The 55,314-nt window shown below is 66.5% G+C and carries 55 protein-coding genes and 2 pseudogenes (1 of these 57 only partly in view); 42 read left to right on the top strand and 15 right to left on the bottom strand.

The genetic code is table 11. The features are described 5' to 3' along the window. The 4 genes from ARC63_RS18175 to ARC63_RS18160 all read left to right on the top strand — a co-directional run. Positions 1–203: the end of a hypothetical protein gene (locus tag ARC63_RS18175; protein ID WP_057504025.1), read on the top strand. 838 nt of this gene lie to the left of the window's left edge; the window shows 203 of its 1,041 coding nt (coding positions 839–1,041); its start codon lies beyond the left edge, outside the window; the stop codon is at positions 201–203. Continuing rightward, a complete protein-coding gene (locus ARC63_RS18170) occupies positions 200–1,081 on the top strand; it encodes a TolB family protein (RefSeq protein ID WP_057504024.1) in 882 nt (293 codons plus the stop codon). The genes ARC63_RS18175 and ARC63_RS18170 overlap by 4 nt, the downstream gene beginning before the upstream one ends. A 68-nt stretch (positions 1,082–1,149) precedes the next feature. Beyond that, entirely contained in the window at positions 1,150–1,686 is a 537-nt protein-coding gene (locus tag ARC63_RS18165) for a GFA family protein (RefSeq protein ID WP_057504023.1), read from the top strand. Continuing rightward, positions 1,679–1,987, top strand: coding sequence for a DUF6958 family protein (locus ARC63_RS18160; RefSeq protein WP_019337410.1), 309 nt, complete (start codon positions 1,679–1,681; stop codon positions 1,985–1,987). The genes ARC63_RS18165 and ARC63_RS18160 overlap by 8 nt, the downstream gene beginning before the upstream one ends. On the opposite strand, the gene ARC63_RS18155 is transcribed toward ARC63_RS18160, so the two are convergent. Further along, positions 1,988–3,343: a sigma-54 dependent transcriptional regulator gene (locus tag ARC63_RS18155; protein WP_057504022.1), complete on the bottom strand. Its 1,356-nt coding sequence runs from the start codon at positions 3,341–3,343 to the stop codon at positions 1,988–1,990. It lies immediately after the preceding gene. Positions 3,344–3,739: 396 nt separating this feature from the next. Here ARC63_RS18155 and ARC63_RS18150 point away from each other — a divergent pair, with 396 nt between their 5' ends. The 11 genes and pseudogenes from ARC63_RS18150 to ARC63_RS18105 all read left to right on the top strand — a co-directional run bounded on the left by ARC63_RS18150 (position 3,740) and on the right by ARC63_RS18105 (position 12,954). Next, complete coding sequence (locus tag ARC63_RS18150; RefSeq protein WP_057504021.1) at positions 3,740–4,270, top strand: hypothetical protein; 531 nt, start codon at positions 3,740–3,742, stop codon at positions 4,268–4,270. Beyond that, positions 4,267–4,884, top strand: a complete 618-nt coding sequence (locus ARC63_RS18145) for a hypothetical protein (protein ID WP_057504020.1) — start codon at positions 4,267–4,269, stop codon at positions 4,882–4,884. Before ARC63_RS18150 ends, ARC63_RS18145 begins: the two co-directional genes overlap by 4 nt. A gap of 43 nt (positions 4,885–4,927) precedes the next feature. After that, positions 4,928–6,244: a hypothetical protein gene (locus ARC63_RS18140; protein ID WP_057504019.1), complete on the top strand. Its 1,317-nt coding sequence runs from the start codon at positions 4,928–4,930 to the stop codon at positions 6,242–6,244. A 100-nt stretch (positions 6,245–6,344) separates the two neighbouring features. Beyond that, positions 6,345–7,049, top strand: a complete 705-nt coding sequence (locus ARC63_RS18135) for a C39 family peptidase (RefSeq protein ID WP_057504018.1) — start codon at positions 6,345–6,347, stop codon at positions 7,047–7,049. 12 nt (positions 7,050–7,061) lie between these two features. Further along, the gene (locus tag ARC63_RS18130; RefSeq protein WP_057504017.1) at positions 7,062–7,811 is read left to right on the top strand and encodes a hypothetical protein; all 750 of its coding nucleotides are present in this window, start codon (positions 7,062–7,064) and stop codon (positions 7,809–7,811) included. A gap of 46 nt (positions 7,812–7,857) precedes the next feature. Continuing rightward, positions 7,858–9,150, top strand: coding sequence for a transporter (locus tag ARC63_RS18125; protein WP_057504016.1), 1,293 nt, complete (start codon positions 7,858–7,860; stop codon positions 9,148–9,150). A 45-nt stretch (positions 9,151–9,195) separates the two neighbouring features. Continuing rightward, positions 9,196–9,672 (top strand): annotated as a pseudogene (locus tag ARC63_RS23820) (NAD(P)-dependent oxidoreductase); the annotation flags it as partial. Continuing rightward, positions 9,658–10,086 carry an NAD-binding protein gene (locus tag ARC63_RS23815; RefSeq protein WP_338141135.1) on the top strand — a complete coding sequence of 143 codons (429 nt, stop codon included), beginning with the start codon at positions 9,658–9,660 and terminating at the stop codon, positions 10,084–10,086. The pseudogene ARC63_RS23820 and the gene ARC63_RS23815, both read left to right, overlap by 15 nt. A gap of 101 nt (positions 10,087–10,187) precedes the next feature. Next, positions 10,188–11,327 carry an SPFH domain-containing protein gene (locus ARC63_RS18115; RefSeq protein WP_057504014.1) on the top strand — a complete coding sequence of 380 codons (1,140 nt, stop codon included), beginning with the start codon at positions 10,188–10,190 and terminating at the stop codon, positions 11,325–11,327. Positions 11,328–11,347: 20 nt separating this feature from the next. After that, positions 11,348–12,700, top strand: a complete 1,353-nt coding sequence (locus ARC63_RS18110; RefSeq protein ID WP_057504013.1) for a hypothetical protein — start codon at positions 11,348–11,350, stop codon at positions 12,698–12,700. Then, entirely contained in the window at positions 12,697–12,954 is a 258-nt protein-coding gene (locus tag ARC63_RS18105) for a hypothetical protein (RefSeq protein ID WP_057504012.1), read from the top strand. The genes ARC63_RS18110 and ARC63_RS18105 overlap by 4 nt, the downstream gene beginning before the upstream one ends. Positions 12,955–13,052: 98 nt before the next feature. On the opposite strand, the gene ARC63_RS18100 is transcribed toward ARC63_RS18105, so the two are convergent. After that, positions 13,053–13,949: a tyrosine-protein phosphatase gene (locus ARC63_RS18100; RefSeq protein ID WP_057504011.1), complete on the bottom strand. Its 897-nt coding sequence runs from the start codon at positions 13,947–13,949 to the stop codon at positions 13,053–13,055. Between the two features lie 17 nt (positions 13,950–13,966). Next, on the bottom strand, positions 13,967–16,255 hold the full coding sequence (locus ARC63_RS18095) for a TonB-dependent receptor (RefSeq protein WP_064968353.1): 2,289 nt from the start codon (positions 16,253–16,255) through the stop codon (positions 13,967–13,969). A 123-nt stretch (positions 16,256–16,378) separates the two neighbouring features. On the opposite strand from ARC63_RS18095, the gene ARC63_RS18090 reads away from it, so the two are divergent. Continuing rightward, a complete protein-coding gene (locus ARC63_RS18090) occupies positions 16,379–17,023 on the top strand; it encodes a TetR/AcrR family transcriptional regulator (protein ID WP_057504009.1) in 645 nt (214 codons plus the stop codon). Positions 17,024–17,070: 47 nt separating this feature from the next. Here the strand turns inward: ARC63_RS18090 and ARC63_RS18085 are convergent, their stop codons facing one another. After that, positions 17,071–17,325, bottom strand: coding sequence for a hypothetical protein (locus tag ARC63_RS18085; protein ID WP_057504008.1), 255 nt, complete (start codon positions 17,323–17,325; stop codon positions 17,071–17,073). 224 nt (positions 17,326–17,549) lie between these two features. Here ARC63_RS18085 and ARC63_RS18080 point away from each other — a divergent pair, with 224 nt between their 5' ends. The 4 genes from ARC63_RS18080 (at position 17,550) to ARC63_RS18065 (ending at position 21,250) form a co-directional block, all read left to right on the top strand. Further along, a complete protein-coding gene (locus ARC63_RS18080; protein WP_057504007.1) occupies positions 17,550–18,509 on the top strand; it encodes a cation diffusion facilitator family transporter in 960 nt (319 codons plus the stop codon). Between the two features lie 72 nt (positions 18,510–18,581). Then, entirely contained in the window at positions 18,582–19,217 is a 636-nt protein-coding gene (locus ARC63_RS18075; RefSeq protein WP_057504107.1) for a DNA-3-methyladenine glycosylase, read from the top strand. Then, positions 19,217–19,411 (top strand): hypothetical protein, encoded by a 195-nt coding sequence (locus tag ARC63_RS18070; RefSeq protein WP_005413550.1) that lies wholly within the window; start codon positions 19,217–19,219, stop codon positions 19,409–19,411. Before ARC63_RS18075 ends, ARC63_RS18070 begins: the two co-directional genes overlap by 1 nt. A 120-nt stretch (positions 19,412–19,531) precedes the next feature. Beyond that, on the top strand, positions 19,532–21,250 hold the full coding sequence (locus ARC63_RS18065; protein ID WP_057504006.1) for a diguanylate cyclase: 1,719 nt from the start codon (positions 19,532–19,534) through the stop codon (positions 21,248–21,250). On the opposite strand, the gene ARC63_RS18060 is transcribed toward ARC63_RS18065, so the two are convergent. Beyond that, positions 21,251–22,042: an exodeoxyribonuclease III gene (locus tag ARC63_RS18060; protein ID WP_057504005.1), complete on the bottom strand. Its 792-nt coding sequence runs from the start codon at positions 22,040–22,042 to the stop codon at positions 21,251–21,253. It lies immediately after the preceding gene. A 161-nt stretch (positions 22,043–22,203) separates the two neighbouring features. Here ARC63_RS18060 and ARC63_RS18055 point away from each other — a divergent pair, with 161 nt between their 5' ends. Continuing rightward, positions 22,204–23,790 (top strand): alpha-amylase family glycosyl hydrolase, encoded by a 1,587-nt coding sequence (locus ARC63_RS18055; RefSeq protein ID WP_057504004.1) that lies wholly within the window; start codon positions 22,204–22,206, stop codon positions 23,788–23,790. Here ARC63_RS18055 and ARC63_RS18050 read toward each other — a convergent pair. Beyond that, a complete protein-coding gene (locus ARC63_RS18050) occupies positions 23,760–24,746 on the bottom strand; it encodes a TIGR03885 family FMN-dependent LLM class oxidoreductase (protein WP_057504003.1) in 987 nt (328 codons plus the stop codon). The genes ARC63_RS18055 and ARC63_RS18050 overlap by 31 nt on opposite strands. Before the next feature lie 59 nt (positions 24,747–24,805). Between ARC63_RS18050 and ARC63_RS18045 the strand changes: the two genes are divergently transcribed. The 3 genes from ARC63_RS18045 (at position 24,806) to ARC63_RS18035 (ending at position 26,755) form a co-directional block, all read left to right on the top strand. Next, a complete protein-coding gene (locus ARC63_RS18045; protein WP_057504002.1) occupies positions 24,806–25,189 on the top strand; it encodes a sensory rhodopsin transducer in 384 nt (127 codons plus the stop codon). 100 nt (positions 25,190–25,289) lie between these two features. Continuing rightward, the gene (locus tag ARC63_RS18040; protein ID WP_049450793.1) at positions 25,290–26,156 is read left to right on the top strand and encodes a glucose 1-dehydrogenase; all 867 of its coding nucleotides are present in this window, start codon (positions 25,290–25,292) and stop codon (positions 26,154–26,156) included. Between the two features lie 5 nt (positions 26,157–26,161). Beyond that, positions 26,162–26,755, top strand: coding sequence for a mechanosensitive ion channel domain-containing protein (locus tag ARC63_RS18035; RefSeq protein ID WP_057504001.1), 594 nt, complete (start codon positions 26,162–26,164; stop codon positions 26,753–26,755). Positions 26,756–26,782: 27 nt separating this feature from the next. On the opposite strand, the gene ARC63_RS18030 is transcribed toward ARC63_RS18035, so the two are convergent. Both ARC63_RS18030 and ARC63_RS18025 read right to left on the bottom strand, forming a co-directional pair. Further along, positions 26,783–28,726 (bottom strand): MacB family efflux pump subunit, encoded by a 1,944-nt coding sequence (locus ARC63_RS18030; RefSeq protein WP_057504000.1) that lies wholly within the window; start codon positions 28,724–28,726, stop codon positions 26,783–26,785. 2 nt (positions 28,727–28,728) lie between these two features. After that, positions 28,729–29,910 (bottom strand): efflux RND transporter periplasmic adaptor subunit, encoded by a 1,182-nt coding sequence (locus ARC63_RS18025; RefSeq protein WP_057503999.1) that lies wholly within the window; start codon positions 29,908–29,910, stop codon positions 28,729–28,731. Positions 29,911–30,146: 236 nt separating this feature from the next. Here ARC63_RS18025 and ARC63_RS18020 point away from each other — a divergent pair, with 236 nt between their 5' ends. The 4 genes from ARC63_RS18020 (at position 30,147) to ARC63_RS18005 (ending at position 33,677) form a co-directional block, all read left to right on the top strand. Beyond that, positions 30,147–30,704 (top strand): hypothetical protein, encoded by a 558-nt coding sequence (locus tag ARC63_RS18020; RefSeq protein WP_231298655.1) that lies wholly within the window; start codon positions 30,147–30,149, stop codon positions 30,702–30,704. Positions 30,705–30,751: 47 nt separating this feature from the next. Then, positions 30,752–31,468, top strand: coding sequence for a response regulator (locus ARC63_RS18015; RefSeq protein ID WP_019337245.1), 717 nt, complete (start codon positions 30,752–30,754; stop codon positions 31,466–31,468). 4 nt (positions 31,469–31,472) lie between these two features. Then, entirely contained in the window at positions 31,473–32,549 is a 1,077-nt protein-coding gene (locus ARC63_RS18010) for an ATP-binding protein (RefSeq protein WP_057503998.1), read from the top strand. Positions 32,550–32,750: 201 nt separating this feature from the next. Further along, positions 32,751–33,677: an ABC transporter six-transmembrane domain-containing protein gene (locus tag ARC63_RS18005; RefSeq protein ID WP_057503997.1), complete on the top strand. Its 927-nt coding sequence runs from the start codon at positions 32,751–32,753 to the stop codon at positions 33,675–33,677. 93 nt (positions 33,678–33,770) lie between these two features. Here ARC63_RS18005 and ARC63_RS18000 read toward each other — a convergent pair whose 3' ends face one another. Continuing rightward, the gene (locus tag ARC63_RS18000) at positions 33,771–34,385 is read right to left on the bottom strand and encodes a TetR/AcrR family transcriptional regulator (protein ID WP_057503996.1); all 615 of its coding nucleotides are present in this window, start codon (positions 34,383–34,385) and stop codon (positions 33,771–33,773) included. 170 nt (positions 34,386–34,555) lie between these two features. Between ARC63_RS18000 and ARC63_RS17995 the strand changes: the two genes are divergently transcribed. The 5 genes from ARC63_RS17995 to ARC63_RS17975 all read left to right on the top strand — a co-directional run bounded on the left by ARC63_RS17995 (position 34,556) and on the right by ARC63_RS17975 (position 39,999). Then, on the top strand, positions 34,556–35,392 hold the full coding sequence (locus ARC63_RS17995; protein WP_057503995.1) for a siderophore-interacting protein: 837 nt from the start codon (positions 34,556–34,558) through the stop codon (positions 35,390–35,392). A 195-nt stretch (positions 35,393–35,587) separates the two neighbouring features. Continuing rightward, the gene (locus ARC63_RS17990; protein WP_057503994.1) at positions 35,588–37,765 is read left to right on the top strand and encodes a TonB-dependent receptor; all 2,178 of its coding nucleotides are present in this window, start codon (positions 35,588–35,590) and stop codon (positions 37,763–37,765) included. Positions 37,766–37,817: 52 nt separating this feature from the next. Then, positions 37,818–38,117 (top strand): DUF3649 domain-containing protein, encoded by a 300-nt coding sequence (locus ARC63_RS17985; RefSeq protein ID WP_057503993.1) that lies wholly within the window; start codon positions 37,818–37,820, stop codon positions 38,115–38,117. After that, positions 38,114–39,724 (top strand): PepSY-associated TM helix domain-containing protein, encoded by a 1,611-nt coding sequence (locus ARC63_RS17980; RefSeq protein WP_057503992.1) that lies wholly within the window; start codon positions 38,114–38,116, stop codon positions 39,722–39,724. The genes ARC63_RS17985 and ARC63_RS17980 overlap by 4 nt, the downstream gene beginning before the upstream one ends. Beyond that, positions 39,721–39,999, top strand: a complete 279-nt coding sequence (locus ARC63_RS17975) for a DUF3325 domain-containing protein (RefSeq protein ID WP_057503991.1) — start codon at positions 39,721–39,723, stop codon at positions 39,997–39,999. The genes ARC63_RS17980 and ARC63_RS17975 overlap by 4 nt, the downstream gene beginning before the upstream one ends. Positions 40,000–40,167: 168 nt before the next feature. On the opposite strand, the gene ARC63_RS17970 is transcribed toward ARC63_RS17975, so the two are convergent. Further along, positions 40,168–41,256: a DNA glycosylase AlkZ-like family protein gene (locus ARC63_RS17970; protein WP_057503990.1), complete on the bottom strand. Its 1,089-nt coding sequence runs from the start codon at positions 41,254–41,256 to the stop codon at positions 40,168–40,170. A 104-nt stretch (positions 41,257–41,360) separates the two neighbouring features. Further along, the gene (locus ARC63_RS17965) at positions 41,361–41,945 is read right to left on the bottom strand and encodes a TetR/AcrR family transcriptional regulator (RefSeq protein WP_010485484.1); all 585 of its coding nucleotides are present in this window, start codon (positions 41,943–41,945) and stop codon (positions 41,361–41,363) included. Positions 41,946–42,189: 244 nt separating this feature from the next. Here ARC63_RS17965 and ARC63_RS17960 point away from each other — a divergent pair, with 244 nt between their 5' ends. Further along, positions 42,190–44,385, top strand: a complete 2,196-nt coding sequence (locus ARC63_RS17960) for a TonB-dependent receptor (protein WP_057503989.1) — start codon at positions 42,190–42,192, stop codon at positions 44,383–44,385. A 250-nt stretch (positions 44,386–44,635) separates the two neighbouring features. Here ARC63_RS17960 and ARC63_RS17955 read toward each other — a convergent pair whose 3' ends face one another. After that, positions 44,636–45,301 (bottom strand): TraX family protein, encoded by a 666-nt coding sequence (locus ARC63_RS17955; RefSeq protein WP_057503988.1) that lies wholly within the window; start codon positions 45,299–45,301, stop codon positions 44,636–44,638. Positions 45,302–45,415: 114 nt separating this feature from the next. On the opposite strand from ARC63_RS17955, the gene pip reads away from it, so the two are divergent. The 7 genes from pip to ARC63_RS17920 all read left to right on the top strand — a co-directional run bounded on the left by pip (position 45,416) and on the right by ARC63_RS17920 (position 53,075). After that, complete coding sequence (gene pip / locus ARC63_RS17950; protein WP_231298654.1) at positions 45,416–46,363, top strand: prolyl aminopeptidase; 948 nt, start codon at positions 45,416–45,418, stop codon at positions 46,361–46,363. A 206-nt stretch (positions 46,364–46,569) separates the two neighbouring features. After that, entirely contained in the window at positions 46,570–46,869 is a 300-nt protein-coding gene (locus ARC63_RS17945; protein WP_049437447.1) for an EF-hand domain-containing protein, read from the top strand. A gap of 292 nt (positions 46,870–47,161) precedes the next feature. Then, positions 47,162–47,461, top strand: a complete 300-nt coding sequence (locus ARC63_RS17940; protein WP_005413574.1) for a hypothetical protein — start codon at positions 47,162–47,164, stop codon at positions 47,459–47,461. 63 nt (positions 47,462–47,524) lie between these two features. Next, the gene (gene mgtA / locus ARC63_RS17935) at positions 47,525–50,284 is read left to right on the top strand and encodes a magnesium-translocating P-type ATPase (RefSeq protein WP_057503986.1); all 2,760 of its coding nucleotides are present in this window, start codon (positions 47,525–47,527) and stop codon (positions 50,282–50,284) included. A gap of 30 nt (positions 50,285–50,314) precedes the next feature. After that, positions 50,315–51,052: an MgtC/SapB family protein gene (locus ARC63_RS17930; RefSeq protein ID WP_021202328.1), complete on the top strand. Its 738-nt coding sequence runs from the start codon at positions 50,315–50,317 to the stop codon at positions 51,050–51,052. A 333-nt stretch (positions 51,053–51,385) separates the two neighbouring features. Next, positions 51,386–52,441: a sensor histidine kinase gene (locus tag ARC63_RS17925; protein ID WP_057503985.1), complete on the top strand. Its 1,056-nt coding sequence runs from the start codon at positions 51,386–51,388 to the stop codon at positions 52,439–52,441. Beyond that, positions 52,434–53,075 carry a response regulator transcription factor gene (locus tag ARC63_RS17920; protein ID WP_057503984.1) on the top strand — a complete coding sequence of 214 codons (642 nt, stop codon included), beginning with the start codon at positions 52,434–52,436 and terminating at the stop codon, positions 53,073–53,075. Before ARC63_RS17925 ends, ARC63_RS17920 begins: the two co-directional genes overlap by 8 nt. A gap of 13 nt (positions 53,076–53,088) precedes the next feature. Here ARC63_RS17920 and ARC63_RS17915 read toward each other — a convergent pair whose 3' ends face one another. Genes ARC63_RS17915 through ARC63_RS17905 form a run of 3 tightly spaced genes read right to left on the bottom strand, consistent with a single transcriptional unit; the run spans position 53,089 to position 54,972 of the window. Beyond that, positions 53,089–53,481, bottom strand: a complete 393-nt coding sequence (locus ARC63_RS17915) for a DUF3224 domain-containing protein (protein ID WP_057503983.1) — start codon at positions 53,479–53,481, stop codon at positions 53,089–53,091. Between the two features lie 42 nt (positions 53,482–53,523). Further along, positions 53,524–54,696: a low temperature requirement protein A gene (locus ARC63_RS17910; protein WP_057503982.1), complete on the bottom strand. Its 1,173-nt coding sequence runs from the start codon at positions 54,694–54,696 to the stop codon at positions 53,524–53,526. Between the two features lie 9 nt (positions 54,697–54,705). After that, on the bottom strand, positions 54,706–54,972 hold the full coding sequence (locus ARC63_RS17905; protein WP_010485461.1) for a hypothetical protein: 267 nt from the start codon (positions 54,970–54,972) through the stop codon (positions 54,706–54,708). 202 nt (positions 54,973–55,174) lie between these two features. Here ARC63_RS17905 and ARC63_RS17900 point away from each other — a divergent pair. Further along, positions 55,175–55,314 (top strand): annotated as a pseudogene (locus ARC63_RS17900) (RNA polymerase sigma factor); the annotation flags it as partial.

Below are 55,314 nucleotides of genomic sequence, written 5' to 3'. Positions count from 1 at the left end.
TCGGCGCGCCACTGCGTGGTGGTTTCCAGGCCGGAGTCGGCCGCTTCTTCGGCGGAGACCAGCACGACGGTCGATCAATCCAGACGCGGGTGATCTGGTCACGCATTACCCCGCGCTCGGCGCGCTGGGAACAGGCGGCCTCGGCCGATGGCGGGCGCAGCTGGGAAACCAACTGGGTCAGCGACTTCGAGCGACAGGCATGAAGGCGCTGCTGGCCGTGATGCTGCTGGTTGCTGCGTCGCCTCCCGTGCCTCCATCAGGTGTGCTGCAGATCGTAGGCCCCGCGGAACGCTTTGCCCCGGGCGTTGCATCCACGCAATACGACGAGATTCGACTGACCTTGAGCCCGGACGGAAAAACCGCACTGTGGTTCAGCCGCAACCGGCCCGGCGGTCCGGGCGGGTATGACATCTGGGTCTCCCGCAACGATGGGCAGCGCTGGCGGCCGGCGACGCCGGTGCCGTTCAACACGCAGGGGCGCGACTTCGATCCCGCCTTTTCCGCCGATGGCCGCGTGGTGTATTTCTGTTCGGATCGCGCAGGCGGCCAGGGCGGCGACGATCTGTATCGGGTCAGCATGGGGAGCGACGGTCGATTCGGGGAGCCGGTCAATCTTGGCCCGGCAGTGAACAGCGCGGCCGATGAATTCGCGCCGATGCTCTCGCCGGACGCAGCCACGCTGCTGTTCTCCAGCGATCGCGCAGGCGGTGCGGGTGGCCATGACCTCTACGTCGCAGCGATGGTCCGTGGCATGGCACAGCCGGCACGGCCGCTGCCGGGAGACCTCAATACCGCAGCGCAGGAGTTCGATGCCACCTTCCTGGGCGACGGCCGAACGGTGGTGTTTGCCCGCGCCCAGAACTTCGGCAGTGCACCGGTGCGCCAGTTCATTGCCTACGCACGTGGAGGCCGTTATGACGCAGGCCATGCATTGCCCTCGCCCTTGAACGAGGCCTCCGGCGACAGCTACGGCGCGATGCTGGATGGATCGCAACCCGACACCTTGACCTATTCGGCGCGGCGCGCGGACGGTGCAGGGTTGGACCTGTACCGCATCCGCTATCGGATGATGCGCCCTTGAAGGCAGATGTTGTCGATTTTCGGCGCCCCGGTTCGTCGAGAGGATGACTACCCCAGGAGAAAACGCAGATGGCCTCACACCAGCCCCTTGCCTGCACCTGCGGCCAGGTACGCCTGACCGCCACGGGCCAACCGATTGCCACCGTCGAATGCTGCTGCGACAGCTGCCGCAAGGCCGGCGCCATGCTGCAGTCGATGCCCCGAGCACCGGCCGTGCTGGGCCCGCACGGCCAGACGCTCTTCGTAATGCACCGCAAGGATCGCGTCAGCATCGATGCCGGGCATGCCATGCTGCGTGCCTTGCGATTGTCCAGCAGGGGCGGCAGCCGCCGCGTGCTGGCGGGCTGCTGCAATACGCCGCTCTTCCTGGAGTTCAGCGGCGGCCATTGGCTGAGCCTGTATGGCCTGTTGTGGCCGGCATCGACAAGACCTGCCGTGGAGATGCGGACCATGGTCAGTGATCTTCCTGATGCGTCTGTGCTTCCTGACGATGTGTCGAACCTGAAGACCCGGTCGCTGCGCTTCTATGCGCGGTTGATGAAGGCGTGGATCGCCATGGGCTTCCGCAGCCCACGCATCGAGGTCGCGGGAGATACCCATGCCTGAGCCCGGACGGATCGAGATCGAAAGCATCACCACGCCCGGGCACATCCAGCGCGTGGATCGCGCCAAGTACCTCGCCATGCGCCATGCCTTGCTGCGGGCGCTGCCCGCGCAACCGCCCGGCCTGACTGTCGCGCAGGCGAAACAGGCACTGCTGCCACACCTGCCCGCCGCGCTGTTCCCGGCAGGTGCCACCGCCGGCTGGTGGTTGAAGGCCGTGCAGCTGGACCTGGAAGCCAAGGGCGTGATCGAGCGCGTCGCGGGCAAACCGTTGCGCCTGTTCAAGCACCTGGCGGCCGGCTGATCAGCGCTGTGCAGGCAGTTCCAACCGGTGCTTGCGGCACAGGCGATACACCGTGACCCGCGATATCTGCATCTGCCGCGCGCACTCGGAGACGTTGTAGCCGGTCTGGCGCAAGGTCTGCAGCAGTACATCGCGCTCGGCCTGGCCGCGCGCGTCGTGCAGCACCGCCGCGGGCAGGACCGCTACCGATGCGCCCAGCTCCAGGTCACGCTCACTGATCAGCTCGCCCTCGGCCATGATCGCTGCACGCTGCACACGGTTCAGTAGTTCGCGTACGTTGCCGGGCCAGTCGAAGCGCCGCATCGCCTGCAGTGCGGCCGGTGCGAAACCGCGTGCACGCACGCTGTGGCGCAACCGGAAGCAGCGCAGGAAGTGCTCGGCCAGCAGCTGCACGTCGGCACCGCGCTCGCGCAGCGGTGGCATCAGCAGGCGCAGCACGTTCAGGCGGTAGTAGAGATCGCTGCGGAACCGCCCCTGCGCCACCGCGTGTTCCAGTTCGACGTGGGTCGCGGCAAGTACCCGCACGTCCGCGCGCAGCGGCTGGCTGCTGCCCACGCGCTCGAAGGTTCCCTCCTGCAGCACGCGCAGCAGGCTGGTCTGCGCTTCTGCCGGCAGATCGCCTACCTCATCAAGAAACACCGTACCGCCATGAGCGGATTCGAACACGCCGATCTGCCGCTTGTCGGCCCCGGTGAACGAGCCACGTTCGTGGCCGAACAGCTCCGACTGAACCAGGTTGGCTGGAATCGCACCACAGTTCACCGCAATGAAAGGCCTGCCGGCGCGCCCCGACAGCGCATGCAGCGCATGTGCAGCCAGTTCCTTGCCTGTACCGGTTTCGCCGGTGACCAGCACCGGCAGTTCCACCGGCGCGAACTTGTGCAGCACCGTGCGCACCGCATGCAGCGCAGCGCTTTCGCCAATCAATGCGTGCGGTCCGTACCCACTGCAGGTTGCATCGACTGGCGGATCATCCGCATCGAACTGCTGGCGCATTGCGCAGACCAGGTCCTGCAGGCCGAACGGCAGCGTGAAGCGCGCACCGCATCGCTGCAGCAACGGCAGCCAGGCCGGCGATGTGGGTCCGGCGCCCGGTGGCAGTACCGCCAGCCAAGGCAGATGCTGGTGCTGCTCGATCCACGGTGCCAGCAGCTGCAGCGACGCCGCATCGAGATGGCGCAGATCGAGTACGGCGAGCAATCGATCGCGCCCACGCAGGCCTATCGCCATGGCGGGATCGGGATGGATGCTGCGCACATACCAGCCTGCTGCCGCCAGCGCACTGCGCTCGTTCGCCAACGGCTCGCCAAACCAGAGCACGCAACGTGACGTAGAAGCCTCCGGGACCGCTGCCATGCTTCCCCCAGCATCCGGACACCGTCGGCGGACTGTCAGGCAATCGCCGGCGTGCCGCCCCCCGCCGGGACCTCTACGGCCACCGGGGCGGCCTTTGTTGGGCGGATCCTAGCGCTTCCCTAAACGGCGGCGCAATGAGCAATGCGTCAAGAAATTCGTGACTGAACCGGCACCGTTGCAGACGGCGGCGCCACCTGTAACACCCATGCGACAGTTGCCCGCCGCCCTTGCCCTGCGGTGCCTGGGGCTTCGAAATCCCAACGATTCCGCGACGTGCCTGTAACACCGTGGCAGCAGCACGGTCAGGTGCTGCACGGTCCCGACACTGGCGGGTGGGCACTTCGAGGTTGGCACGGTTGATGCGTGGTTCCGCCGCACCCATCGCGGGAGATCGGCATGGACGGCACCACCCTGATTCGCTGCCTGGCCGCGGCACTGGCAATCGCCCTGCTGTTGGTTGGCGCGGGCGCATCCGCGTCCGGCGCCCGCCAGGGCGTGAAGGCACAGCCGGGCGAAATCGTCCTGTTGCGGGACGTATCCGCGCGGCCGGCCTATCGCATGGCACCACCGGGCATGGCGCTGATTGCCGACCCGAAGCCACAGCGCGAGATCGCCGCCGCATTGGGCGCCGGTGGCACGACGAACGGCATGGACGAGTTGAGCGATGAGGACTATGCCGGCATGGGTGCCGGCCAGGCAGCGTCCGTCGCGACATCGGGCGGCACTACCGTTGAACGGGTCACCCAGCAGGCCCTGGGCGGCACGCTTGGCCGCGGTGGTGATGGCATGGTCGGCAGCAACCTCGGGGGCGCCATGAGCGGTCCGCTTGGTGCGGTCGGCAGCAGCACCCGCGGTATCGCCGATACCGTGCGCGGCGCACTGGCCCAGTTCCCCCTGCAGGGCACGGCCCCGGCAGGTGGAAAATGAAGGCCCTGCACGGCTTGCTTCTGCTGCTCGCTGCCGCGCCCTGGGCGACCCGGGCCGATGACTACGGCGGCATGCTCGCCTATCTCGACGTGGCCCGCATCGACGGCCACGCACTGGCCGGGGCGACGGGTGCCATCGCCGTCAACCAGGCCGCCGGCGACCTCAACGTGCAGGCCAACCTGCGGGGTATCGCCAAGGGCGATCACGCCGACGTGGCGATCAATGCCCGACAACTGCAGCAGGGCAACCGCGTGCTGTCCGGGCCGCTGCAGGCCACCGCGTTCATTGGCGGTGACGCACTGGCCGGTGCCAGTGGCATCGCATCCATCAACCAGGCCAGCGGCATCGCCAACACGACGCTCAACGTCGTCAGCGCGACGCTGGCCCGACAGGGCATACGCGAAACCGACGATACGGCCTTGGCCGCCGAGGGTTCCGCGTTGGCAGGGGGGCGGGACGACACCGGTCGCGGCGTCGCGACGGGCACCCGCAGCGCCGGTGTAGCCAGCACCGCACTGCGGGGATTCGACGGGGTCCTGCAACTCAATCAGATCGCGGGCAACGGCAACGACACGGCCAACGTACTGGGCCTGGTCGTGCAGGACCGCCCGTGACAACCACCCAACCGATGCACCACCTGATGAGAGAGAGGGCACCATGAAAGCGACCGTCAAACAGACCATGCTCGCCATGGCGATTGCCACTGCCTCGACCGCCGCTGCGGCCAATGGCTGGGACAACCAGAACGCCAACGCGAACATCAACCACAACCACACCGTCAGCGAGACCCGCAACGACACGCACAACCACACCGACAACGACGTGCGCAACCGCACCGTCAACGTCAATGTGCAGAAGCACAGCAACATCCAGGCCGACGAACGCAAGGAAAAGAACAACCACGGCGTCGACGTGAACCTGGAGAAGGACCTGCGCCTGAGCACCGACATCAATTTCTCCGGCGACCCGAACATCACCGGCGACATCGACCTCGACTCGGCGGCCATTGCCGTGATCGACAACCGGCAGTCGATCAGCAACAACGCCACCAGCAACAGCCTGGTCACCAACAGCGCGTCGATCGGTGACAGCGTCGGCGCCGGTGCCTCGGGCAATCTAGGCTTCAATGTCGTCTCCGGCGACAACAATGCGCAGGACAACGCGGCCTCACTATCTGCGGCCGATGCGTCCTTCAGCTTCGGCATGGCCGACGCCGAGGTGTTCGTCAACCAGGCCGGCTTCGGCAACGCCACCATGAACTCCGGTGTCACCAACGCCGCAGGTCTCAGCGGCAACGCCTTTGGCGGCGCGTCCGGCAACATCGGCGTGAACATCGCCTCGGGCAACAACAATGAGCAGAAGAACGCGCTCGCGGCGTCGGTAGCGACCACGGCGGTGGCCCAGTCGAGCATCAGCTCCAACCAGGTCTCCACCGGCAACACGGTCAGCAACGCCGGCTTCGTGCAGTCCTACACCGATACCGTGCAGGTCGGCATGCGTGGCGGCGTCAGCGGCCTGACACTGGCCTATGGCGCGGGCACCTACCGCGGCACCGGCAACGCCTACCAGATGGCCAACTACTACCTGGATACGTGGAGTGGCGAGCTGCCGCACCCGGGTGGCAACAGCACCGGCCATATCGATCTGGACAACCAGATCCAGAACGCCACGATGAACCCCAACCGGCCGGGGGTGGGCGGCCTGGGCTTCGATACGCGTGAGAGTGGCACCAGCCAGTTCGTCGAACTGGGCGTGGCTGACCTGTATGCCAGCCTCAGCGGCACGGTCAGCACCACGCGGTGGGTGAACGTCAATGCGACCAACACCTCGGCCTTGTCCGGCAGTGCCTTCTCGGGCGCCTCCGGCAACATCGGCGTGAACGTTGCTGCGGGCACCGGCAACCTGCAGGCCAACAGCCTGGCCCTGGCAGTCGCCCAGCCCAGCACCGGCGGCGGTGGTGGCAGCGGCGAGTAAGCGCAACACCCCGGCCGTCCGCCAATGGCCGGGTCCCCGGGAGCCCCTGTTCCTCCTCCCCCTTGGGACAGGGGCTCCCCCCTGCTGCCGGAGAACGTAGATGATCCGTTGCCCTCCATCGATGCGCCTGCTTGCCTTCCTGTTGCTGATGGGCACCGCATCGGCATGGGCGGGCGAAGTCCACTTCGCCGGCGTGCTGCCCAATGGCGCGCTGCTGCAGCAGAAGGTGGAAAGCATGCAGGAGCGGCGCTACCGCAACGTGGTGCGCCAGCACACCGATTACAGCTGCGGGGCGGCCGCATTGGCGACCATCCTGCGCCATGCCTATCACCTGCAGACCGACGAAGCCACGGTGATCGAAGGAATGATGGGAGTTTCCGATCCAGCGCTGGTGGCCGAGCGCGGCTTCTCCCTGCTCGACATCAAGCGCTACGTGCAATCGCTCGGCATGCGTGGCCGGGGCTACCGCATCGATGAAACACGACTGCGCACCCTTCGCGTGCCAGGACTGGTGCTGATGGATGTGCGCGGCTTCCGCCATTTCGTGGTGCTCAAGCAGGTCCGCAACGGCATCGTGGAAGTGGCCGACCCGATCCTCGGCAACCGCAGCCTGGCGCTGCCGGAGTTCCTGGCTGCCTGGCCATCTCGCGCGGTCTTCGTGGTGATCGGCAGCGACTTCGATCGCAACACCGTTCTTCTGCAACCCAGCGAACGGCCAAGTGCCCGCGCGCTCTATGCGCGGCAAGGGCCGATCACCGATGCCGAACTGGTCGACTTCGGCTTCAGCCACGCCGACCTGTTCTGAGGAGGTACGACCATGTTCCGTCAACACGTATGGATGGCGCTGCTGCTGATGGCCCCTGCCCTGCCCCTGCAGGCCGCCGACGGCAGGACCGGGCGTGGACTCACGGAAATCCCCGACCCGGAGCTGAGCCTGATGCGGGGGCGCTACACCGTGGGTGGCAACAACGTTGCCTGGTTCGGGGTCACCATGGTGTCGCAGTGGCAGGCCAGCAACGGCACGACCCTGCAGGGCAGCCTGACCCTGGGCATGGACTTCCGCGGTGGTGGCGCGCCGAAGCTCAGCTTCCAGCCCAGCGTGCATGTCACGGCAGCCGATGCGCCGCTGCCCGATACCCACGGACGCAGCATCGACAGCAGCGGCCTTGCCAACGCCAGCGGCCTGGTGCAGAGCGTGCAGGTGGCCGGCGATGGCAATGTCGCGCGCAACGTCACCACGCTGACCGTCCGCGAGGGTGGCGTGCCGGCTGTTCTCTCTGATGACGCAGGCAACATCACCGCGCAGCAAGCCGGCGCCAGCGCGACGGCCGTGCTGGAAGGCAACCAGGCACGCCTGCTGCTGCAGGTGGATGGCCAGGGGCTGGTGCAGCAGTGGATCCGCAATGGCAGCGTCGGCCAGGGCATCGCCCTCGCTGGTGACGGCCAGATCGCCAGCAACCAACTGCGGCTGGAGCTGGTGCGCAACGCCGTGGGCGGCAACCTGCCGTTGAGCCAGAACGTGGCCCAGGCGATTGCGTTGAACCGCGGCATGGGGCCGGGCCAGTAGCAGGGCCTGGCATTGGGGGAAACGCTCCACAACGCAGGACACGAACATGCACACCCTGATGAGGATCACCCCGTTGGCGCTGGCGGCGCTGGCGGGCACCGCCCTTGCCGTGCCGCCGACGCCTGACGATGGCGCAGACGTGCAGGCCCTGGCCAACCAGCTGGAACAGCTGAAAGCCAACTACGCACAGGAAGTGCGGCGGCTGCGCGAACTGGACATGCAGGTGCAGGCCATGCAGGCACGCTTGGGCGGGCGGGTTGGCCCAGCCTCGACCCCACCGGCCGCACCATTGGCGCAGGCGGCGGCCGCCGCGGTTCCACCGAGCAGCGAGGGCTACGCCAGTACCGCTGCCGAGGCCCAACAGGCCAAGCAGGAGTCGCGGCGCAGCGTGGACGACGTGAAGCAGCAGCAATCGGCCCTGTTCTCCCGTCGCTTCACCATCGAGAACAGCCTCACCTACGCCCGCTATGACCGCAAGCAGCTCACCCTCAACGGCTTCCTCGCGTTGGACGCCATCTTCCTAGGCAATATCGCCATCGAGAACGTGGAGTCCGACTCGCTGACCTATAACGTGGCGGCCCGCTGGGGCGTCAGCCCGAACCTGACCCTCAACCTGGATGTGCCCTACCTGGCGCGGCGCACCGTGTACCAGAAAGGCGGCGCCGGCGGTGCAGCGGCCGCCATCGCGCAGGAGCAGACCAACGGCAACGGCCTGGGCGACATTGGCCTGAGCGCGAACTACCGGCTGTTCGGCGAACGCGGCTGGCGCCCTGAGACCGTGCTCACGGCCGGTGTCACCGCCCCCACCGGGCGCGCGCCCTACGGCCTGGACTGGAAGGTGATCGAGCGCGATGACGACGACTACATCCGCTTCGCCGTGCCGCGCGAGCAGCCCACCGGCAACGGCGTATGGCAGGCCAACCTCGGCCTGTCGATGGTGAAGACCGCTGACCCGGCCATCCTGTTCGCCAACATCGGGTACGTGCACTCCATCCCTCGCGGCTTCAGCGACATCGACAGCAATCCGGAAACGGTCAACCCAGGCGACGTGAAGCTGGGAGGCTCGGTGTACTTCGGTGCAGGTGTTGCCTTCGCATTCAACGAGCGGACCAGCCTGAGCCTGTCCTTCAGCGACCGCATCAGCGCCCGCGCCTCCACCCGCTTCCAGGGTGGCAAGTGGATGAAGGTGATCGGCAGTGACGCCAATGCGGCATCACTGAACCTGGGCGTGACCTATGCGTTGAACCAGCACACCACGCTGGTAACGTTGCTGGGCATCGGACTGACCCCGGACGCACCGGACTTTACGCTGGCGTTCAAGATTCCTTACATGCTCTAGCGGCCACTGCCCATGGCATGATGGGCGCTCTGCGGCCAGCGGACGTCCATCATGCGCATCGGATTCCTGGGACTTGGAGTGATGGGAACGTCCATGGCGGCCCATCTGGCTCGCGCAGGTTACGAGGTATGCGGCTGGTCGCGCTCCGATCGCAACCTTGCGGCCGCGCGCACCGCCGGCATCAACGTCTGCGAGGCGGTGGACGAGGTATTCGCGGCCTGCGACACCCTCATCCTGATGCTGGCCAATGACGATGCCATCGACAGCGTGCTCGATCGGCATGGCGCGGCGTTTGGCGAGCGGGTCGAGGGCCGCCTGCTGATCAACATGGGTACCAGCTCGGCAGCGTACTCACAGGCGTTGGCCGAACAGATCCGTGCCGCGGGCGGCCGCTACGTGGAAGCGCCGGTGTCTGGCTCACGCGTGCAGGCCGAAGCGGCGCAGCTGGTGATCCTGCTGGCCGGTGCCGATGTCGACCTCGCGGCAGCCGCCCCACTGGTTGCACCGATGGGCAGGCAAACGGTGTGCTGTGGTGCAGTGCCGTCCGCACTGCGCATGAAACTGGCGGTGAACCTGTACCTGATCACCTTGGTCACCGGCTTGGCCGAAGCGGTGTACTTCGCCGAAGCACACGGCATCGAGCTTGACCGCTTCGCGCAGGTGCTCAACGCAGGGCCGATGGCCAGCGAAGTATCGCGAATCAAGCTGGACAAAATGATCCGTGGTGACTTCAGCGTGCAGGCGTCGATCACCGACGTGCGCAAGAACAGTGGGCTGGTAGCCGCTGCCGCCCATGAGGTGGGCATGCATGCGCCCTTGATCGACGCCAGCGACGCGCGGTTCGCACAGGCACTGGCGTCCGGATCGGGGGCGCTGGACATGGCGGCCGTGCTGCAGGCGGTACGGGCCGGGCCAACCGGCACTGGCCGGCGCTGATCCGGATTCATGTTCCGGCACTACTGCCGTCCTCCACCGCTGCTATATTCAGTCCAGCTCGGCAGGCATGGTGCCTGCCTTCGAATCACAGGGAGTTGGTCATGGGTCTGGTACAGGCGGTGAAGGGTGCGGTTGGCGGTGTGCTGGCCGACCAGTGGAAGGACTTCTACACCGTGCCGGCGGGCCTGCCGTCCACGGCCGCCCTGTTCGCGGCGGTGCCGCAGGGCACCAACGCCGGCCGCGGCTCCAACACCAGCGGCTCGTCCAACATCATCAGCAACGGCTCGAAGATCATCGTGCCGGAGGGCTACGGCCTGCTGCTGTTCCAGGACGGCGCGATCACCGCGTTCGTCGCCGAACCGGGTGGCTACGAGTGGCGCTCGGACGATCTGAACTCGCAGTCGATCTTCGCCGGCGACGGCCTGGTCAGCACCTTCATCAAGCAGAGCTGGGAACGCTTCAAGTTCGGCGGCCAGCCGGGTTCGCAGCAGGAGGCCTATTTCGTCTCGCTGAAGGAACTGCCGGACAACCGCTTCGGCACCCAGTCGGAAATCTACTGGGACGACGGTTTCCTCAACACCCAGGTAGGCGCGGTCACCCGTGGCTCGTACACGCTGAAGATCGTCGACCCGATCCTGTTCGTGAAGAACTTCGTGCCGGCCAGCTACCTGCAGCCGGGCCAGGTGTTCGACTTCACCGATCTGGACAACGCCGCCGCCAGCCAGCTGTTCAATGAAGTGGTCGGTTCGCTGGCGCCGGCCTTCAGCCTGTATACCAACGATCCGGGCAAGGGCAACCGCATCACCAAGCTGCAGCAGGACTCGCTGGGCTTCGCGCAGAGCCTGTCGGCCGCCGTCGAACAGGGTTACCAGTGGAAGTCCGACCGCGGCCTGGCCATCGTCAAGACCGCCATCGTCTCGATCGAGTACGACGCCAACACCCGCGAGCTGCTGAAGACCGTGCAGCGCGCCGATGCGCTGTCCGGTTCGCGCGGCAATTCCAACCTGCAGGCCAGCGTCGCCCAGGGCATCCAGTCGGCCGGCGAAAACGGCGGCGCGGCAGGTCTGGTCGGTGTCGGCATGGCGTCTGGCATGTTCGGTGTCGGCGGCATGCAGCAGCCGGCCACCCCGGCGGCCGACGATCCGGTCGCCAAGCTGAAGAAGGCCAAGGAAATGCTCGATCTGGGCTTGATCACCCAGAGCGATTACGACGCGCTCAAGGCCAAGGCACTGGGCCTGTAACGGCAGGACGCACACCCAACATGTCCGATCCCCGAAACGGCCCACCGCCGCTGCCCGGATCCGCGCCCGCGACGCCGCCGCCCCTGCCGGCGGCGTCGTTGGATGGGCCCGGTTCGCCGCAGGACGCCCCTCCCCTGCCCGGCAGCTTCCCGCTGGACACCTCCAAACTGCCGCAGGCCATCCGCGATGAAGTGGAAGCGCCCGATCCTGTTGCCATCGATACCTCGGCCAGCGAGCTGAAGGACGGTCTCAACCGCTGCCCGAAGTGCGGCGCCACCGACATCCGGCCCAAAGCCGGGACCGATATCCTGGTCTGCCTGTACTGCCGTCACGAATGGCATGGCGCGCGGGTCGAGGAAGAATTCGGCCTTGGCGAAGCCATCGACCAGCTGCGCGGTACGGTCATCGCCTCCGGCGCGCGTGACATCGATGCCGACACCTCGGCACTGATGACGTTCAAATGCACCGGTTGCGGCGCCGAAGTCACGGTCAATACCGAGAGTACGATGACGGCGCGTTGCCACTGGTGCCGCCACGTCTTCGGCGTCAACGAGCAGATCGCCAACGGCGCGGTGCCCGATGCGGTGCTGCCCTTCCATATCAAGAAGGACGATGCGGTCGCGCGCATCCGCCAGTTCGTCGACAAGCGCCGCATGTTCGCGCTGAAGGCATTCAAGGACCAGTTCACCCCGGAGAACGTGGTGGGCGTGTTCCTGCCCTACATGATCGTCGACAGCAATGTCAGCGCGGCCGTGGCCGGCAAGGGCGAGATCCAGACCCGGCAGTACACCGTAGGCAGCGAGAAAAACAAGCGCACCCTGTATGACGCCGACGTCTACCACGTCGAACGGCAGGTCGATTTCACCGTGGATGACCTACCACTGGAATCCTCGGCCGAGCGCGGCAATCTGGATACCCGCGCCAACACCAACAACATCATCAACACCATCCTGCCGTTCGATACCAAGAACGCGGTGAAATGGAACGCTTCGTACCTGGCCGGCTTCACCTCTGAAAAGCGCAACCTCGACGTGGAGAAGCTGCGGCCACGGCTGGAAGACCAGCTGCTGTCAATTGCCCGCGCACAGGTGGAAGGTTCGGTGAAGCGCTACAACCGTGGCGTGCGCTGGGAGCAGGAACAACTGGAGGTGCATGGCACCCGCTGGGTGTCGATGTACCTGCCGGTGTGGTTGTATTCGTACCACCAGCCCGGCAGGAACGGAGGCATGCTGCACTACATCGCAGTGAACGGCCGTACCGGCGAAACCATGGGCAGCGTGCCCGTGCAGCAATGGAAGATGCTGCTGGCGGCCCTGGCCACCGGCACCGTCATTGAAGCCCTCGCAATTGCCTTCCTGGTGGCATCGACATGAGCGACGACAGTGGCCTTTGGCTGTTGGCGGCAGGTCCAGCCGGCGCAACCGCGCTGTACTGGGCGCTGTACCGCTATTACCGCAACACCGACAAATCGCACTCCTTCGAGCACGAGACCGAAATCGAGGCACAGCCCGTGACCGGTTCAGACCAGCAGGTGGCCCGGGTCACCGGCACCGAGGAAAAGCGCATCCGCGGTGACAATGTGTATGAGTACCGGAAACGGGTGGTAAGGGTGAAACCCGATCAGTAGAGCCAGGCCGCCTGGCTGCGGGTAATGCCGGCCGCTGGCCGGCACTCCTTCGGTCTCTGGACGTCAAAGGGGAGCCGGCCAGCGGCCGGTACTACCTATCAGCCGGCCTGCCCCAGCCGCACCTTCAACTGCTGGATCTCCTGTTCGCTGACCCCGATCGCCTTCAGGTAACCCTCCGCACCACCATACTGGCTGTGCAGCGCCGCCAGGAACTGCTCCATGTTGTCCGGCGCAGTACCTGCCATGCCCGCCATCTTGCGACCGATCTCCGGGTTCTGCTTGACCAGCGCCATGAGCTGCGCGTTCATCGCGCTGTCCTTCGGCTGCCCTTCCAGGTAATGCGCGGAGATCGCGTAGTTGTGCACGATCTCGGCCTTCGACACGCCGGCCAGGTCCAGCAACAGGCCGGCGATGATGCCGGTGCGGTCCTTGCCGGCCGTGCAATGGAACAGCACCGCACCATCCTGCTGCGCGGCGATGCGCCGGAACACCTGCTTGAACTGCGGCTGGCTGTGGTCCAGCCACTGCACATAGGCTTCGCCCAACGAATCCGGGAAGCTGGCCATCATCTTCTGCAGGTCCATCTTCTCGGTGCCCATCAGCGAGATGCGCTGATAATTGAAACGATCATCGCGGGCCAGCAGGTCCGGCGACTGTGCTTCCTCATCGGCGGTGCGCAGGTCGATGTCCAGCTTCACGCCCGCGGCGACCAGGGCATCACGGTCGGCATCGGTGAGGCGGCCGAGGTCGGCGGTACGCACGAACGCATTGGCTGGAATCCGGCCGTGGCGACCCTGCAGGCCGGCGAACGTACGTACGTTCCAGGCGCCCTGCAGCGGAATCACCCGCTGTGCGTCGGCGGCGACAGGCTTCACATTGGCGGCGGTCGTCGCCTTCGTGGAAGCCGCCTGCGATGCGTCGGCGGCAACCGCGGTTGCGGCCATCGGCAGGCTCAGCATCAGGGCCAGGGCGAGTTCGGTATGGCGGATCTTCATGGGGCTCTCCGTTCGAATCAGAAATTGACGGCCATTTCCAGGCCGAAAGTACGCGGGTCGTTGAAGATGCCGCTCTGGCCCAGCGCCGCGCTGTTGATCTTGTAGAACAGGTGCTGCTCATCGAGCAGGTTGCGTGCCCACAACGAGAACGACATCGTGGCGCCGGTGCTGTTGACCGGCACATCCACCAGTGCCACCCGTGCATTCACCACGAAGGAGCTGTCGGTGAGCATCTGGTCGTACTCGCTGGTGTAGTAGCCATCGGACCAGTTGCCATCCACATGGAACTTCAGTGCCGAGAAGTTGGCGAACGGCACCAGGTAGTCCACCGACAGGCTTCCTGCATTTTTCGGGGCCAGCAGCGGCTGCACGGTCACCTGCACGCCGGCGCCGAACGGGTCTGTTGCGGTCTGCGAATCGATCTTCGTGTAGGCGTAGTTGAGGCCGAGCGTGAGGTTGTCCACCGGCATCGCGTTGAACTCCAGCTCCGCACCCCGCGACTTTCCATCGCTCAGCGCATTGGTGGTGACCATGGTGGTGCGGGTTTCACCGCTGTTCGGGTCGAACGGCAGCGAGAAGTCCATCTGCTTGTGCGCGATGGTCGAATCGAACACCGCCAGGTTCAGGCGCGCACGGTTGTCCCAGAACTGCGATTTGAAGCCCAGCTCATAGGCCGCTACTTCCTCTGGACCGAATGCCGAGTAATTGGTCGAACGCGAGTTGGCGCCGCCGGCCTTGAAGCCGGTGCTGTACTTGGCATAGACCATCGCGTGTTCGCCGAGGTCATAGGCAATGTTGACCATCGGGTCGAAGCGGCTCCAGCGGTCCTTGAACGCAAGGTTCGTTGCCGCGCCATTGACGATGTACAGGCTGCCCTTCTTGTCGTCACGAGTGTAGCGACCGCCGGCAGTCAGGTGCAGTCGCTGCAGCGCTTCGGGCGTCCACGTGGCCTGGCCGAACACGCCCAGGCTGTCGGTCCACGCCTTGCTGGCGCGGTCGATCCGTACACGGGAAAGATCCAGCGGGCTGGTCGCCGGGTTCACCGTATAGCTGTTGCCGCCCGGCCCCCAAACCAGCATGTTCGGCGTCTGCGCGTTATCGCCTGCGGTTTCGTGGTAATAGAACGCGCCGCCGAGGAACTGCACCTGCGAGGTGTTGCCGATCAACTGGAACTCCTGGCTGTACTGGTGCTGGTAGACCTGCGCCAGACTGTAGCGGCCGAACGGCGTGCCAGCACCACCATAGGCAGAGATCGCGTCGACCAGGCCCATGTCGAACTGGCCCTGGGTCAACTCGCGGTAGGAACTGATCGACTTCAACTCGAGGGCGTCACTCAACGTCCATGACAGGCTCAACAGATGGCCACTGGTACGGCCGATGTTGTCTTTCTGCGGTCCGCCCAGGATGGCACTGTCGCGACGGTCCTGGCTGGCACCGGCCTTCTGCAGCGGGCTGAGGTAGGCGCCCGGCACCAGCACCTGGGTGTGGTACGGCGTGGTGGCGTCGTAGGAGCGATCAAACGCGTACAGCAGCGAGAAGTCATCGCTCGGTTGCCACAACGCGCTCAGGCGTGCGCCGCGCTTGTCGTAGCTGTTGAAGTCGCGCTCACCGCGCATCGGGTTGTCGGTGGTGCCGCCGCGTTTGGCCTGCACGGCGTCGATCTTGAAGCTGACATCGCCCAGCTTGGGCAGGTCCAGGTGCAGCGCGCTGTTGTAGCCGCTGAAGTTGGACACACCCGCGCTGACGCTTCCGCCAAACTCGCCGGTCGGTGCCTTGGTCACGATGCTCACCGCGCCACCTTCGGTGTTGCGGCCGAACAGCGTGCCCTGCGGGCCCTTCAGCACTTCGATGCGCTCCACGTCGTAGAGCATGCTGCCCAGGCCCTGCGCACGGCCCATGAACACACCGTCGACGTAGATGCCGACGCCGGCATCGCGTGCGGGTTGGTTGGCGTCGCCGGAGGCGCCGACGCCACGGATGCCGATGTTCAGTGCAGAACTGCGGGTGGCGAACGGTGTGACCCGCAGCGACGGGATGGAACCATCAGACAGGCTGCCGAGTGAGATCGCGCTGCGATCCTTCAGCGCTTCGGCATCGACCACCGACACCGAGATCGGCGTCTCCTGCAGGTTGGTAGCGCGCTTCTGCGCGGTCACCATCACCTGGTCGAGGGCGACCACGGTGCGCGCTGCATCAGCGGATGCGCTGGCATCCGCAGTTGGACTTTCTTCGGCATGGGCCAGCGCCGGCAGAGCGGCAGCGATGGCGAGGGTGAGCAACGGGCGGTGCAACGTGGCGTGGCGCATCGGACTCATTCGCGGAAGGAGAAGGCCGGCGCAGTCTGGGAGGCGGGAATTACAAATGAATGACCGTTCATTCACATCTTTTGTGACGTACTATCCCGCCTCTGGACGCCCTGACCTCACGCAATGACGCCGAAATCCGCCGTAGCCCCGACCTCCGAAGATCCCACTGCGGCCCATGCCGAGGCCCAGCGCCGCCGCATACTCGACGCCGCCCAGAAGTGCTTCATCACCCGCGGCTTCCATGCCGGTTCCATCGGCGATATCGCCGCCGAGGCCGAGATCAGCCAGGGGCTGATGTACCGCTATTTCGCCAACAAGCGCGCCTTGATCCTGGCCCTGATCGAACGCCAGCTGCGCCACGACCAGGCCTCGATCAGCGAGATGCCGGCGGCCTCCGACCTGGTCGACGGGCTGCTGGAGTGCTATCAGCAATGGGCGCGCGGTGAGGTGCTGCCGATTCACGGCAACGCGATTGCCAGCGTTGCGCTGTATGCGGAGATCAATGCCGAGGCCCATCGCGATCCGGAGCTGGCCGCTGTGCTGCGTACCCACGACAACCAGACCAGCGCCGCCATCCAGGCCTGGCTGCGACAGCGTGATGCAAGCCTTGGCCGGGCGCTGGACGAAGAACGGATTGCCGGCCGCACCCTGTTGCTGCGGTTGCTGGTGGAGGGCCTGGCGATGCGTGCGGTGCGCGATCCGGACCTGCCGCCGGCGCGGGTGCGCACTCTGCTGGCCGATGCCATCGGGCGGGTGATGGGGGATTGAACGGTAGTGCCGGCCGCTGGCCGGCACCCCGGGCCCAAACGGTGGTATCAGATGAAGAAGCGGACCGGCAGAGCCTTCTGCGCGGCCTTCGCGCGCGCGCCGAAGTACCAGGTCGCCAGCGCGAGGAACCCGATGACGATCAGTAGCCCGTATCCAGGGCGTCCCCAGCTTGCGATCGGGGCTGCACCTGCCACTGCAACAAACGTGCGACCCGCAATGTACAGCAGGGTGCTGGAGATCGATGCGACGGTAGCGCAGAGCGCCAGGCTGATAAGGGCGTACCAGGGAAATTTGTGATTCATCGATGTCTCTTCAGGTCAGGGAAAATAGCCAACGTCGTTTCGAACAGGATCGGCAACGAGGACTGATCCAGCGTAGGGCCTGGCGTCCGCAGTCACGTCGCCTAACCGGCTTGATCACGGCGGCACTTAGGCCCTGCCCGGCCCCGGCACATCGGGCACCTGCACATCCCGGGGACATGCCCGTCCGGAAGATCAGGGAGCCACCTGCCCTCCCCCTTGCCTTCATGTCTGCCCCCACTGGTTCCCGCCTGGTCATCTACGCCGCCCTCGCGGGCAACCTGGCCATTGCCATCGCCAAGTTCATCGCCGCCGGCATCTCCGGCAGCTCGGCCATGCTCAGCGAGGGCGTGCATTCGCTGGTCGACACCCTCAACGAGGTGCTGCTGCTGTACGGGCTGCGCCGCGCCGGCAAGGCGCCAGACCCGGTACATCCGTTCGGCTACGGCCGCGAACTGTACTTCTGGAGCTTCATCGTCGCCCTGCTGGTGTTCGCCGCCGGCGCCGGCGTTTCGGCCTACGAAGGTATCCAGCACATCCGCCAGCCGGAGCCGGCCACCAACCACGCGTTGAGCTACAGCGTGCTGGGCATCTCCATCCTGTTCGAAGGGGCTTCATGGTGGGTGGCGCTGCGCGAGTTCCGGCGCACCAAGGGCAAGCTCGGCTACTTCGAAGCGTTCCGCCGCAGCAAGGATCCTTCCACCTTTACCGTGCTGCTGGAGGATAGCGCGGCCCTGCTGGGCCTGGGTTTCGCACTGATCGGGCTCGTGGCCGCCCAGGTCCTGGACATGCCGGTGCTTGATGGTGTGGCGTCGCTGTGCATCGCCGGCGTGCTTGCCGCCACCGCCTTTCTTCTCGCACGCGAAACCAAGGGACTGCTGGTGGGCGAGCCGGCCCATCCTGCGGTGGCTGAGCGGATCATGGCCGTGGCCGAAACCGATCCGGACCTGCGCCGCGCCAATGGCGTGACCACCATGCAGATGGGCCCCGAACAGGTCGTGGCCATGCTCAGCGCGGAATTCGAGGATGACCGGAAGACACCCCAGATCGAGGCGTGCATCACCCGCATCGAATCAGCCGTGAAGCGCGAATATCCGGAACTGGTGGCGCTGTTCATCAAGCCACAGACACCGGAGGTCTATGCCGCACGGAGAGCGGCACTGGCCGCTCCGCCTGCGCAGGAATGACACTGCGTCTGCGCCCGTTTCACCTGTTTGGTGCCACAGTGCCATCACCGTTTGCCCGAGCCTGCCTCTACCGTGCCGGATTGGTTGCCCGCCGCTCTTCAGATCCTCCCCCGCAGCTTCTACCGGCGCCCACCCGTCGAGGTTGCGCCCGAGCTGCTCAACAAACTTCTGGTCCGTGACGATGGCCGAACGGGTCGCATCGTTGAAGTCGAAGCGTACGCGGGCAGCGCCGATCCGGCGGCGCACTCCTATCGCGGGCAGACGCCGCGCACGGCCAGCATGTTCGGTGAGGCCGGGCACCTGTATGTCTACTTCACCTACGGCATGCACTGGGGCAGCAACGTGGTCTGCGGAGAGGTCGGTGAAGGGGTGGCGGTGCTGCTGCGGGCCGTCGAGCCGCTGGCGGGCCTTGAGCGCATGCACGAGCTGCGCCCCGCCGCGCGCCGGGACCACGATCTGGCCAGCGGCCCCGGCAAGCTCTCGCAGGCATTCGGGCTGGACCGCAGTTTCGACGGCGCCGACCTGGTGACTGGCAGCCACGGCATTGTCATCGCCAGCGATGGCGTGCGGCCCCCGGGGGATCCAGTGGTTGGGCCCCGCATCGGCATCACCCGCGCTGTTGATTTCCCCTGGCGTTGGCACATCCGTGATCACCGTCACGTATCGATCCAGCCACGTCGCGCTTCCGCCCCAGCGAGGAAACGATGATGACCCCGCTCGACAAACCACTGCGCCGCGAACTGCACATCGACGGCCAACCCTACACTCTCACCGTGGCCCCTGAGGGACTCAAGCTGGTTGAGAAGGGGCGGCGCAAGGGCATCACACTGCGCTGGCAGGACCTGGTGTCCGGAGACGCTGCACTGGCCACCGCCTTGCAGGCATCGCTCCAACAGCACTGAGCCGGCGCGCCCACCTCACATCGGCATCACCCCGCCGTGGCGATACATAACGGCGCGCGCACTAGCGTAGCGCCAGCCAGCCGCCGCAACCGCCCTCGCCACCCAGCCCTGAAAAGCGCCATGGACGAAGCCGAACGACTGCTCGAGATCGAACGACTGCACCTGTTGGATACGCCACCGGAGCCGGTGTTCGATGCCATCGTCGCCGCGGCCCGCGCCGCGACCGGCCTGACCATGGGCCTGATCACCGTGGTGGCCGAAGACCGCCAATGGTTCAAGGCCAACATCGGCCTGGAGGGCGTCAGCGAGACCGCCCGCGAGATCTCCTTCTGCACCCATGCCATACGCCAGGACGAGCTGTTCGAGATACCCGACGCGCGCCAGGACCCACGCTTTTCCACCAATCCACTGGTCACCGCTGGGCCGCGCATCCGCCACTACGCTGGCATCCCTCTGGGCTCGTCGCACGGCGCACGTATCGGCACGCTGTGCCTGCTCGACCCGATGCCCGGTGTGCTGTCCCCCTCCCAGCGCGAACTGATGGTGCATCTGGCTCGGGTCACCACCCAGGTGCTGGAACAGCGCAGCACCCTGATGGCGCAGGTTGGCCAGGCCAAGGCGCTGCATCGCGAGCTGAAACGCAGTGAGGACTTCCTGGAGCGTACCAACCGTGCCGCACGGGTAGGCGGCTGGGAGATGGACCTGCTGACCAACGAGGTGCGCTGGACACGGGAAACCAAGCAGTTGCATGGCGTACGCAGCAACTTCGAGCCTACGTTGGAGACCGCACTCTCGTTCTATCGCGAGGACAGCCGCAATATCATCCAGGCTGCGGTAAAGCGCTGTATCGACGAAGGCGCTTCCTGGGAAGTACAGCTACCGATGACCACGGCCGACGGTCGTGCGATCTGGACCCGGGTGGTCGGCAGCCGGCAACAGGTCGACGGCCATCCGCGCCTGGTCGGGGCGATCCAGGACATCACGGACGAACGAGCCGCGCTGGACGCGCTGGAAGCGAGCGAAACCCGCTACCGTCGGCTGTTCCACTACAGCCTGGGCCTGATCTGCACCCACACGCTGGACGGCACATTGACCTCGGTGAATCCGGCGGCCGTGCAATCGCTGGGCTTCGAGGAAAGCCAGATGATCGGGCGCAGCCTGTGTGACTTGATGCCGCCGGAAAAACGTGAAGGTTTCAGGGCCTACCTCGCCCGGATCCAGGCAAACCACACCGACGCTGGCGTGATCGAGCTGATTGCCGCCGATGGTACGCGTCACTACTGGGCGTACCACAACGTGCTCGACAACGAAGCCAGCCCACCCTATGTGCTGGGGCATGCCCAGGACGTCACCGCGCTGCGGATGCAGGAGCAGCAGCTGCGCGAGATGTCCTTCAAGGATCCGCTCACCCAGTGCTACAACCGGCGTTACCTGCACCGGCTGGATGAACTGATTGACGAGCGCTGGGCCTGCGTGATGTTCGATCTGGACCATTTCAAGCACATCAACGACACCCAGGGCCACCGCCGTGGCGATGCCGTGCTTGTCGAGTTCGCCACGCTCCTGCGCTCGCCGCTGGGCAAGGACGAGACCGTGGTACGGCTGGGTGGCGACGAGTTCATGGTGGTACTGGTCGCGCCTGCGGACGGCCGGTTGAGCGAACTGGAGCATTGGTACCAGGACCACGCAGCGCTCTCGCCCAGCGCGTTCTCGATGGGTGCAGCCATCAACACGCCTGGCGAACCGGTGGCCGACACCATCCAGAAAGCGGACAGCCGCCTGTACCGCACCCGCGCACGGGTACGCCGCGAGCGACGCGAAGACCCTGCCGCGCGTTGATCAAGCCCTTACCGTCACCCAGGCCGGCGCGTGGTCGCTGGCCTTTTCCTGCAGGCGTACCCAACGGTCGACGCCAGCGTCCTTCAGTCGCTCCGCCAGTACAGGGTTCAACAGCAGATGATCGATGCGCAACCCACGGTCGCGCTCGGCATGTTGGCGGAAATAGTCCCAGAAGGTATAGATCGTGGCGTCGCCGTGCACCTCCCGCACCGCATCGGTCCAGCCCTGCGCCAGCAGTCGTTCAAAGGCATCGCGCACTTCAGGCTGGAACAGCGCATCGCGGCGCCAGGCCTTCGGGTCATAGACGTCGGCGTCCGTGGGAATCACGTTGAAATCACCCAGCAGCAGCGCCGGGTGCGGCAGCTCGACCAGGCTGCGCGCATGCCGGATCAGGCGTTCCATCCAGCGCAGCTTGTAGTCGAACCTGGGCCCGGGCTGTGGGTTGCCGTTCGGCAGGTAGAGTGCGCCCACCACAATGCCATGCACCGCCGCCTCCAGGTAGCGACTCTGCGTATCCTTGGGTTCACCCGGCAATCGGCGGCGGCTCTCGACCGGCATGGTGCCGCGGGCCAGCAGCGCCACGCCGTTCCAGCGCGCCTCACCCTGCCAGAGCGCACCGTAGCCGGCCTCTTCCAATGCCGCGGCGGGAAACGCGGCGTCGGTGGCTTTCAGTTCCTGCAGGGCAACCACGTCCGGCGATTCCCTGTGCAGCCAGTCCAGCAGCTGCGGCAGGCGCGTGCCGATGCCGTTGACGTTGAACGTCGCAATACGAAGCGTTTTGCGGCGGGGCATGGACAAAGGTTCCTCGGCGCAGCGGGACGAGCATTCACTCTGCGCGCCCAGGCATGCAGGGACCGTGGATGCCACGTCATGGTGCGGTGCCATTCGGTTCACGAACCGCTGCCACGGCGCACAGCAGGCTGGTCACCCGTGAACGGTGCTGGAGAAGCCCCATGGCGGTACGTCCGCTGCGCGCGATCTACCAGGTCGACCCCTACCTGTTCCGCGACAGCAATGGGCGCGGCTGGGGCACCCTGGATGGCATCACCGAAAAGCTGGACTACCTGCAGTGGCTCGGTGTCAGCCACCTGTGGCTGCTGCCGTTCTACTGCAACGCCGGCCGTGACGGTGGCTACGATGTCACCGATCACTACCGCATCGATCCACGCCTGGGTGACGAGGCGGCGTTCCAGCGCCTGGTCGATGCTGCCGCCGCACGCGGTATCGGCATCATCGTCGAGCTGGTGATGCAGCACACTGCCAGCGCCCACCCATGGTTCGTCGCCGCGCAGCGGGGCGACCCGGCATGGCGCCGCTGGTACCTGTGGAGCGACCACGTGCCCGACGACGGCCTACAGCCGATGTTCCCGCCGTTCGAGGCGTCTGCCTGGACATGGGACGCCGAGGCCGGCGCATTCAACCGGCACATGTTCTACCGGCACGAGCCAGACCTGGAGCTGGCCCATGCGCCAGTACGCGACGAACTACTGCGGGTGATGACGTTCTGGATGCAGCGCGGCGTGGCCGGCTTCCGCGTGGATGCGGTCCCGTACATGGTCGAGCGCGCCCGCCACGCGGACCCGCGCGACGACGGGCTGTGGCTGGTGGAGGCGATGCGCGCCACGGCAGATGCGCAACAGCCAGGCCTGCCGCTGATCGGCGAAGCGGATGTCAGCGCGCCCCGCTACGGCGACTTCCTGTGCCAGGGGCGGCGGCTTTCGCACCTGCTCGATTTCCATCTCAACAATCATTTCTTCCTGGCCCTCGCGCGCGGCGACGCCAGCGAAGTGGCCCGGGTCATGGCCGAATACGGACCGCAGGCGCCGCCGCACACCCGCATCGCCTGGCTGCGCAACAATGATGAGCTTGACCTGGAGCAGCTGGAGCCGGACGAACGTGAGGCAGTGATGGAGCGCTTCGCGCCCGAACCTGGCATGCGCATCTATCGCCGCGGCATCCGCCGCCGGCTGGCGTCCATGCTGGACGGCGACACCGCGTGGCAGGCCATGGCCTGGGCCGCACTGCTGTCGCTGGGCCAGGTGCCGGTGATCCGCTATGGCGAGGAAATCGGCCTCGGCGACTGCCTGGAACTGCCCGAGCGCAACGCCGTGCGCATGCCGATGCACTGGCACGACCGCCCAGGGGCGGGGTTTACCGATCAGCCACGGCATGCCTGGCGCGTGCCTCCGGCAGACGGCGCCTACGGTTACCGCACGGTGAATGTCGAGGCGCAACGCGCGACGCCGGGCTCACTGCTGCTGCGGGTGCGCGAGCTGCTGCAGCAGCGCAATGCACATCCCGTGCTGCAGCAGGGTCCTCACACGCTCGACCCACCTTCACCTGCGCTGCTGATGCTCCGCTACGGCGAGGCACCCCACCAGGCACTGGCACTGATCAACTTCGGCGACGACCCGGTTGAGGTAGAGGTGCCCCTGCACGGCCCGCTGCGTACGCTGGTGGGCCACGGCGCCAGGCTGCAGGATCGCCGCTGTTGCCTGCAGGGCCATGGCTATACGTGGCTGGCCGCCGAGGGCGCCTGAGTACGCAGCGCGGGAAGTACGTGCTCGGCGAAATCATCGATGAAGCGGTCCTGCTCGCGGTTCACGTTGTGCAGGTAGATGCGATCGAAACCCAGTGACTGCAGTTCCTGCAGCCAGGCCCGATGCTGGCCGAGGTCTGCCGAGACATGCACGTGCTCGCGCACCACCTCGGCGCTTACCGATCGGGCGTGTGCTTCGAACTGTTCGGGCTGGTCCAGGCCTTCGGCCAGTTCCGGTGGCAGCACGTTGGCGCTCCATTGCTCCATCGCACCTTCCAGCGCCGCCTGTTCGGCGCGCGCGTAGGAGAGCTTGGCCTGCAGGTACATCGGCTTGCCCCTGCCACCGCCTGCCTCGAACGCTGCCACCACACGCTGTAACTGCGCCAGCGGTTGGCTGATGGTGATCAGGCCATCGGCCCAGCCCCCCATCCAACGTGCAGTCTCCTCCGTGACCGCTGCACCCAGCAGCGGCAGGGGAAGCGCCGGTCGGCTGTAGAGGCGTGCCTTGCGCACCTGGAAGCCACCGTCGTGGTCGACCTGCTCGCCACCCCACAGCCGCCGCATCACCTCGGCCGCATCGCGCAGCGCCTTCTGCCGCTCCCGCTTGGCTGGCCACGGCTGGCCGGTGATGCGCTCGTTCAGGGCCTCGCCGGTACCCAGCGCCAGCCAGATCCGGCCCGGCGCCAACTGCTCCAGCGTCGCCGCTGCCTGTGCCACCAATGCCGGGTGCTGGCGCAGCATCGGGCAGGTCACCATGCCCAGGGTCAATGCGCTCTGCACCGCCAGCGCGCCGGCCCACACCCAGCTGTGGCCCGATTGCCCTTGTGCGGTCGTCCATGGGTGGAAATGGTCGGAGCACATCAGGGCCTCGAATCCCGCCTGTTCGGCGCGCAGCGCCAGGCCCAGCAAGGTGGCGGGCGGGAACTGCTCATGCGATGCGTGGTAGCCGATGGTCATCACGGATTCCGTGCGGGGACTGGACACGATGGCAACACCCCTCCAGCTAAAACGGCGTCATGGAAACGAATGCTTCCTGCATCGGGCATCGACGCTGGGCTATCGCCGAGGGCTACATTCCAGCCTGGAGCAACGGCCCAGCACCGGAAATGCAGAGTCACGAAACCTGCTGCGTCCTCAATGCCGGCAACGAGGACGCGCATGTCACGCTGACCCTCTACTTCGAAGACCGTGATCCGGTGGGCCCCTACCGGGTCACCGTGCCGGCGCGACGCACTTGTCACCTGCGCTTCAACGACCTGCAGGATCCGGCGCCGGTGCCGCGCGGCACCGGCTTTGCCACCCTCGTTGAATCCGACCAGCCGATCGTCGTCCAGCACACGCGGCTGGATTCACGGCAACCGGCCAACAGCATCATGACCACCATCGCCCACCCGTTGTGAAGTCCTGCGCGCAGGCGTCCACGCTGCAATGACACCGTGCCCTCCGGTCGTTTACCGGCATGGAGGGAGACTGGCGCCGGTTTCCTTCCGGAGAGTGACGATGGCCCTGCCCGACTACCCACGCCCGCCCTTCCCCGCCCAACAGCAATCCTTCCCCGGCAAGACAACGCAGATGCAACCGCGTCCGGATCACGGCGAAGACAGCTACCGCGGCCATGGCCTGCTGCAGGGCAAGAAGGCACTGATCACCGGCGGTGACAGCGGCATCGGCGCAGCCGTGGCCATCGCCTTTGCGCGCGAAGGCGCCGACGTTGCCATCGCGTTCCTCGATGGTGAGCAGGACGATGCCCGCCATGTACAGCAGCAGATCGAACAGGCCGGGCGCAAGGCCGTGCTGGTGCCCTGTGACATCAGCGACCCGGCACAGGCGCGCTCGCTCGTGGACCGCGTGGCCAGCGAGCTGGACGGTCTCGACATCCTGGTGAACAACGCGGCCTACCAGCGCTACTACGAGCACTTCGACGACATCACCCTGGATGACTGGAAGCGGACGTTCGACACCAACGTCCATGCCGTGTTCAATCTGACACGTTTGTGCGTCCCGCACCTGCGCGGGGGTGGCGCGATCATCAACACCGCGTCGGTCAATTCCAAGCGGCCGACCCCGAACATCCTTCCGTACTCCGCGACCAAGGGCGCCGTCGCCAACCTGACGCTGGGGCTGGCGGGCCTGCTGGCCGAGCACCAGATCCGCGTCAATGCGGTGCTGCCCGGCCCGATCTGGACGCCGTTCATTCCGGCAGGCATGGCCGCCGAGGAGGTCGAGCAGTTCGGCTCGCAGACGCCGTTCGGCCGCCCCGGCCAGCCAGCCGAACTGGCATCGGCCTATGTGATGCTGGCTTCGGACAGCGCCAGTTATACCTCTGGTGCACTGCTGACCATTTCTGGCGGCGCGGCGACGCTGTAGCCTCCATGACCGGATTGCCTGCCTGGATCGAGGATTGGCTAAGCGTGGTTGTGCCGGTGGCCGAGGTGCTGGCCATCCTCGGCGTCGCATGGGTGATGGTGCGTGCACTGGCGTGGCTGCTGGTGCAGGCCCGGCAGCGCGGCAGGCTGGCGCCAGAGCTTCATGTGGGCCTGCACCGCGGCGGTGCTTTGCTGCTGTATCTGGCGGCTGCGCTGCTGATACTGGAGCGGCTGGGCGTTTCGCGCTCGGTGCTGTGGACCGCGCTGACCGGGTTCATGGCCGTCGGTGCGGTGGCGTTCTTTGCCGCATGGAGCGTGTTGTCCAACCTGTTCTGTTCGTTCCTGATCGTCGCCACGCGCCCGTTCCGCATCAATGACACCATCGAAGTGCTGGAAAGCGTGGACAAGCCGGGCCTGTGTGGTCAGGTGGTGGACATCAACCTGATCTACACCACGCTGAGTGATCGTGGCGAAGGCGCGCGTGGTTGCCTGCTGCGCGTGCCCAACTCGTTGTTCTTCCAGCGCATCACCCGGCACTGGGGCGACAGCGGCTATTCGCACCTGCCAGGCAGCCTGCCGATAAAGGGCAAGGCGCGCTGAGTCGCTGTAGCGCCACGGCGGGCGACCCTACTCCGCCGCCAACGCCTGGATGGGGTCCAGCTGTGCGGCACTGCGCGCCGGGAAATAGCCGAAACCGAGCCCGATGGCAGACGAACATGCCAGCGCGGCGAGCACCGGCCCAGGCGTGAACAGGAACGGCACCCCCAGCGACAGCAGGCTGGACAAGGCGCCCACAGCCAACGCGAACAACACCCCGAGTACCCCGCCGAACAGGCAGATCAACACGGCCTCGATCAGGAACTGGCGCAGGATGTCGCCCTGACGGGCACCCACCGCCAGCCTCACACCGATCTCGCGCACGCGCTCCCTCACCGACACCAGCATGATGTTCATCACCCCCACGCCACCGACCACCAGCGCCACCGCTGCAATGGCCGAAACCAGTTCCGCCATGGTCTGGCTGGACTTCATCACCGCCTTGCGGATCTGGTCGGCGTTGTAGATGAAGAAATCACGCCGGCCGTGCAGGCGTTGCAGCTCCGCACCCAGCGAGGCTTCAGCGGCGGTGGTTGGCACGTCATCCCGCACGCGTACGGTGATGCTCTCCAGCCGCTGGCTGCCCAGCAGACGCGAGGACGCGGAGGTGTACGGCACATACACCGTCGGCGTCGCTCCGCCGGCGAATGCGTTGGGGCCAACCACGCCGATCACTTCCACCGGCATGCCGCCCAGCAGCACCGTGCCGCCGATCGGATTGCCGCTGAACAATGCCTTGGCCGCCTTCTGGTCGACCACGCCCACCGCGCGATGTACCTCCACCTCGGCATCGGTGAAGAACCGGCCCGCCTTCAGGCGCAGCCCGCGCACACGCGGTAGATCAGCGCCCACGCCAAGCACCTGCGTGTTGGCGCGCCGGTTGCCCTGCAGTGCCGCCACCGAACCGCTCAGGTTGGGGCTTACGCTGTCTACGTAACTCAATGCGGCCAGGTGATCGGCATCGTCCACGACCAGCGTTTCGATCTCTGCCGAGCGCGGGTCACCAAAGTCCGCGCCCGGGAAGATGTCCAGCGTGCTGGCACCCAGTTCGTTGATCTGTGACTCGACCTGTGCCTGTGCGCCCTTGCCCAACGCAACCACGGTCACCACCGCAGCCACGCCGATGATGATGCCCAGCATGGTCAGCAGGGTGCGCAGCCGGTGGGCCAGCATCGAACGCACCGCCATCCGTGCAGCTTCCCTGATTGCATCCAGGCGCGCGCGGCGCTCGGTGGCCGGTTCTGGACGGCGCTCGGGCACAGCGGCACTGCGTGCAACCGCAGGATCACCCATGCCACGGTCGGATACGACCTGGCCGTCTGCGATCTCGATCACGCGTGAAGCGTGCGCGGCGATCGCCGCATCATGGGTCACCAGGATCACGGTATGGCCCTGCGCATGCAGGCGCTTGAGTTCCGCCATCACCTGCCTGCCGCTGGCATGATCCAGCGCGCCGGTCGGCTCATCGGCCAGCACGATGGCGCCGCCGTTCATCAGCGAACGCGCAATGGAAACGCGCTGCTGCTGGCCGCCGGACAGCTGGCTGGGCCGGTTCGTGGTGCGCTCACCCAGCCCCAGCGTTTCCAGCAGCATGCGCGCACGGGCGGTGCGCGCATCGGCATCCACGCCGGCATAGACCGCCGGCAACGCCACATTCTCCGTGGCGCTCAGGTTCTCCATCAGGTTGTAGCGCTGGAAGATGAAGCCGAAATGCTCGCGGCGCAGGTGCGCCAGTTCATCGGGTGACATCTGCTCGGTTGCTGCGCCCTGCACGCGGTAGCTGCCTTCGCTTGGCCGGTCCAGGCAGCCCAGAATGTTCATCAGCGTGGATTTGCCCGAACCGGACGGGCCGATGATGGCGATGAACTCGCCCGCCTCGATGCGCAGCGAGACGTCCTTCAACACCACCACCTCGCCGGCGGCCGAGCGGTAGGCGCGCGATACGCCATGCAGTTCCAGCAGCGCGTCGGCCATGTTCACATCCCCAGCAGGCTGGTGGGCTCGGCTTCCGCGCCGCTAGGCGCCTGCCCGACCACCACGTTCTCGCCCGCCTTGAGGCCGGACAGGATCTGCACCGCAGTCGCGGTGCGCAGGCCGGTCGTCACCGCCCGCTCGTGCGCACGGCCCTTGGCATCGATCACCTGGACGGTCGCACGGTTGCCCGCCTTGTCGTCGCGCTCGGACACTGCCGTCAACGGCACCTGCAGCGCATTGGCGGCACGCGCCAGCTGGATCGTCACCTTCACCGTCATCGACGGCTTCAGTTTCAGGCCTGGATTGGGCACGTCAAACAGCCCGGCGTAGTACACCGCCTTCGGCGTCTGCGCCGATCCGCCGGTGTTGCCGGTGGCCACGTCGGCAATCGACGACGGCGCAGGTTCAAGCTGCTGCAGACGCGATTCGTAGCGGCGTCCGCCCGGCCCCAGCGTGGAGAACCACAGAGGTTGGCCAGGCGCGATCAGTTCCACATCGGCCTCCGCGATCTCGGTGCGAACCGTCATCGTGTCCATCTGTGCCAGCATCACGATGGTCGGCGTGGTCTGCATCGAGTTCAGCGTCTGCCCGGCCTTGGTGACGATGGCCACGATGTAGCCGTCGGAAGGTGAGACGATGCGGGTGTAGCCCAGGTTGATCCGCGCGGTTTCCACCTGGGTCACCGCCTGGTCGATCTGGGCCTGCAGCGCGGCGGCCTCCGCGCGCGCCGCATCGCGCGCCACACGGGCCGCTTCGAAGCCTTCCTGCGAGACCAGCCGCGATGCCACCAGCTGCGACTGGCGCTCGTACGTGCGAAGGGCCTGGCTGTAACGCGCCTGGCTGGCCGCGTGCTGCGCACGCAGTGTGTTGGTGGCTGCTTCGGCGCTGCGCAGGGCGATGCGCTGCGGCTGCGAATCCACTTCGGCAATCAGGTCGCCAGCGTGCACACGCTGGCCCAGCGCCACATGCAGGCGCGTGACCTGGCCCGACACCTGCGCGCCCACCGCCACCAGTTCCTTGGGGTTGACCCGGCCAACGGCCTGCACGGTCTTTTCCAGGTCCGCCACCCTTGCCGGGGCCGTGATCAGCGCGGCATCATCACCTTCGGCGAACAGCCACCCGCCGGTGCTGCCTGCAAGAAGTACAACGATTGCGGCAATGATCCAGGTCCTGCGATTGTTCATCGGAAGGCTCGCATGCACGCAGCCACCGGATGTGACCGCAGAAGCCGCAGTCTGGAAGGTAGTGGTGGATCTTTCTTGGAGCCACTGTGGAGATTGCATGGAGGCCGCACATCCGTTCAGGCACGGGGCCCGCTCCTGAACGGCACGGATCGCGTCCACGAAATCTCGACACAATCTCGACCAAGTCTCCATCAACGGCCCCTAGCCTTGTCGGCCTCGCCGACTGCTCCGCCGCCGTGTCCTTCCCGTTTCCAGACCTGCCTCCCATCGATGTCCGCCGCGCCTACCTTGCCTGGTGCGCGCCTTCGCCGTGGCTGCTTGCACTGGTGCTGACGTCCACCAGTGCCTGGATGCTTGCCAGCGCGAACCCGGCGCCGCCACTGCTGGCGGGCGCCGGTGCCGCCGCGCTGGTGTGGTTCCTCAGCGAAGGCCCCGGTCATTCGGCGCGCGCGGGCACCCTGGCGTCGGCGTCGCTGATCGGCCTCGCGGCCTGGTCCGCCTCGGCCGCTGACGTGAGCCTCATGCCGGCAGGGATGGCGGCTGTCCTGGTGGCTGCGTTGCTTGCCCTGCGCCTGCGGGCCGTGGTCCGCATGGCCCGTCGCCTGCAGGACCGGGTGGACGCAACGGGCATGCAATCGCGGTGGAGCAAGCTGCCTGCGGCCGTATCGACCCTGCTCGCACAGCACCTGCGCGCCACCACAACACTGGCGCCCGCCCTGCAGCACACGCTGGTGCTGGCCACCCTGGCCTGGGCCGCCCACGAAGAAGCGCAGACCCTGGAACGGCCACGATGACACCGTCGCCGGCGTTTCCCATTCCTTACTTGAAACCGCAGCATGCAATGAAATCCGATGCCCGCACGCGCCTGGCGCCCCTGGTGCTCATTGCCGAAGATGAAGGCGAAATCGCGGACATTCTCGGCGCCTACCTGGCCCGCTCCGGGCTGCGCAGCGCCCGCGCCGCCGACGGCGAAGCCGCCCTCACCAGCCACCGCCAGCTGCGCCCCGACCTGGTGCTGCTGGACGTGCAGATGCCGAAGATGGACGGCTGGCAGGTGCTGAGCGAGTTGCGCCGGCGCGGCAACACCCCGGTAATCATGCTCACCGCACTGGACCAGGACGTGGACAAGCTCACTGGCCTGCGCGTCGGTGCCGACGACTACGTGGCCAAGCCATTCAATCCCGCCGAGATCGTCGCCCGCATCCAGGCGGTGCTGCGCCGTAGCGCGAAGCCCATTGCAGAAGAACCCAACGGGCTGATCCGGCAGGGGCCGTTCGAGATCGACCTGCGCAGCCATGAAGTCACCGTGCGCACCGATGACCACGTGCATGCTCTGAGTTTCACGCTCACCGAGTTCCGTCTGCTGGTACACATGGCGCGCGCACCGCGCATGGTGCACAGCCGGCTGGATCTGCTCCAGACCTGCCTGCCGGAAGGCGATGCGCAGGAGCGCACCGTGGACAGTCACGTCAGCAAGCTGCGCCGCAAGCTGGAGGAAGCAGGCGTCATCGGCATTCCCGCCACCATCCGCGGTGTCGGCTACCGCTTCCTGGACTGAGCCGATGAACCCCAAAGGCAAGAGTATCGGGCGCCAGATCACGCTCTCCATCACGGTCGCGTCGCTGTGTTCAACCGTACTGTCGATCAGTGGTTTCTACCTGTTCTATTACCTGATGGAGGTGTTCTATCCACGCTGGTACGACGAACCGGAAACCATCATGCCGTCAGGCCTGGAATGGCTGTGGATCGGCCTGACCGCCACCGTGGTCGTTGCGCTGGCCACATTGATCGCCTCGCGCCTGACCCGGCGCATCATCACCCCGCTGAACTCGGTCGCCGAAAGCCTGCGTCGCGTCGCCAGCGGTGATCTGGAGGCGCGTGCGCGCGGCGGTGACACCTCGATGACCGAGGCCGCCGCGCTGGTCAGCGACTTCAATTCCATGGCCGAGCGATTGAGCCGGATGTCGGAGAACCGCGTGTTCTGGAACGCGGCGATCGCACACGAACTGCGCACGCCGATGACCATCCTGCGCGGCCGCCTGCAGGGCATCGCCGAAGGCGTGTTCGAGCCCGGGCCGGAGCAGTTCAACAGCATGCTCACCCAGCTGGAGGGCCTGACCCGCATCATCGAAGACCTGCGCGTGGTCAGCCTTGCCGAGAGCGGCCACCTCGATCTGCGCCTGCAGCGCAGCGACGTCAGCGTACAGGTGGCAGCGGTGGTCGAAGCGATGTCGGAGGCGCTGACCGAGAGTGGTTTCTCGGTGACGTTGGACGCACGGTCTTCGCTGGCCGACTGCGACCCGGCGCGCATCCGCCAGGCGGTGCTGGCGCTACTGGAAAACGCACGCCGACATGCCATTCCCTGCCCGCTGCGCGTACACGTGACGCTGGCTGAAGGCCATTGCACCGTAACCGTTGAGGATGGTGGCCCCGGTGTGCCGGACGACCTTCGCGACAGCATCTTTGAAGCCTTCCAGCGCACCGATGTATCGCGCTCGCGGCAGAGCGGCGGCTCCGGTCTCGGCCTGGCGGTGGTGCGGGCGATTGCCGTGGCCCATCACGGAACCGCGCGATGCCGGGCGACCGAACGTGGCGGCAGTGCCTTCGAAATACGCTGGCCGGTGCACGCGCGTCGTTGAGAGCACGGCGTTGCGGCAGACGCTGCTCTGGTAGCGGCCCACCTTGGTGGGCACCACGCCCTCCACTGAACGCCACCGGTTTCTCCACGCAATCTCCATCGTCCCTCCATGCCCGCTCCAAAGGGCTGCAGATACTGGGCGCGACCCGGGAGATGGCAGGCATCCGTCCCCTGCCCTGTCCCCGACCCACCCAGGCACCCCATGAAACACTCCCACGATCCAGCGGCCGCCGCCGGCAGCATCGGCCAGCAGAATGCGGCCGCCACCCTGAAGGCCATCCTGCGCACCTACCCCTGGCAGCTCAACGGCACGTTCTCGCTGGTGGCACTGGAGAACACACTGCTGCTGGCCTATCCCTTGTTCGCCGGCTTCGCGGTGGACGCGATCATCAGCGGCAACATCGGCCATGCCGTCTCCTATGCCGGCGTGGTACTGATGTTCTGGTTGGTCGGTGCCGCCCGTCGAGCGGTCGATACACGCACCTTCACCCGCATCTATGCCGATCTGGCGGTGAACGTGGTGCAGGCGCAGCGTCGGCTGGGCCAGGCCACGTCCACCTCGGCGGCACGCGTGGTGCTGGCCCGCGAGTTCGTCGACTTTTTTGAAAAGCACGTGCCGATCATCGCCACCGCGCTGGCATCGATGTTCGGTGCGGTGGCCATGCTGCTGGCGATCGAGCCGATGGTCGGTGCCGCTGGCCTGGTCACCCTGCTCGGCGCCCTGCTGGTGCTGCCCTCGTTCGCACGCCGCAACGAGCAGCTGCACGGCCGCCTGAACAACCGCCTGGAACACGAAATCCGGCTGGTCGACCGGGTCAGCCCCTCGGTGCTGCGCCGCCACTACACCACGCTGTCGCGCCTGCGCATCCTGTTGTCAGACCGCGAAGCGGGCGCCTACGTGGTGATCGGGCTGGCTGCCGCGGCATTGTTCGCGCTGACCATCGGCCGCCTCGCCACCACTGAGGGTGTCACGCCAGGCCACGTCTACGCGGTGATGACCTATCTGTGGACCTTCGTCGGCAGCCTGGACGATGCACCGTCAATGGTCGACCAGCTGGCGCGGCTGAAGGACATTGGCCGGCGAGTCAGCCCCGGGATTGACGACGCGGAGCACCAGGACGCCGCTTGACCGGTAGATGCCCACCTTGGTGGGCAACGGTGTATCGCGGCGCCAACCAAGGTTCGCGACTACCGGGGCAACGGGGCCAACCATGGTTGACGGCTACCTCGCGGCAGCGGGGCGCCCACACATCGTCAAAGCACCCATGATCAATGCCTGCATGCTGCGGTCGAACTCGGCATCCTGCGCCGCACGGTCCAGTGGCCGCCGCGCGGTGTCCGCCACGGCGTGCCGCGAATACACGGTGTCAGCCAAGGCCACAGCGTGATAGGCCACGGTCGACAGCAACCATGCTGCCTGTTCCTGCGGCAGATCATGCACTCGACTGAACTCGGCATGGTGGCGCTGGATGCGCGCCACCATCTCCGGGGTCTTCGCGCCGTGGCTCACAAGGAACGGGGCCAGGCCGGGGTTCTCGTCCACGAGCATCCGCAGGGAACGCTGGAACGCGTACAGATCGTCGTTGATGCTACGTCCCGCGCCGGCATCCAGCGGCGGTGCCTGCCAACGCTCGAAGATCGCTTCAGCCACCAGCTCGCGCAGCGCCGCCAGATTCGCCACGTGCTTGTACAGCGCGATGTGGCTGACCCCCAGCGCTGCGGCCACGCCCACGAAGCTCAGCCCCGGCAGCGTCATCGCGATGCCAGCGTCGGCGATGCGCTCTCGGGTGATGGTGGGTGGTCGCCCACGGGCAGCGGTCTTCTTCGGTGCAGCCATTGCGGTTGCGGTTCCTGCGCGGCGCGCTGGCAAGGCCTGTCATGGTGGTCTGCGGCAACGCAATGGTCAACGCGCTGGATACGCTTCCAGCAGGCCTGGGTTGCGGGACGATCAATTTAGTTTACTATGATGTAACTAATTCGCATTCGCAGCCTTCTGGATCGTTGTCGATGTCCGCGCCTACCCTTTCCACCACCCCGGCCGGGCCGCTGCGCGGCGCCGAACACGACCGTGGCCTGCAGGCGCTGCGCGTCCACGTGGTTGACGTCACGCAGCCCTGCGCGAGCCTGCTTCGGCTGGTCGTACAGCTGCCGCCACAGGCCGAGCTGGCACCCTGGCAGCGTGCCAACACCGCCGTTCGCATCCAGCTGGGTGCCGCGTTTGCCGATGTGTCACGGATCTACACCGTGCGCAGCGTCGACGCGCAGGCGCGCCGTTTCACACTGGACGTGGTGCTGCACGAGGCTCCGGGGCCGATGCTGGCCTGGGTGCGCGCACTGCAGCCCGGCGACGCCTTCGATCTCACCGGTCCGCGCCCGCATCTGCAGGTGCCGCACCGCGAGGGTAGCGTTGCCCTGCTGTTCGCCGATCAGAGCGCCATCCCGGCACTGTCCGCCTTGCTGCAGCAGTGGCCCAGCGGCCTTCGCGCGCAGGCCTGGATCGCTTCGGATGATCCCTTCCCGGTAGACGAACTGCCTGCCGTCGACGGCGTCTGTATGCAGCGCCTGGCCACGGGCGCTACGCCGTTGCTGCAGCAGGCACGCCGTCTGCGCACGGGGGCGAACAACACCGTCTGGGCCGCAGGCGAACGCGAAGAGATGCGCGCCCTGCGCCGCTACTTCCTTGAAGCGTGCGGTCTGCCGCGCGCAGACGTCGCCGTGGCCGGTTACTGGAAACACGGCCAGACCACCACCGAGACCGACCAGCGCCGCCGTCGCAACTACGAGCGTTTGCTGGCGCGCGGCGGCGGACTGCAGGACCTCGACGACCTCGCCGACGACATCTGATCCACCTCGCACCACCCGCGCCCTGCGCTTCGTTCCACCCAGCCACAGATCGCCCACGCACCTCGCGTGCAGCACTGCCCCAGCGGCAGTGCCGTGCCCTCTGCCAGCCATTCCACAGCCCGCGTCGTCCTGCCCGTGCAGGTCATCGACGGCGCCGTGCTGGCCGATTGCACGACCCATCACACGAGAACTGCCATGTCCCTCCCCCTTCGATCCCTGTCCCTCCCACGCCGCTCCGCGCTGTCCCTGGCCGCACGTACCGCGTTGCTGCCCACCCTGCTGATCGCCACCGCCGCCCACGCTGACGGCGCGCCCGACGGTGCCCGCCAGCTGCCTACGGTGAACGTGCGCGCCGACAAGACCACGCCCACCGATGCCTATGCCGGCGGCCAGGTCGCCCGCGGCAGTGGCGTCGGCCTGCTCGGTGAGCTCGATTTCATGGACACCCCGTTCAACACCACCCGTTACACCGCCGGGTTCATCGAGAACATCCAGGCACCGGATCTGGTAAGGGTGATCGCGCTGACCGATCCCAGCGTCTACAGCAGTGGATCCAGCGGTGGCATCACCGACTACTTCAACATCCGTGGCTTCGGTGTTGCCTCGTCGGATATCGGCTTCGGCGGACTCTACGGCCTGATCCCCTACTACCGAGTCACCCCCGAACTGGCCGAGAGCATCGAAGTACTCAAGGGGCCATCGGCACTGCTCAACGGCATGCCGCCGGGTGGCTCGGTGGGCGGTGCGGTGAACCTGGTACCCAAGCGCGCAGGTGATACGCCGTTGACCCGCTTCACGGCCAGCTACAGCAGCGACGCGCAGTTCGGCGGCCATCTGGATGTTGGTCGTCGCTTCGGCGCGCAGCAGCAGCTCGGTGTGCGCCTCAATGCCGTGCATCGCGATGGCGACACCGCCACCGACCACCAGCAGCACAAGACGCAGCTGGCGTCGCTGGGCCTGGATTGGAGGGGTGAACGCTCGCAGGTCTCGCTGGACCTGTTCAGCAGCCGTGACCATGTGGATGGCCTCAATCGTGGCGTTTCGCTGGCAGCCGGCCTGGTCGTGCCCCGCCCGCCGAAGACCAGCATCCTGTTCGCACCGGATTGGACCTTCAGCAACGTCAAGGACTCGGCCGCCGCGCTGCGCTGGTCGTTCGACATCAGTGACCATCTGCAGGCTCACGCCAGCTACGGCCACGGCCATACCGATTTCGATTCCATCGCCAGCGCCACCACGCTGATCACCAACACCGCCGGCGATTTCCGCAACAACTTCGCCCACCAGCGCTTCATCTACAGCAAGGACACCGCCGAAGCCGGCCTCTCGGCACACTTCCGCACCGGCGCGGTCAATCACGCGCTGGCGATCAGTGCCGCCTGGTACCAGCACGACCAGAAATTCGGCTTCAAGCGCAATCTGCTGGCCCGCGACTGGGTGACCAACCTGTACGACCCACAGTGGGGCCCGGCCATCGATCGCAGCTTCAGTGATGCGTCGCTGCCGAAGACCGCGGAAGTGCGTACCACCAGCTTCGGCATCGCCGACACGTTGTCCTTCATCGATGACCGCGTGCAGCTGACCCTGGGCATCCGTCACCAGACCGTGCTCAGCGACACCTTCGACGGCACCACCGGCAAGCGCACCACACGCTACGATGCCAGCGCCAATACCCCGGCCGCTGCACTGCTGTTCAAGGCCAGCGATCGACTGTCGCTGTACGCCAACTACATTGAAGGCCTGAGCCAGGGCAGCACCGCCCCGGTCAGTGCAGCGAATGCGGGCGAGGTGTTCCCGCCGTTCAAGACCCGCCAGCGTGAGGTCGGCGCCAAGTTCGACTTCGGCCGTCTGGCCAGCGCATTGAGCGTGTACGAGATCGAAAAGCCCAGTTCCTATACCGACCCGGCCACCAATGTGTTCTCGTTCGGCGGCCAGCAGCGCAACCGTGGCGTGGAATGGACCGTGTTCGGCCAGGCGACCGAACAGCTGCGCGTGCTGGGCGGCATCGGCTGGCTGCAGCCGAAGCTGACCCGCACCCAGGGCGGCATCAACGAAGGCCGGCTGGCCACGGCCACACCGCAATGGCAGGGCAAGCTGGGCGTCGAATGGGACGTGCCAGCCGTGGCCGGCCTCACCCTCACCGGCAACGCGGTCAGCCTGTCCAAGGGTTACATCAATGCTGACAACAGCCAGTGGGTGGCAGGCCGCACCGTGTTCGATCTCGGTGCCCGCTATGCGACGCAGGCGGCCGGCCATCCGCTGGTACTGCGCGGCACCGTGCAGAACGTGACCAACAAGGCGTACTGGGCCGGCAGCCTCGGCTCCGGCCTGGGCACGCCGCGCACTGCCCTGCTGTCGGCCACCGTCGATTTCTGATCCTGGTTTCAAGGGCACCGCGCCATCGCGCGTGGTGCCCCGGAGAAGTGCCTTGACCGTTTCCCGTACCGCTTCCGTGCTGGCCTGGCTGCCCCTGGTCTCACGCATCATCGCCGCGTTGTTCGGCGGCTATGTGCTCGCCGCGCTGTGCAGCATCGCCGCGCTGGCGCTGCCCATCGATGGTCGCCAGGCCGTGTTCACCGGCATGCTGGCCAGCTTCCTGCTGTACGCCAGCGCCGTAGTCTGGGTGTTCGCGGTGCGCTCAGCGCGGCGCGCATGGATCGGCCTGATCGTGATCGCCCTGCCACTGTGGTTGGTTGCGCAATCGGTCGCCAACGGAGGCGCTGCATGAGCAAGATCGATCGCACCGCGAAGCCACGCGGCATCCGCCAGACCATGTCCGACCTGCATATCTGGGTCGGCCTGCTGGCCGGCTGGATCCTGTACGCGATGTTCCTCACCGGCACCGCCAGCTATTTCCGCGACGAGCTCTCGCGCTACACACGCCCTGAGATCGCCACGCCCTCCACGTTGCCGGAGGCGGCGATGGTCGCGCAGCGCACGGTCTCCAGCATCATTGCCGAGACACCGGCAGCCACCCAGATCAACCTGAGCCTGCCAACTACGCGCATGCCCTGGGTGTCTGCGATGTGGGCCAGCCCGGGTGGGCGCGGCCGACATGGCTTCGATTCAGGCCTGTTCGATGCCAGCACCGGCGCGCCCTTGCAAGCGCGGGATACCGGCGGTGGCGACTTCTTCTATGCGTTCCACTTCAACCTGCACTACATGCCAGCCATGTGGGGTCGCTGGATCGTGGGCGTCTGCGCGATGTTCATGCTGGTGGCCATCGTCAGCGGCGTGATCACGCACAAGAAGATCTTCGCGGACTTCTTCACCTTCCGCTGGGGCAAGGGCCAGCGCTCGTGGCTGGATGGTCACGCGGCCCTTTCGGTGCTGGGCCTGCCGTTCCACTTCATGATCACCTGGAGCGGCCTGGTGATGCTGGCGGTGCTGTACATGCCGTGGGGCCTGGCCAAACTGCCGGACAAGCGCCAGCAGGCCGAGGTGGTCAGCGAGATGCGGCTGTTCCTGCCGCCGCAGAAAGCCGCGGGGCACGCCGCTCCACTTACCGACATCAGCGCACTGGTGCGGCAGGCCGAACAGCGGTGGGGAACCGGCGCGGTGGGCAGCGTGCAGGTGCAGAACCCCGGCGACGAGAACGCACGCGTGGCTGTGGTGCGTGCGCAGTCCAGCCGCGTTTCGACCACGCCGAACTACCTGCTGTTCGATGGCGGCGGCAGGCAGCTGCTGCAGCTCAAGGAGCACTCGGGCGTCGCCGCCGATACCCAGGGCGTGCTGTATGGCCTGCACCTGGGGCGTTTTGCCGACGCCGCCCTGCGCTGGCTGTACTTCATCGTCAGCCTCGCCGGCACCGCCATGGTCGGCACCGGACTGGTGCTGTGGACGGTGAAGCGCCGCACCCAGCTGCCTGACCTGCAACGGCCCTACTTCGGCTTCCGGTTGGTGGAGCGCCTCAACATCGCCACGATTGCTGGCCTGTCGGTGGCGATGGCGGCCTATCTGTGGGCGAACCGCCTGCTGCCCGCGAGCATGGACGGGCGTGCGGCGTGGGAGGTGCATGTGTTCTTCCTGGCCTCGGCAGCGATGTTCGTGCACGCCACGCTGCGCACACCCAAGCGTGCGTGGATCGAACAGTTCGTGCTGGGGGCGTTGTTGCTGGCGCTGTTGCCGGCACTCACGGCGACGACGACGGCACATCCGTTGTGGCGCACCTTGGCCGCAGGTGATTGGGCGTTCGCCGGTACCGATCTGACCCTGCTGGCATTGTCCGTCCTGCATGCAGTGCTGGCGTGGCGCATCTGGAAGCACGCACCGAAGGTGAAGCGTGCACGCCCGCCTACCGCACCACGCACTGCAGTACCGGAGGCCAGTGCATGATCCACGTCATTCTGTTTGTGCTGTCACTGGCCGCATTCAGTTGCTTGGCACTGGCGATGGAACGCCATCAGCGCGATGTGCTGCGCCGTGTACTGAACGCGCAGGCCGTTCAGCAACTGCGCGCAGTCGGTTGGGCGCTGCTGATGTTCAGCGCAGTGTTTGCCATGCGCGCGTTGGGCGTGGGTTTCGGCCTGGCCGCGCTGTCCGGTCACACCAGCGTCGCCGCCGGTGTGGTGGTGCTGGCGATGGTGGCGCATGGGCGGCTGAATCGGTAGATACCCACCTTGGTGGGCACCGGGCCTGAGCGGCGTTGCTCTGATAGATGCCCACCTTGGTGGGCACCGATGGAAGCCGGTGCCAACCAAAGTTGGCAGCTACCGGGCGCGATGAACGTTGCTTCGATTCGCTGGCCCGCGCGAAAAACAGCCGAGCATGGCTCGGCTCTACAGAAAAGCCGCCATGCGCTGCAGCTCGTCGTCCAACGCGCCACGAAACACCCTGTCGCGGGCCAGCGACTTGCCGGCATAGCCCACACTCGATGCCAACTCACCTTCGTGCACGCTGAGATTGGCCCAGCCCACCACCTGGTCGTGCCACAACACCGGCAGAGCGTAGTACCCATACTGTCGCTTCGGTGCAGGTGTATACGCCTCGAACTTGTACACCCAACCCCACAGCAGCTCGAAGCGGCGGCGGTCCCACACCACCGGGTCGAACGGCGCCAGCAGGCGCACCTGTTCGTCCGGTGCATGGCGGCGCGAACGCGGATTCTCGTCGGTCGGCCAGTACCAGGTGGTGCCCTCCAGCGTGCAGTTGGCCAGCTGCTGCTTGGCCAACGCCAACGCCTGCCGGGTCTGCTCGGCCAGATGTGGGGCGCCATAGCCCAGCAGGCGCACCAGATAGGTCAGGCTGGCCGAGGGCAGCGGCGCGTACTTGCGCACCACCAGGTCGATCAGGGCGGCGGCCCGTTCAACCTGCGCCTGCTCGCTGGCGTCCGGCTCGGCGTGCTCGGCCACTGCATAGATGCGGGTGCCACTGTCGCGCCGCTGCACCCGCAGCAGGCCACGGTAGTGCATGCCGTCAAGCAGATGCGTGCTTGCGTTGCTGGTGCCGCCCCAGTAATTGGTCACCCGCCCATGCGCGAACGCCTGGTCCACCTCGCGCGGGTGCACGCTGCCGCGCTCGCGCACGAAGGCCAGTACGTCGGCCGCACGGCGATGGGTCTCGGCGTCCCATTCGCGCTTGGACACGCGCGGGTGCATCAGTGCCAGATGCTCGCGCGGCAGGAAGCCGTAGTTCACCAGGCAATCCTCTTCCACCGGCAGGCGCGTGTAGCGCCGCTCAAGATCGCCTGCGCGGTAGTCCTTCACCCGGTGGCGCAGGGTCAGGTCCTGTGCGCGCGCCGGTGCCCTGATCGGGTCGGCCTGCACGAAGCCCAGCCGTCGTATCGCGGTCAGCAGCGTGGTCGGCTTGAACAGGGTGCGCGCCACCGCGTAGCGGCGAAGATCATCGAGAGTAGGCGTGGCAGGCATGGCCGCATTGTATTCTCGACACCACGCGATCCGTCCAGTAGAGCCAGGCCATGCCTGGCTGGCGTCAGGGTGAACGGCCAGGATCGTCCACGCATGGCATGCATCTACCGAAGCCGCGACACCTCCAGCGAACCGATCACCAGCGCCCGCATGCCCTGCTTGAACTCGGTGATCACCTGCCCTTCTTCATCGTCCGCAATCGCGTAGATCGTATCGGCGCCGGCGATGCAGTAGAAGGCGATCGTGGCCAGCAGCCAGCGCGCCTTGTCCACCGGCAGGCCGAACACATCAGCCACGTGCGCCTGGTGCGAGGCGATCTTTTCCAGCATCGGCGCAGTCGCCACCGTGCGCCGCAGCAGGTACGGTGGCAGCCCGGGATGTGCCTTCACCACCTCGCACAGTGACTCCACGAACCGCATCAGGTAGGCCTCCAGCCCACCAGGTGCGTCGACCGACGCGCGCGGAATCTGCCAGCGCTGGAATACCGCCTCCGCCACCAGTCGCTTCAACGCCTCCAGGTTGGCCACGCGCTTGTACAGCGCCGCCTGGGTCACCGCCAGTTCGGCGGCCACGTTGGCCATGGTCAGGTTGGGTAGGCCCAGGCGGATGCCGATGTCGGCCAGGCGCTCCGGGGTGATGGTGGGCGGGCGGCCACGGGTCGGCGCCGTTGGATCGGAGTGAGGGCTCATACGGTGCGTGCTCATACCCTGCTGAGGGTGCCAGCAAAGGGACCCTCTTGTCCGCTTCGATTGATTTAGTTTAATTTACTCAACTAATTCGGAATGCGTCCAGCACGCTGCCCGTAGTCGAGCCCATGGCTCACCTTCCGCCAGGTCCCCACCCAGCCAACAACCCTGCGCTGCGCCCTCTCCCCGTGCTTGCCGTCGGCAGCGCGCCAGGCGCGCTCGCGCCTGCGATTCACAGGAATCTGGCATGACCGTGTACAACTTCTCTTCTCTGCAGCATCGCGCTGCCGCCGCATCTTCCGGCCTGATGCATCCACCAGGCATCGCCCGGCGCTACCGGATGTCGGCCCTCGCGCTAGGGCTGCTGGCCTCGTTTGCCGCGCTGGCCGACTCCGCGCCGTCCACCCTGCCCTCGGTGCAGGTGCAGGAACAGCGCCGGGTCACTGCAGACTATGCGGGCGGGCAAGTGGCCGCTGGCAGCCGCGTCGGCCTGCTCGGCGACAAGGACTTCATGGACACGCCGTTCAATACGGTCAGCTACACCGAGTCCTTCATCCGCGACCGCCAGGCCAAGGACCTCACCGACGTCATCGCCGCCACCGACCCCACGGTGTTCAGCAACGGCGTCACCGGTTCGTGGAGCGAGAACTACGCGATCCGAGGCTTTGCCTCCAACACCAGCGACACCACCTTCAATGGCCTCAGCGGCATGGCGCCGTACTACCGCACTTCGCCGGAAATGTTCGAACGCATCGAGGTGCTGAAAGGCCCCTCCGCGCTGCTCAATGGCATGCCGCCGGGCGGCTCGGTCGGTGGCAGCGTCAACCTGGTCCCCAAGCGTGCCGGCGATCAACCGCTGCTGCGGGTCAGTGCCAACTTCGCCTCCGATGCGCAGTTTGGCGCCCATGTGGATGCGGGGCGTCGCCTGGGCGCGGACAAGCAGTTCGGCATCCGCTTCAACGGCGCGTACCGTGATGGTGATGGCGCGGTCGGCAAGCAGAGCAAGAAGGTGCAGCTCGGCGCACTGGCAGTGGACTGGCGCGGCGAACGTGCGCGGCTGTCGGCCGATCTGTACAGCGCCGATGACCGCGTGGACGGCCCGGCACGCGGCGTCGGTCTGGCACCGGCCGTGGCCATTCCGCGGCCGCCGCGTGGCGATACGCTGATCAACCCGGACTGGGCCTACGTGGACAGCCAGGACAAGGGCGCGATGCTGCGGGGCGAGCTGGACATCAATGACACCCTGATGGCCTACCTGGCCTACGGCATCAGCAAGACCGACTACCGCTACAATGGTTCGATCAGCGCGCAGATCCTCAATCCAGCCGGCGACTTCACCACAGTGATCGGCCAGCTCGCCTTCGATATCAAGAAGCAGTCCGCAGATGCCGGCCTGCGCGGCTCGTTCCACACCGGCAGCGTCAGCCATCAGTGGGCCGCCAACGTGACCCACTACCAGCACACCCAGAACGATTACGGCCGCCGCAGCGTGCCGGGCTGGGACTGGACCACCAATCTGTACAACCCGGCATGGGGCCCGGCGGCACCGTTCGTAGCGCCGCACATCTCGCACACCGAGCTGCGGCTGGACAGCCTCGGTTTCGCCGACACCCTCGCCTTCGCCGATGACCGCGTGCAGCTGACCCTGGGCGTGCGCCGCCAGCAGGTGGTCAGTGAGACCTTCAATGTCGCCAGCGGTGCGCGCACCTCGCGCTACGACGAGAGCGCCAACACGCCGGCAGCGGCGTTGCTGGTGAAGGCGACCAACAAGGTCTCCCTCTATACCAACTACATCGAAGGCCTCAGCCAGGGCGCCACCGCGCCGATGACCGCTGCCAATGCCGGTGATGTATTCGCACCGTTCCGCACCAGGCAGAAGGAGCTGGGCCTGAAGCTGGACCTGGGCCGCTTCGCGCACACCTTCAGTGTGTATGAAATCAAGCGGCCCAGCAGCTACACCGACCCGGTCACGAATATCTTCTCGTTCGGTGGCGAGCAACGAAATCGCGGCGTGGAATGGGGCTTCTTCGGCACGCCACTGGATGGCGTGCGCCTGCTCGGTGGCGTGGCCTACGTGCAGCCGAAACTGACCCGCACGGCCGGTGGCGTGAATGAGGGACGCATCGCCACCGCCGTAGCGCAACGGCAGGCCAAGCTGGGGGTGGAATGGGATGTACCGACCTTGCAGGGCCTGACCTTGACCGGCAATGCCACGACGATGTCGAAGCATTACATCAGTGCCGACAACAGCCTGTCGGTGCCGGGCCGCACGTTGTTCGATGTCGGGGCGCGCTACAGCACCACCGTGGCGGGTCGACCGCTTGCGCTGAGAGCCAGTGTGAACAACGTGACCAACAAGGCGTATTGGGGCATGCCGTTGTTGTCGAGCCTGGCGCTGGGTGCACCGAGGACGGTGCTGGTGTCGGCGACGATGGACTTCTGAGGCAGGCGCCTCCACGCCAGACATGCATCACCTGTGGAGTCGAGCCATGCTCGGCTCGCTTTGCCGGTCACGCATGGCGTGGATTTCCCAGAACGTGTAGAGCCGAGCCATGCTCGGCTCCGGTTCGCCCGCTGAGTCGGGCATGGCTCGACTCTACACACACCGATGGCGGCATGCTTCACCCCCACCTGCGACGCGCATTCCTTGACCGCATCCGGCATTCAAGACACTCGACATGCCAGTTCCGCCATTACACAAGCAGATGGGCAACCAACGCCAGCACCACCAGATGCCCCACGTAATACCCGTAGAACGCCCACCGCCAGCGCGGCAGCTGCCACGGCACCCGCGCCGCCAGCAGCACTAGCGGAATAGCCAGCAGTGCCCAGCCGTTGTGGTTGGCCCAGCACACCGCTGCAAGCCCAACCAGCAACAGCCACCACGCCCGGTGCCGGAGCGCGATCCAGGCCAGCAGCACGCTGCCAACCCCGGCCCACTGATAGTCCACGAACAGCGGCAGCACGCCGGCAGCCAGCAACAGCTGCACCGGCCGATTGTTCGCCAGCGCATGTACGGCTACTGCTGCAAATGTAAAGGCGAGCAGGATGTTGAGCGGCAGCCAGGAACCAAACGCGAATGCGTGCAATGGCTGTGCGATCAGCCCCCACAGCGCGAGCCGGCGCATCGACTTGCGCAGGTCGGCCCCGGGCTGGGCGAGATTGCAGGCCATCACCAGCGCGAACAGCGGAAAGGCGATGCGCCCCAGTTCGCTGACCACCGGCACGTAGCCGCCGAAGACCACCTTGGCCACGTGGTCACCCGTCATGGCCAGCAGTGCGATCCACTTCAGCAGCTCGCGCGCGCCGCTGCGGAGGGTGAAGTTGAAGGTTGACGTCCCGGTCGTGGTTGCTTGCATCGCGGAAGCTTATGCGCATCGGCCAGCCCATTTCCAGCGCCGCGCAGGAGCACGACGCTGCAGGCAGCAGGCGGGGGCGCTATGCTGGCCGCCCCTGCTTGTGAGACGTCCGCCGTGCGAACCCTATACCCCGCCATCGAGCCGTACCGCGAGTTCACCCTGAAGGTGAGCGATCTGCACACGCTGCACATCGAAGAGTGCGGCACGCCAGTGGGCATTCCGGTGGTGTACCTGCACGGCGGCCCGGGTGCTGGCATCTCGCCCACCCACCGCCGCTTCTTCGATCCGGCGCGGTACCGCATCGTGCTGATCGACCAGCGCGGCAGCGGCCGCTCCACACCGTTCGGCGAACTGCGCGACAACACCACGCAGGATCTGGTGGCCGATATCGAGAAGGTGCGTGGGCACCTGGGCATCGAGCGTTGGCTGGTCTATGGCGGCTCATGGGGTTCGACGCTGTCGCTGGCCTATGCGCAGGCGCATCCCGAACGCGCCACCGGCCTGATCGTGCGTGGCGTGTTCCTCGGCCGCGAGATGGAGAACCGCTGGTTCGCCGAGGCCAACGGCGGTGCGCGCTGGATCTTCCCCGAACGCTGGGAACGCTATGAGGCCTACATACCGGAAGCCGAGCGTGGCGACATGATCGCGGCCTACTGGGCGCGCATGGATGGCCCGGATGAAGCGACCCGCATCGAAGCCGCGCAGGCTTGGCTGGGCTGGGAAGACAACGCCGCCACCCTGCAGCACGACGTGGATGCGCAATCCACCGACGACCCGCTGGACACATTGGCAAAGGCCCGCATTGAAGCGCATTACTTCCGCAACAGCATCTTCCTGGAGCCGGACCAGCTGCTGCGCGATATCGATCGCATCCGCCACCTGCCCTGCGTGATCGTGCAGGGGCGCTACGACATCATCTGCCCGCCGCGCAGTGCGTGGGATCTGGCCAAGGCCTGGCCGGAAGCCCGGCTGGAGATGGTGACCTCCGGCCACAGCGCGAACGAGCCGGCCACGGTGGATGCGCTGGTGCGGGCGACGGACGCCTTTGCCGACCGTTTCTGAGCAGATGGTGGTGCCGGCCGCTGGCCGGCATCCCACCGTTCGAGGGTAGCGCCGACTCCGCGCAATCGCTGCTGCGCGGCCAGGTGAATGGCGACCCACCGGCAACGGTCCACGGCCCCATTCTTCGCAGCCCGCTTACAGCTCCGCGCAGAAGATCCGGCGGTGACCACCGCACCGGTGGTTCGCCCTTTCCCCAGGAGCACACCATGACCGGTTATCGCTGCCTTTCCATCGCTCTCTCGCTATGTGGGGGCCTGCTGCTGGGCGCCTGCTCCAAGCCCCAGGAGGCCAGCCAGGCCACCGCCGCCGAGGACGTGACCGAAGTGAAGCTCATCCCTGCCTACGAATCGCTGGACAAGGACAAGGACGGCATCGTCACGCTGTCCGAGGTGGATGCCGTGGCACCGGACTGGGCCGAACGACTGCACGCCTGCGACACCGACCGCAACAAGACGCTGAGCCGCGGCGAGTACGACGTGTGCAAGCAGACCAGCGCTTCGCATTGATCCATCATTGAGCCCTCGACTGGCGCTGCGCATGCCGGCTATACCAAGGTATAGCCGGGCTAACCCACGAGCCTCTAGGCCCGTCCCATTCAGGGGCGGACAATAGCGCCACTGGCCAGGGCAATCCTGGCCGGCACCCTCCCCTCATGGAGACGCAGATGGACCCCGACCCTGCCGGGCGCACCGCGCCCCGGATGACCGCTTGTTGCCTGTTCCTGGCGCCTGCCAGCCGGCCCCTGCCTGCCTGAGTGACGGGGGGCCGCCAGGCGCCGTTTGCCTGGAGAGCACCCCCATGTCCTACAAGATCCTCTACATCACCCTGCGCCGCCTGATCGGCGAGCGCGATGTTGCCGCGCTGCGCAGCCAGCTGCTGCAGCACGGCCCCGTGATGTTTGCCCGTTCGCTGTCACTCGGGTCGCCACGCGTGGTGGCCGACGCCTTGTCGCTGCTGCCGATCAGCGAGCGCATCACCGTGCTGCGTCATCTGCCCTATCCGCTGCGTGATGCGATGAAGCCGCTGTGCATCGGCGGCAGCCAGCGCCTGCACATGCAGCCGTGGTCGCCGGCGGTGCTGGCGATGCGCCACGCCTGATCGGTTGCATCCGTTCCGTTCGTGTTCCGGCCCCGGCCGGCTCTGACATTCGAGGAGAGTCCCATGAGCCTGCTCAACGCCTGGTTCAATGCCTTCCTGCGCAGCCGTCGCGCGGGCAACCTGTTCCGCCGCCGTGCGATGCCCGAAGCCGGGTTTGGCCCGGGCAGCGCCGACGCGGCACCGTTCGCGCTCACCACCGGCCTGGTCACCCTGGCCCAGCAGGAGGAAGCCGAGCTGCTGGCCACGCTGGGGTCGCATGCCGATGGCCTCAGCCCGCATGAGGCCGAGGACCGGCTGGCGACGCTCGGCCCCAACGAGGTGGATCACGAAAAGCCGCTGCCGTGGTGGCGGCACCTTTGGCAGTGCTACCGCAATCCGTTCAACCTGCTGCTGACCGTGTTGGCGGCGGTGTCCTGGCTGACCGAGGACATCAAGGCCACCATGGTGATCGGTGCGATGGTGCTGCTGTCCACGCTGATCCGCTTCGTGCAGGAGGGCCGCTCGAACCGTGCAGCCGAGCGGCTGAAGGCGTTGGTCGGCAATACCGCGCGCGTGCTGCGCCGCAATCCCGGTACCGAGGCCGCCGATGTGGCCGACCAGTACTTCGGTGCGCACCTGCACAGCCGGCGCCCGGCGCGCCTGCTGGACCTGCCGATCCGCGAACTGGTGCCCGGCGACCACATCGTGCTGTCGGCCGGCGACATGATTCCGGCCGACTGCCGCGTGCTGACTGCCAAGGACCTGTTCGTGGCACAGGCCGCGATGACCGGCGAGTCGCTGCCGGTGGAGAAGTTCGCGCACCCGGGCGACGGCCTGGCTGGCCTGCTGGAACAGCACAACCTGCTGTTCATGGGCACCAATGTGGTGTCCGGCACTGCCACCGCCGTTGTGCTGGCCACCGGCAACCGCACCTATTTCGGCACGCTGGCCCTGCGCAGCACCGCCACCGACCGTGCGCCGACCGCGTTCCAGGCCGGCGTCAACAGTGTCAGCTGGCTGCTGATCCGCTTCGCGCTGGTGATGGTGCCGTTCGTGCTGCTGATCAACGGCTGGACCAAGGGCGACTGGACCGAAGCATTCCTGTTCGCGCTGTCGGTGGCGGTGGGCCTGACGCCGGAAATGCTGCCGATGATCGTTACCTCCACCCTGGCCAAGGGTGCGGTGCTGCTGTCGCGGCGCAAGGTGATCGTCAAACGCCTGGATGCAATCCAGAACTTCGGCGCGATGGAAGTGCTGTGCACCGACAAGACCGGCACCCTCACCCAGGACAGGATCGCGCTGGAGCGTCATACCGATGTGTTCGGCCACGATTCGGAAGACGTGCTGAAGTTCGCCTATCTCAACAGCCACTTCCAGACCGGGCTGATCAACCTGCTGGACCGCGCGGTACTGGAGCACGTGGAGCTGCAAAGCTCGCTGCGGCTGTCGCAGGACTACCACAAGGTGGATGAGATCCCGTTCGACTTCGAGCGCCGCCGCATGTCAGTGGTGGTGTCCGAGCGCGAGGACCACCATGAGCTGATCTGCAAGGGCGCGGTGGAAGAGATGCTGGCGGTGTGCAGCACCGTGCGCGAGAACGGCCAGGACATGCCGCTGGACGAGCGCCGCCTGGCGCGGGTCCGGCAGACCACCGAGGAGTTGAACGAACAGGGCCTGCGCGTGGTGGCGGTGGCGATGAAGGAGACCGCCGCGAGCCAGACCACCTATTCGCAGGCCGACGAATGTGGCCTGACCCTGGTCGGCTACGTCGCCTTCCTGGACCCGCCGAAGGAATCGGCAGCGCAGGCGCTGCTGGCGCTGGCCGCGCATGGCGTGGAGGTCAAGGTGTTCACCGGCGACAACGAACTGGTGACCGCCCGCGTCTGCGCGCAGGTGGGGCTGGACGCCGATACCATCCTGAGCGGCCCTCAGATCGAGCGCATGGATGATGGCGCATTGTCGCGGGCACTGCACCACCACCGCGTGTTCGCGCGGCTGACGCCGCTGCACAAGGAACGCCTGGTACGCGAGCTGCGCGCCCAAGGCAAGGTGGTCGGCTTCCTCGGTGACGGCATCAACGATGCCCCGGCGCTGCGTGCGGCCGACATCGGCATCAGCGTGGACAGTGCCGTGGACATCGCCAAGGAGGCGGCTGACATCATCCTGCTGGAAAAGAACCTGATGGTGCTGGAGGAAGGTGTCATCCAGGGCCGGCGCACGTTCAACAACATGCTGAAGTACATCCGCATGACCGCCAGTTCCAACTTCGGCAATGTGTTCTCGGTGCTGGTGGCCTCCGCCTTCCTGCCGTTCCTGCCGATGCTGCCGCTGCAGCTGCTGGTGCAGAACCTGCTGTACGACATCTCGCAGATCGCCATTCCGTTCGACAACGTGGACGAGGAGCTGGTACGCAGGCCGCTGAAGTGGAACCCGGCGGACATCGGCCGCTTCATGGTGTTCTTCGGGCCGATCAGCTCGATCTTCGACCTGACCTGCTTCGCGCTGATGTGGTACGTGTTCGATGCGCGCTCCGCCGGCGACCAGAGCCTGTTCCAGTCCGGCTGGTTCGTGGTCGGCCTGCTGACCCAGACCCTGATCGTGCACATGATCCGTACGCCGAAGGTACCGTTCCTGCAGAGCATCGCCGCGCCGCCACTGCTGCTGATGACCGGCCTGATCATGTCCATCGGCGTGGCCCTGCCGATGAGCCCGTTGGCCGGCTACTTCAAGCTGCAGGCGCTGCCGGCCGGCTACTGGCCGTTCCTGATGGCGATCCTGTTCGGCTATGCGGTGCTGACCACCGCGCTGAAGAAGTTCTACATCCGCCGGTACGGCTGGCAGTAAACGCCCGCCGCTTGTCCAGGGAGAAACACAATGGACATCAATCCCAACCTGCCGGCGTTCAACGCCGGCGCCACGCTCAGCTCGCTGATCAGCCTGTCGGTGGCGTTCGTGCTGGGCACGGTCATCGGCCTGGAGCGGCAGCTGCGCCAGCGCACCGCAGGCCTGCGCACCAACACGCTGGTGGCGGTGGGCGCGGCAGTGTTCGTCGATCTGGCGGTGCGCTTCCATGACCTGTACGGTGGTCCACCCTCGCCGCTGCACGTGGTGGCCTATGTGATCTCCGGCGTCGGCTTCCTCGGCGCCGGTGCGATCATGAAGGACGGCGCCCAGGTGTCCGGCCTGAACACCGCCGCCACCCTGTGGGGCTCGGCGGCGGTGGGTGCGTGTGCCGGTATCAAGCTGCTGCCCGAAGCGGTGCTGGCGGCAGTGTTCGTGCTGGCCGCCAACACCCTGCTGCGGCCGGTGGTGAACCGCATCCAGCGGCAGCCGCTGCCGGAAGCGTTCAGCGAGGCAACCTATGCGATCAACGTGGTCTGCCAGCGCGAGCAGCAGGCCGAGGTACTGGACCGGTTGTTGCTGCTGCTTGAGCAGGCGCAGTACCCGGTGCGCGCGGTGGACCAGCGGCCATTCGGCGAGCGTGACGTGGAGATCGAAGCGGTGCTGTATGCCACCACGGTGGATGCCGGTGAGCTCGATGCCGTGCTGGCCACGCTGGCGACCACGCCCGGCGTACTGCAGGGGTTCTGGAACGCCAGCCTGGAGGAGTAGCGGCTCGGTAGTGCCGGCCGCCGGCAGGCAACACCGTGCACCGCTCTGGTAGGTGCCGACCTTGGTCGGCACAGAACTATCCGATGCCATGCCTACTGCGAGAGCCTGCCGATCAAGGTCGGCATCTACCAACAGCCCGCACGCATCGCTTTGGTGGGTGCCGACCGTTGGTCGGCACAAGCCCTCATCGCCCCGCCGTTCAAGTGCTGTGCCGACCAACGGTCGGCACCTACCAGGAGCCGGCACCCACCGCGCCGGAGCACGCCGACCAAGGTGGGCATCCACCAATACCGGCTTTGCTATCCTTTCCGCCCACGCCAGGGAGCCATCCCGATGCCATCGCTGTCGCCCCGCCGCCCGCTGATGCTGCTGGCCCTGATCGTCGTGATGGCGGCGATCTTCCTGATCGATACCGTCACCGATTACGCGGTCGCGGCGGCCTGCTTCTACGCAGCGGTCATCCTCGCCGCATCACGCGTAATGAGCGCGCGCGGGCTGATCACCCTGGCCGTCGCCTGCATTGCATTGACCGGGCTGAGCTTCTTCCTGACCCGCTTCGGCACCTATCGCATCGGCCTGGTCAACTCGGTGATCGGCATGCTGGTGATCGGCATCACCACCTACCTCGCCCTGAACATGGAAGCGGCCAAGGCCGCCGTGCAGGAAGCGCAGGGCCGTCTGCTGCGGGTGGCGCGCGCCTCGACCGTGGGCGAACTGACCACTTCCATCGCGCATGAAGTGAACCAGCCGCTGGCGGCCATCGCCAGTAGTGCCGAAGCCTGCCAGCGTTGGCTGGCACAGGATCCGCCGAACGTGGACAAGGCACGCCAGACCGTGGCCCGCATCCTGGCCGACGCGCACCGTGCCGGTGACGTGATCGCCCGCATCCGCGGACTTACCCAAGGCGCCGCTCCGGAACGGCACGCCTTCGACCTGAACCACGCGGTGGAGGAAATGCTGGCGCTGTCACGCAGTGAACTGGACCAGCACGGCGTGGCCGTGGCCCTGCTGCTGGATGCCGACCTGCCCCCGGTGCAGGCCGATCGTGTGCAGGTGCAGCAGGTGATCGGCAACCTGATTCTCAATGCGGTGGACGCAATGGAAACCGTGCATCCCGCCGACCGACGCCTGTCGCTGCTGACCCGACGTGACGGTCAGCGGGTCAGTCTCAGCGTGCGCGACCGCGGCGTCGGCCTGCCCGCCGATCATCCCGAGCGTGTATTCGATGCCTTCTGGACCACCAAGTCACACGGGCTGGGACTGGGCCTCAGCCTGAGCCGTTCGATGATCGAGGCCAACGACGGCCAGATCCGCGCCGAACGACCAGCAGGCGGCGGTGCCTGCTTCGTCTTCGACCTGCCCATCGCCACGGACGCTCAACATGCATAAGCCCGCTGCCCCTGCCATCGACCCAGCACCCATCGTCTATGTAGTCGACGACGACCCGTCGGTGCGCGCGGCACTGGAAGACCTGCTGGCCTCGATGGGCCTGCAGGTGCGCGCCTTCGCTTCCACCCAGGCGTTCCTCGAACACGAACTGGAAGATGCACCGGCCTGCCTGGTGCTGGACGTGCGCATGCCCGGCCAGAGTGGGCTGGAGTTCCATCGCACGATGGGCAGTCACGGCCTGCAGCTGCCCGTGGTGTTCATCACCGGCCACGGCGACATCGCGATGGGCGTCAACGCGATCAAGGACGGGGCCATCGAGTTCCTGACCAAGCCCTTCCGCGACCAGGAACTGCTGGATGCCATCCACAAGGGCATTGAGATCGACCGCCAGCGCCGCCGCGAGGGCGACGTGCTCGGCGCGCTCCAGCAACGCTGGGATTCGCTGAACGCGGGCGAGCGCGAGGTGGTCGATGGCGTGGTACGCGGCCGCCTCAACAAGCAGATCGCCGGCGACCTCGGCGTCAGCGAGATCACGGTGAAGGTGCGCCGTGCGCAGGTGATGCGCAAGATGGGCGCACGCACCCTGGTCGACCTGGTGCGGATGTATGACCGCCTGCAGGCCGGCAGCGCTTGACTCCGGGAACGGTCTATTCCGGCTCCGGCAACACATAGACCAACCGGTAGTCGTGGCGGCCTTCACTGATGGAGATCTCCAGTGTGCCGCTCAGACCGAGCAGTCCTTCACTGCCCGAATCGGGCACCACCACCACGTTCAGCTCCGGCGTTCCCCGAGTCATCAGACCGTTGTGCTGCAAGGTAAAAGCGCCCTGACGCCCAGCCAGCGTGGCCGTTACCCGTTCCATCGCCACATAGCCCGCTGAGCCCTGCACCGGGCTGCGGAATGCCAGCATCTGGCCGACACTGCTGCCCTGCAGGTCACCATGGAAGACCTTGTCGATCGACATCCCCCCGATCGGGCCGTCGTTGCCACCGATCGGCAGCAGCTTCACTTCAAAGGTTCCGCGCGCTTCGCCCTGCATCCTGCTCTCCCTCGTCGATAATGCGGCAACGGCGCGTGCGGATCATGCGCGCCGCAGGCGACGCTTCAACTGCGTATCCATCAAGCCCACAGCCAGCAGCACCGCGCTGGTCAGCCAGCCGGCGCCCAGCAGATGGGTGTGCGGCAAAACCACCCCCAACACGACCAACGCCACTGCACCGACCAGATGCGAATACGGGGCGCGCCCGTACACGATGCGCTTGTACAAGGCGCTGCCCAGCAGGTAGATCAACGGTCCGGCAACCAGCACCGTAGCGTAGACCAGGGTCACCGCCGCGCCAGGATGGTCCATGACCAGGTCATTGCCGACCGCGGTGGCGATGATGCCGGCGATCAGCAGCGCATGCACGTAGTGGAAGTTGGCCCCCATCCGCCCGGCGTCCTCGGAATGGGTGATCGCCGCGGTGGCATCGCGGCTGGAGATGCCGAAATACAACCACCACATGGCGATGGTGCCGGCGAAGGTGGCCAGCACCGCCGAGACCACATCGCCGCTCCAGTGCTCGACCTCGCTTAGCACGCCGCCAGTGGCCAGCAACGTTTCACCCAGCGCGACGATGACGAACAACTGGCAACGTTCGGCCAGGTGCCCGCCTTCGATGGTCCACTCGCGGGTGTGCGAACGGCCCAACCCCGGAAACGCGAAGCCGAACATCGGCGAGATGTACTCGCAGGCCACCGCCACCGCCCACAAGGCCAGGCGCAGGTTGCCCTCGGCAGCAGCGCCTGCCAGCCAGAAGCAGGCCGACACGCTCACCCACGCCAGCATGCGGCGGAAATTGGGCGCCAGCGGATGGTTGCGCCCGACCTCCAGCAGCACGAACACCGTGCGCCCGACCTGCATGGTGGCGTAGGCCCCCGCGAAGACCCAGGCGCGTTCAGCGAAGGCCTCGGGAATGGACGAGGACATCAGCAACGCCAGCAGCATGGTGACGAACAGCAGGCTCCGGATGCGTGGCGCCTCCGGGTCGAACCAGTTGCTGACCCAGCAGGCGTACTGCCAGCCCAGCCAGACCGCGAACCACAGCACCAGGGTCTGCATCACCCCGACCAGATCCAGGTGATGCAGCAGATGGTGGCTGAGCTGGGTAACCGCAAACACGTAGACGAGGTCGAAGAACAGCTCTTCGTAGGTCACGCGGGCGTGGTGGCCATCGCGCTGGCGCAGGGCAGGCAGTCGCAGTCGTGTGCTCATGGCCGTCCTTCAGCGCGCCAGGCGCCAGTACAGCAGACCGGCCAGCAAGGCCGGCACCGCGAACACCAGCAGCAGGATCGGCAGCTCCTCCCGGACGGCGTAGCCGGCCTTGCTCACGCCCACCCACATGTTGGCCACCGTCACCAGCAGCCAGGTGGCGATGAACGCGATCAGGGCCGTGGGCAGCTGTGACTGGCCTACGCTCCACAGCCGCCCGAAGAGCAGGAACACCCCCAACAACAGCACCCCACCCACCATCACCAGAAGCACGTGCATGGTCCATCTCCTTGAGCCTGCTGGCAGGCTAGCCGCGGCCGATTCTGCGCTCCAGCCGATGATCGTGGTTTCACTTTCCAGCCTCGCCGAACAATCCCGATCCCCGAACCACATAGCAAACGAGAACGGTTCCCATTAGTATTGCGTCATCGCGCAGGGATGCCCTCCCCGTGCCCGCCCCTTGCCCCTGCTTCCGGTCCGGATGTCCCGACTACCTTCCCCACACCCTCCTGCGCTGCCGCTGGTGTCCTCGCTGGTGCGCCACTACGAGGAACTGGTGGAGTACCTGCGCTGCCGTTTCCGGTCGCCAGGGCTGGCCCGTGAAGTGGTGCACGACGTCTG

The organism is Stenotrophomonas geniculata ATCC 19374 = JCM 13324, assembly GCF_001431625.1.
In the GTDB taxonomy this organism is placed as follows: Bacteria; Pseudomonadota; Gammaproteobacteria; order Xanthomonadales; family Xanthomonadaceae; genus Stenotrophomonas; species Stenotrophomonas geniculata.
The sequence above is the reverse complement of the archived record's forward strand: the minus strand, read 5'-3'. Positions and strand labels throughout refer to the sequence as shown.

Excerpts from the sequence above, each read along its gene's own strand:
- ARC63_RS18170 (WP_057504024.1), top strand. The coding sequence starts at position 200 with ATGAAGGCGCTGCTGGCCGTGATGCTGCTGGTTGCTGCGTCGCCTCCC.
- ARC63_RS18165 (WP_057504023.1), top strand. The coding sequence starts at position 1,150 with ATGGCCTCACACCAGCCCCTTGCCTGCACCTGCGGCCAGGTACGCCTG.
- ARC63_RS18160 (WP_019337410.1), top strand. The coding sequence starts at position 1,679 with ATGCCTGAGCCCGGACGGATCGAGATCGAAAGCATCACCACGCCCGGG.
- ARC63_RS18155 (WP_057504022.1), bottom strand. The coding sequence starts at position 3,343 with ATGGCAGCGGTCCCGGAGGCTTCTACGTCACGTTGCGTGCTCTGGTTT.
- ARC63_RS18150 (WP_057504021.1), top strand. The coding sequence starts at position 3,740 with ATGGACGGCACCACCCTGATTCGCTGCCTGGCCGCGGCACTGGCAATC.
- ARC63_RS18145 (WP_057504020.1), top strand. The coding sequence starts at position 4,267 with ATGAAGGCCCTGCACGGCTTGCTTCTGCTGCTCGCTGCCGCGCCCTGG.
- ARC63_RS18140 (WP_057504019.1), top strand. The coding sequence starts at position 4,928 with ATGAAAGCGACCGTCAAACAGACCATGCTCGCCATGGCGATTGCCACT.
- ARC63_RS18135 (WP_057504018.1), top strand. The coding sequence starts at position 6,345 with ATGATCCGTTGCCCTCCATCGATGCGCCTGCTTGCCTTCCTGTTGCTG.
- ARC63_RS18130 (WP_057504017.1), top strand. The coding sequence starts at position 7,062 with ATGTTCCGTCAACACGTATGGATGGCGCTGCTGCTGATGGCCCCTGCC.
- ARC63_RS18125 (WP_057504016.1), top strand. The coding sequence starts at position 7,858 with ATGCACACCCTGATGAGGATCACCCCGTTGGCGCTGGCGGCGCTGGCG.
- ARC63_RS23815 (WP_338141135.1), top strand. The coding sequence starts at position 9,658 with ATGGGCAGGCAAACGGTGTGCTGTGGTGCAGTGCCGTCCGCACTGCGC.
- ARC63_RS18115 (WP_057504014.1), top strand. The coding sequence starts at position 10,188 with ATGGGTCTGGTACAGGCGGTGAAGGGTGCGGTTGGCGGTGTGCTGGCC.
- ARC63_RS18110 (WP_057504013.1), top strand. The coding sequence starts at position 11,348 with ATGTCCGATCCCCGAAACGGCCCACCGCCGCTGCCCGGATCCGCGCCC.
- ARC63_RS18105 (WP_057504012.1), top strand. The coding sequence starts at position 12,697 with ATGAGCGACGACAGTGGCCTTTGGCTGTTGGCGGCAGGTCCAGCCGGC.
- ARC63_RS18100 (WP_057504011.1), bottom strand. The coding sequence starts at position 13,949 with ATGAAGATCCGCCATACCGAACTCGCCCTGGCCCTGATGCTGAGCCTG.
- ARC63_RS18095 (WP_064968353.1), bottom strand. The coding sequence starts at position 16,255 with ATGCGCCACGCCACGTTGCACCGCCCGTTGCTCACCCTCGCCATCGCT.
- ARC63_RS18090 (WP_057504009.1), top strand. The coding sequence starts at position 16,379 with ATGACGCCGAAATCCGCCGTAGCCCCGACCTCCGAAGATCCCACTGCG.
- ARC63_RS18085 (WP_057504008.1), bottom strand. The coding sequence starts at position 17,325 with ATGAATCACAAATTTCCCTGGTACGCCCTTATCAGCCTGGCGCTCTGC.
- ARC63_RS18080 (WP_057504007.1), top strand. The coding sequence starts at position 17,550 with ATGTCTGCCCCCACTGGTTCCCGCCTGGTCATCTACGCCGCCCTCGCG.
- ARC63_RS18070 (WP_005413550.1), top strand. The coding sequence starts at position 19,217 with ATGACCCCGCTCGACAAACCACTGCGCCGCGAACTGCACATCGACGGC.
- ARC63_RS18065 (WP_057504006.1), top strand. The coding sequence starts at position 19,532 with ATGGACGAAGCCGAACGACTGCTCGAGATCGAACGACTGCACCTGTTG.
- ARC63_RS18060 (WP_057504005.1), bottom strand. The coding sequence starts at position 22,042 with ATGCCCCGCCGCAAAACGCTTCGTATTGCGACGTTCAACGTCAACGGC.
- ARC63_RS18055 (WP_057504004.1), top strand. The coding sequence starts at position 22,204 with ATGGCGGTACGTCCGCTGCGCGCGATCTACCAGGTCGACCCCTACCTG.
- ARC63_RS18050 (WP_057504003.1), bottom strand. The coding sequence starts at position 24,746 with ATGACCATCGGCTACCACGCATCGCATGAGCAGTTCCCGCCCGCCACC.
- ARC63_RS18045 (WP_057504002.1), top strand. The coding sequence starts at position 24,806 with ATGGAAACGAATGCTTCCTGCATCGGGCATCGACGCTGGGCTATCGCC.
- ARC63_RS18040 (WP_049450793.1), top strand. The coding sequence starts at position 25,290 with ATGGCCCTGCCCGACTACCCACGCCCGCCCTTCCCCGCCCAACAGCAA.
- ARC63_RS18035 (WP_057504001.1), top strand. The coding sequence starts at position 26,162 with ATGACCGGATTGCCTGCCTGGATCGAGGATTGGCTAAGCGTGGTTGTG.
- ARC63_RS18030 (WP_057504000.1), bottom strand. The coding sequence starts at position 28,726 with ATGGCCGACGCGCTGCTGGAACTGCATGGCGTATCGCGCGCCTACCGC.
- ARC63_RS18025 (WP_057503999.1), bottom strand. The coding sequence starts at position 29,910 with ATGAACAATCGCAGGACCTGGATCATTGCCGCAATCGTTGTACTTCTT.
- ARC63_RS18015 (WP_019337245.1), top strand. The coding sequence starts at position 30,752 with ATGAAATCCGATGCCCGCACGCGCCTGGCGCCCCTGGTGCTCATTGCC.
- ARC63_RS18010 (WP_057503998.1), top strand. The coding sequence starts at position 31,473 with ATGAACCCCAAAGGCAAGAGTATCGGGCGCCAGATCACGCTCTCCATC.
- ARC63_RS18005 (WP_057503997.1), top strand. The coding sequence starts at position 32,751 with ATGAAACACTCCCACGATCCAGCGGCCGCCGCCGGCAGCATCGGCCAG.
- ARC63_RS18000 (WP_057503996.1), bottom strand. The coding sequence starts at position 34,385 with ATGGCTGCACCGAAGAAGACCGCTGCCCGTGGGCGACCACCCACCATC.
- ARC63_RS17995 (WP_057503995.1), top strand. The coding sequence starts at position 34,556 with ATGTCCGCGCCTACCCTTTCCACCACCCCGGCCGGGCCGCTGCGCGGC.
- ARC63_RS17990 (WP_057503994.1), top strand. The coding sequence starts at position 35,588 with ATGTCCCTCCCCCTTCGATCCCTGTCCCTCCCACGCCGCTCCGCGCTG.
- ARC63_RS17980 (WP_057503992.1), top strand. The coding sequence starts at position 38,114 with ATGAGCAAGATCGATCGCACCGCGAAGCCACGCGGCATCCGCCAGACC.
- ARC63_RS17975 (WP_057503991.1), top strand. The coding sequence starts at position 39,721 with ATGATCCACGTCATTCTGTTTGTGCTGTCACTGGCCGCATTCAGTTGC.
- ARC63_RS17970 (WP_057503990.1), bottom strand. The coding sequence starts at position 41,256 with ATGCCTGCCACGCCTACTCTCGATGATCTTCGCCGCTACGCGGTGGCG.
- ARC63_RS17965 (WP_010485484.1), bottom strand. The coding sequence starts at position 41,945 with ATGAGCCCTCACTCCGATCCAACGGCGCCGACCCGTGGCCGCCCGCCC.
- ARC63_RS17960 (WP_057503989.1), top strand. The coding sequence starts at position 42,190 with ATGACCGTGTACAACTTCTCTTCTCTGCAGCATCGCGCTGCCGCCGCA.
- ARC63_RS17955 (WP_057503988.1), bottom strand. The coding sequence starts at position 45,301 with ATGCAAGCAACCACGACCGGGACGTCAACCTTCAACTTCACCCTCCGC.
- ARC63_RS17945 (WP_049437447.1), top strand. The coding sequence starts at position 46,570 with ATGACCGGTTATCGCTGCCTTTCCATCGCTCTCTCGCTATGTGGGGGC.
- ARC63_RS17940 (WP_005413574.1), top strand. The coding sequence starts at position 47,162 with ATGTCCTACAAGATCCTCTACATCACCCTGCGCCGCCTGATCGGCGAG.
- mgtA (WP_057503986.1), top strand. The coding sequence starts at position 47,525 with ATGAGCCTGCTCAACGCCTGGTTCAATGCCTTCCTGCGCAGCCGTCGC.
- ARC63_RS17930 (WP_021202328.1), top strand. The coding sequence starts at position 50,315 with ATGGACATCAATCCCAACCTGCCGGCGTTCAACGCCGGCGCCACGCTC.
- ARC63_RS17925 (WP_057503985.1), top strand. The coding sequence starts at position 51,386 with ATGCCATCGCTGTCGCCCCGCCGCCCGCTGATGCTGCTGGCCCTGATC.
- ARC63_RS17920 (WP_057503984.1), top strand. The coding sequence starts at position 52,434 with ATGCATAAGCCCGCTGCCCCTGCCATCGACCCAGCACCCATCGTCTAT.
- ARC63_RS17915 (WP_057503983.1), bottom strand. The coding sequence starts at position 53,481 with ATGCAGGGCGAAGCGCGCGGAACCTTTGAAGTGAAGCTGCTGCCGATC.
- ARC63_RS17910 (WP_057503982.1), bottom strand. The coding sequence starts at position 54,696 with ATGAGCACACGACTGCGACTGCCTGCCCTGCGCCAGCGCGATGGCCAC.
- ARC63_RS17905 (WP_010485461.1), bottom strand. The coding sequence starts at position 54,972 with ATGCACGTGCTTCTGGTGATGGTGGGTGGGGTGCTGTTGTTGGGGGTG.